The following is a 55,970-nucleotide window of genomic DNA, read 5'->3' on the forward strand; positions in this document are numbered from 1 at the left end:
GACGACGAACTCAAACCCGATGCGGCTGTGACCAAGGTGAAGGGCCTGCTTGAGCGCGATAAGGTCGACTTCGTGGTCGGACCGATCTTCTCTAACATCCTCCAGGCGATCCACCGACCGGTCACGGAATCCAAGACTTATCTGATCAGCCCCAATGCGGGTCCGTCGACCTTCGCAGGCAAGGACTGCAACCCGTTCTTCTATGTGACGTCCTATCAGAATGACCAGGTCCACGAGATCCTCGGCAAGGTCGCGCAGGATCGCGGCTACAAGCGGATGTATCTGATGGTGCCGAACTATCAGGCGGGCAAGGATTCGGTCGCCGGCTTCAAGCTCGACTACAAGGGCGAGATCGTCGAAGAATCCTACATGCCGCTCAACACGCTGGACTTCCAACCGGAGCTGTCCAAAATTGCGTCGCAGAAGCCTGATGCGCTCTTCACGTTCATGCCGGGCGGCCTCGGCGTCAACCTCGTCAAGCAGTACAAGCAGGCCGGACTCGCCGACAGCATCCCCGTGCTCTCGGCCTTCACGGTGGATGAATCCACCCTGCCGGCGCAGCAGGATGCGGCCGTCGGCATGTTCGGCGGCGCGAACTGGGCACCCAATCTCGACAATCCCCAGAACAAAAAGTTCGTGGCCGCCTACGAGGCCGCCTATAACAGCGTGCCTGGCACCTATGCCATGCAGGGGTATGACGCTGCGATGCTGATCGACAGCGCGGTCAAGGGAGCGAAGGGCGACCTCTCCAACAAGGACGCCGTTGGGGCTGCCCTGAAGAAGGCAGACTTCACGTCGCTGCGCGGTTCGTTCAAGTTCAACGCCAATGGCTATCCGATCCAGGATTTTTACCTGACCAAGGTCGCCAAGCGTCCGGACGGCAAGTTCCAGACCGAGATCGTTCAGAAGGTTTTCGAGAATTACGGGGACCGTTACGCCAAGGATTGCAAGGCGGTGAACTAAAGCCGCACGTCGCATCAAGGGAGGAATACGATGAAGAGCGAAATCACCGGCATCACGCGGGCTAACGAGGGTATCCAGGGCATTTCCTGGAACATCCTGGGCCAGACCTATGTGCCAAAGAGCAACAGCGAGACCAGCTTCTCCTGGCACGCGACGTTGCCACCGGGCACATTCGTGCCGCCGCACATCCATCCCGACCAGGACGAATATCTCTACATGCTGGAGGGCAAGCTCGACTTCGTGCTTGGCAATTCAGAGGCGCAAGCGACGCCCGGTGACCTGATCCGTCTCGGCATGGGCGTGCCGCACGGCATCTTCAACAAGTCGGACCAAACCGCAAAAGTACTGTTCTGGGTGTCGCCGACCAAAAAGCTGTTCGACCTATTCTGGGGCCTTCACAACATGAAGGAGCAGAAGCCGGAGGACGTTGTGGCGATGGCCGCCGAGTACAACATCCATTTCCTGCCGCCGCCTCCCGGCGCCGGCTAGCAGCAACTTCAGGCGCGCACCGCCGCGAGTCCCGGGACCGCGGCGAAGCCGGCCTTGGTGGCATAGCCACGCACGATCGCCTCGCGCTGGGAATAGCTCAGGACGTTGTCGATATTGTCGAAGCCGTCGGGCGCGAGCTGCTCGACGGCGTCGATGACGCCCTCGGGGCCGCCACGGCGATTGGAGCGGACGATGTCTGCCGTCATCGGCAGGCGCTTCTTCTCGTATTCCATCAACGCCTGGAGAGGATGCTCGGCGCGGATAAGCGCGTCGGCGAGGCAGCGCGCATCGAGGATCGCCTGCGAGGCGCCGTTGGAGCCGACCGGATACATGGGATGCGCAGCATCGCCGAGCAGCGTGACGCGCCCGGACGACCAATAGGGCAAGGGATCGCGGTCGCAGGTCGGATATTCATAGAACTCCGGCGTCGCCGAAATCAGGCTCTTCACGTCGATGTAGGGCACCGAGAAGCGCGCGACATGCGGCATCAGCTCCTCACGCCGGCCCGGCCTTGACCAGTCTTCCTTGCGTGGCGGCGGCGCATTGCCCTCACCCACTTTCACCAGTACCGCCCAATTGGTGAGACGGCTCGCCGGGCTCGATCCCTCCGCGATCGGATAGACGACCACCTTGGCATTAAGGCCACCGGCTACAATCATCGATTTTCCGGTGAGAAACAACGGCCAATCGCGCGCACCGCGCCAGAGCATCAGGCCGTTCCAGCAGGGCGGCCCTTCCTTTGGGAACAGCGTGTCGCGGACGCGCGAATGAATGCCGTCGGCGCCAATGAGGATATCGCCACGAGCGGTGCGGATGTGCGATCCCGCACGATCGAAGAAGTAAGCCGTCACGCCGCCTTCGTCCTGCGTGAACGCGCCGAGCCGGCAACCGGTGTGAATTGCTTCCGGACCGAGCCGCTCCTCGACGGCGCGATGGATGACGCCCTGGAGGCGGCCGCGATGGATCGAGAATTGCGGCACGTCGTGTCCGGCATCGATGCCTCGGGCTTCGCGCCAGACCTCCTGGCCATGGCGGTTGAGGTAGTAAAGCTGGTCAGTACGGATCGCGACGTCGTCGAGCTTTTGCAGCAGACCAAGGCCGGCAAGCTCACGCATGGCATGCGGCAGCGTGTTGATGCCGACGCCGAGCTCGCGGATCGTATCGGATTGCTCGAAGATCTCACACCCCATACCGCGAGCCCGCAACATCAAAGCCGTGGTGAGACCACCGATACCGCCACCGACGATAATCGCCTTCATCGCCCTCAACTCCACTCGATACACAGGCAACCGGGTTAGCGTCGCACGGCCGGTGACCCCGCTGCAAGCGGCTTTGTCGTCTCCGCCTCGACGCGGCCCGGGGTCTTGGGCTTAGCCTTAATTGCGGCCGAAACCGCCGCTCAGTCGCCCCTGAAGACCGGCTTGACCTTGTTGGCGAAAGCATGAAAAGCGCGCTCGAAATCGGCCGTCGTCATGCACAGGGCCTGGGCAACGGCCTCCGCTTCGATAGCCTCCTCGACCGACATCGCCCATTCCATCGCCAGCATGCGCTTGGTCATGGTGTTGCCGAAGGTCGGCCCTTCCGCGACCTGCTTGGCCAGCAGCTGCGCCTGGGTCAGCACCTGCTCAGGCGTGACAATGCGGCTGAAGAAGCCCCAGCGCTCGCCCTCTTCCGCGGTCATGAACCGGCCGGTGTACAGAAGCTCGGAGGCGCGGGACTGGCCGATGATCCGCGGCAGGATCGCGCAGGCGCCCATGTCACAGCCGGCAAGACCGACCTTGTTGAACAGGAACGCCACCTTGGCTCCGCTCGCAGCGAGCCGCATGTCCGACGCCATGGCAATGATCGCGCCGGCACCGGCGCAAATGCCTTCGACCGCGGCCACGATCGGCTGCGGGCAGGCCCGCATCGCCTTGACCAGATCACCTGTCATCCGCGTGAAGGCGGTCAGCCCCTTTGTATCCATCTTCACCAGCGGTCCGATGATCTCGAACACGTCGCCGCCAGACGAGAAATTACCGCCCGCGCCGGTGACGACGATGGATTTCACCGCGTCGTCAAACGCGCACGCACGAAAAAAATCCGTCAGCTCGCGATAACTCTCGAATGTCAGTGGATTCTTCCGCTCCGGACGGTTGAGCGTCACGGTGGCAACGCCCTCGACAACGGCCAGCAGAAAGTGTTGCGGCGAATAGTCCGCAAGCGGCACGGTGACGGGATTGGCTGGTCTGCTCATGCGATCTCCTTGGCTTCCTTGTTCCGCACCTGCGCCACGACGCTAGATTTCGCCCCCAGCGACCGCGATCGCCTGCCCGGTGATCGCGCCGGCGTTCTCGCTGCACAACCAGAGCACAGCATTCGACACTTCCTGCGGCGTGATCAGACGCCCCTGCGGATTGTGCTTCGCGAGCTCGGCGATCGCCTGCTCGCGGGTTCGCCCGGTCTTCTTCATGATGTTGTCGATGCTGCCGGCGACGAGATCCGTGTCGGTGAAGCCAGGGCAGACAGCATTCACGGTCACGTTGCTGCCGGCGATCTCCAGCGCAAGCGAGCGTACAAGACCGACCACAGCGTGCTTTGCCGCCGTGTACGCACTCACATATGCATAACCCTTGAGGCCGGCCGTCGATGCAATCGCCACGATGCGTCCATAGGGACGGTCCTTCATGTCAGGCAACACAGCGCTGATGGCATGGACAACGCCCATGAAATTGACATCCATCATACGCGCAAAAAGGGCACTGTCGGATTTCGCGAACGGCGCGGATTCGGCGCTGCCAGCATTTGCGATCAGGATATCGATCGGCTTTCGCGCGTTCGCCGTGGCGATGGCGACCCTCATCGCAGCTTCGTCCGAGACGTCTGCAACGGCGGAATGATGCGCGGCACCGGCTTTGATCGCTTCCTCGAGAGACGCAGCATTCCGGCCAAGCACGGTCACGGTGGCGCCGGCGCCGACAAGAGCCGCGGCAATCGCCCGGCCGATGCCGCGACCGCCTCCGGTCACCAGCGCGTGCGGCGAATGCGGCAGTCCGGACATGCGCTTGCTCCCTCAAGATCTGCCAGTCGTTCCCCTCGATATATTTTAACCTTCAAGCTTTTGCAACGAAAGCGCCGATTGATGCTGCGCATGCCAATACGCGGAAGAGCGGCCCGAAAATTGCTTTAAGTATAAAATTATTGCTTCCCATCCGCGACAGGCCTGTTAGCATCGCCGGGGCAAGCCAAAGGATGTCGCGTGTCGCAGCCTTCGCCAATGATAACAAAGGACGGACGCTTCGCCTATGAAGCCGCAGGCGATCCGGGCGCAACACCCCTGATTTTCCTGCATGGCATCGGCGGTGCGGCGCGGGCCTGGCGGCAGCAGCTTGCAACATTCGGTGATCGTTTTCGCGTGATCGCGTGGGACATGCCGGGCTATGGCGGGTCGGCGCCGCTCGCCAGCGTCAGTATCGCTGCCCTGGCCGAAGCGCTCCAGCAATTCATCGAGCAGCTCGGTGTGACAAAGCCCATTCTGGTCGGCCATTCGATCGGCGGTATGATCGTCCAGAAATGGCTGGTCCAAACGCCAAAACTTGCGCGCGCGGTGGTTCTGGCACAGACAAGCCCGGCCTTCGGCAAGGCCGACGGCGATTGGCAAAAGTCGTTCATCGCGGCGCGGCTGGGCCCGCTTGATCGCGGCGAGACAATGAAATCGCTGGCACCTTCGTTGGTGAAAGAGCTCGTCGGTGACGATCCTGATCCCAGGGGAATGGAGCTTGCGCGCGAGTGCATGGGAAGCGTACCGGAGGCGAGCTATCGCGCCATGATGTTGGCGTTAGTCGGCTTCGATCAACGCAGCACGCTCAAAGATATATGCGTTCCGACGCTGTTGCTTTCCGGTTCCAAAGACAACAACGCACCGGCGCCGATGATGGCGAAGATGGCGACCTATATTCCTTCGGCGGAATACATCGAACTTGCTGGCGTCGGACATCTCGCCAATCTTGAGCGGCCTGACGCCTTCGATAGAACCCTTAGGGGCTTCGTCGATTCCGTTGCCGCCAAACACGGATGATTGCACCATGACTATACAGGTCAGCAAGACGATCGGCGCGACCGACAAGGTCGCACTGGATGCACCGATCTTCGATCCCATGGCGTTCCGGCTGAGCGACGAGCAGGCGAGCATAATTACGCGAGCGCGTGAGATCGGCCAGAGCGTGTTCGCCGGTCGTGCCGCGGCCTACGATCGCGAGGCGATCTTTCCGACCGAGAACTATCGCGACCTGCATCGCGTCGGCCTGCTCGGCATCGCCGTGCCCAAAAAGCATGGCGGGCTGGGCGCCAATTATCAAACCTACGCGCTGGCCGCTGCGGAGATCGGCCGTTATTGTGGCGCAACCGCCCTCACCTGGAACATGCATGTCTGCTCCACGCTGTGGTCGGGGCCTTTGGCCGATGATCTCGACATGGATGCAGAGACCCGCGCGGAGCACGAGCGCCGACGGGCGGTTCACTACAAACGCATCGTCGAAGACGGCGCGATCTATTCGCAACCCTTCTCGGAAGGCGGCGCGGCCGCCGCCGGCGGCGTTGCATTCGGCACGGAAGCAAAGCCTGTCGAGGGTGGCTGGATCGTCAACGGCAAGAAGATATTTGCATCGCTGTCAGGCCATGCTGACTATTACGGCGTGCTCTGCACCGAGATTGCGGAAGGGGAGAAGGCCTCGCGCCGCAACACACTCTATCTAGCGATCGCCGCGGCGTCGGACGGCGTCTCCGTCGTCGGCGATTGGGATCCGCTGGGCATGCGCGGCACGGTCTCGCGCACGCTGCTATTCAAGGATGTGTTCGTGCCGGAGGATGCTGCGCTGATGCCGCGCGGCGTCTATTTCCAGGCGGCGATGCGCTGGCCGCACATGTTCCTGACGCTCTCGCCGACCTATATGGGCCTGGCCCAAGCCGCCTATGATTTCACCGTGCGCTATTTGCGCGGCGAGGTGCCGGGCATGCCGGCGGTTAAGCGGCGGATGTATCCGACCAAGCAGATCGCGGTGGCGCAAATGCAGATCAAGCTGGAACAGATCAAGGCGATCTGGTTCCAGGCCGTCACGGAGGCGCGCGCCAATCCCAGTAAGGAGCAGGTGCTGCGCGCCTATGCAGCGCAATATTCGGTGATGGAAGGCGCCAATGAGCTCGCAGCGCTCGCCATCCGCACCTGCGGCGGTCAGGCCATGCTGCGCTCGTTGCCGCTGGAGCGGATCTATCGCGACAGCCGGTGCGGCTCGCTGATGCTGCCCTGGACGGCCGAGCTCTGCCTCGACCGGATCGGCCGCGAGGCGCTGTACGAGACTGGCGAGACGGACGATTAACGGTGGATCTCTGCAGCCTGATCGATCGCAATGCGGCGTTCGCGCCAGACAAGACCGCCATCGCCTTCGAGGGGCAGCGGCTGGACTACGCGACGCTCGCCCGTCGAGTTGAACAAACCGCAACAGCCCTGAAGCAGGAGTTCGGTGTCGGGCGCGGCGACCGCGTCGCGATCCTGAGCCTGAATCGGCCGGACTATCTGGTCCTGCTCTTCGCCTGCGCTCGTCTCGGCGCGATGCTGGTGCCGCTGAACTGGCGGTTGGCGGTCGCCGAGCAGCAGTTCATCCTGACCGATTCCGGCGCCAAAGTGCTGGTGCTTGAGCAGGCATTTGAAGGCGTTCTTCGCGAGGTCGCGCCCGGAACAGCCGTCGTCGGCTTCGATTTCACGCCGCCCCGCGGCGGGAGCTACGAAAGCTTGCTGGCTGCCAGCAAGGGAAGCGCACGTAATCCACACACCGATCTCTCCTGCCCGCTGCTGATCGTCTACACGTCGGGCACCACGGGACGGCCGAAGGGCGCGGTGCTGCGCCAGGAGGCGTTGTTCTGGAACGGCGTCATGAGCCAGCACATGCACAACATGACGTCGGACGATCATGTACTGACGGTGCTGCCGTTCTTTCACGTCGGCGGCCTCAACATCCAGACGACGGCGGCACTTCAGCTTGGCGCGACCGTTACGATCCACGCGCGCTTCACGCCGGACATGGCGCTTGCGGCCATCGAACGGGAGCGACCGACCCTGACGGTCATGGTGCCCACGATCCTCCAAGCCGTTAGTGAGCATCCCGCCTGGGCCACGACCGATCTCTCGTCGCTGAAAGCCGTTGCCACCGGCTCGACCATCGTTCCGCCGCACCTGATCGAGCGCTTCGTCGCACGCGGTGTGCCGGTGCTGCAAGTGTACGGCTCGACGGAAACCTCTCCCATCGCAATCTATACGCGCCTCGGCGGCGACCTGTCCCGGACGGGATCGACCGGACTAGCCGGCCTCTGCTGCGAAGCGAGGGTGATCGATCAGGCCGGCAATGAGACGCCGGCCGGCACGCCCGGAGAGATCGCAGTACGCGGCCCCAACGTGTTCTTCGAATATTGGGGCAATGCCGAGGCCACGCGCGAGGCGCTACGCGACGGCTGGTATCGCACCGGCGATGTCGGCCTGTGCGACGCCGACGGCTATTTCTGGGTCCGCGACCGCAAGAAGAACATGATCATTTCCGGCGGCGAGAACATCTATCCAGCCGAAGTCGAGCGCGTCCTGCTGGAACACCCCGATGTCAGCGAATGCGCCGTGATCGGCCGGCCGGACCCACGCTGGGACGAGGTGCCCATCGCTTATGTCATCCGACGATCCGGCTGCCGTCTCGAAGCAGACGAGCTGAAAGCGCACGTTCAGACACAGCTTGCCCGCTACAAGGTTCCACGCGACATCATTTTCGTTGCCGATTTGCCGCGTACGGCGCTCGGCAAGGTTCAGCATTTTCTGCTGAAACAGCTTGATGCGCAGTCGCGCGCGCAAGGAGAAGCATCTTGAAGATCGCAGTTCTGGGTGGGGGAAACGGCTCTTTCGCGGCCGCGGGCGATTTTGCCCTGTCGGGGCACGAAGTCCGGCTTTGGCGCCGTGACGCAGAGCAGGTCGAGACACATCGTGCCGCCGGATCTCGCATCCTGGTGAAGGATCACAATGGCCGCCACGACGTGAAGTTGGCGCTGGTGACTACCGACATCGCCGAAGCCGTCAACAGCGTCGATCTGATCCTGTGTCCCGCCCCCGCATTCGCTCAGCCGGATATCGCCCGGCTCCTCGCGCCGCATCTGCGTGACGGCCAGGTGGTGTTCCTGCCACCCGGGACATTCGGCTCGATGATCTTCGCGCAAGCCGCACGGGAGGCAGGCAATCGCGCCAAAGCGAGCTTCGCCGAAACCGGCACACTGCCCTGGCTCACCCGCAAGCACGGACCATTCGAAGTCGCGATCACCATCCGCGCCAAGCGGCTGCCGGTCGGCGTATTCCCTCTCGATCGGGCCCCGCATGCGCTTGAGATCATCGGGCGCGCCTTCCCTGACGTGATCGAGCCATGCGGTGACGCGCTATCTGGCGCGCTGATGAATGCGGGCTGCATCATCCATCCGCCATTGATTGTGATGAATGCGGGCCCGATCGAGCACTTCGAGCGCTGGGACATCCACAAGGAGGGCACCCAAGCCGCGATCCGGCGCGTGACTGACGCGCTCGACGCCGAGCGGATTGCCGTGCGCGAGGCGCTGGGATATGGCGCCCCGCATTTTCCCCTCGCTCATCACTACGCGCGAGAAGGCGAGATCTGGATGTATGGCCGCGGCTCGCATGACCGGCTGACTGATTCGGGGGACTGGCGCGAGCGGATCGTGCTGACCGAGCACCGCTACATGCGCGAGGATTTGCGGCTTGGGCTGTCGCTACTGGTGTCCGTCGCAGGCGTGGTGGCGGTCGCCACGCCACTTGCCAGGGCATTCCTGGCTATCGGCGGCGCCATCTGTGGCGAGGACTTTACGCAAGGCGGCCGAACATTGGAGACCTTGGGGCTTGGCAAGCTTCACAGAAGTGAATTGCAGACGCTGCTGCGTGAAGGATTCTAGCCGATGAGCAGCCGCGCCAGGATTGCCTGTCTCGGAGCCGGTCGCATGGGGCGGGGCATCGCCGTCGCGTTTGCCTATGCGGGACACACGGTCACGATGATCGACATCAAGGCCCGCTCGGCAGAGGAGTTTGCCAGACTGGAGACTGATGCACTCGACGAGATCAGAAAGACGTTTGCCAGCCTGTCCAAGCTGGGACTGCTGACCGAGGCGGACGTTGATCCGCTGATCGCGCGGGTCTCTGTCGTACCGGCCAGCCGGAGCGGCCCTGCCCTTTCCGAGGCGGGAATCATTTTCGAAGGGGTTCCAGAGATCGTCGAGCTCAAGCGCGAAGTGCTGGGGGCGGCTTCAAAGCAAGTCGGCCCGGACACAATCATCGCATCGACGACGTCAACCATCCTCGTCGACGATCTGTCGGATGCCATCGTGAATCCACGCCGCTTCCTCAACGTGCACTGGCTAAATCCGGCCTATCTGATCCCGCTGGTAGAGGTATCGCCCGGCAAGACCACCGATCCCGCTATTGTAGACGAGGTCAAAACGTTGCTCGAAGGCATCGGCAAGGTGCCGGTGGTCTGTGCGGCGACGCCCGGCTTCATCGTTCCGCGCATCCAGGCGCTAGCCATGAACGAAGCCGCCCGCATGGTCGAGGAAGGCGTCGCGAGCGCCGAAGAGATCGACAAGGCGATCCGCTATGGTTTCGGCTTTCGCTATGCCGTGCTTGGGCTGCTCGAATTCATCGACTGGGGCGGCGGGGATATTCTGTACTACGCCAGCCGATATCTCGAAGGCGCGCTCGGCAGCGACCGCTATCGCGCGCCAGAGGTCATTTCGCGCAACATGCGTGAAGGCCGGATCGGCCTGCGCACCGGTGCAGGCTTCCTCGATTATTCAGGGATGGACGTAGACGCATATCGCGCAAAACGGCTCCAGGCCATGGTCGACCTGCTCCGGCATTTCGACCTGGCTCGTCCGCCTGTGCTCGACCGCAACTAGTCGAAGACGTCCTGAAGGACACCCTCCAGAACGACCGCGACGCCATCGAGCTCGATGGTCGTTCCCATCATCGGCAAGTCGAAATGGCCCGCAGTGTAACGTCCGGCGAATTCGTTCGCGCCCGTTGAGAACAGGAAGTTGCCGGAGACGGCGCGGATTTCCGTGCCGTTGGTGTCACGCTGGTCGTACATCGAGAGGGCCTCGTAGCGCGCAGCTGGATTCATGCCGAAGCCGATATGCGACACGGCGTAGGCCTCCCGATCCCCCCAGGCGGCGAGATAGGCGCGCATCATCGCGGCATCGGTGCCCTCGCCTTCCAGCTCGACGACGTAATCGTCCTTCAAGGTCATCTTGACCGGCGACGTCAAATAGCGCTTGAAGGTGAGGTTGATATCGCCGGGCGCCATGGCCAGCGTGCCGTTGATCGTCCCGCTCTTCGGAAAGCTCACAACGATGCCGCCTGGCCAATGTGCCAGCGTACCCGGCTTATCCGTCCAACCCCAGACGCCGACCGTGGAAGCGCCCACCATGTCCACATCGAGCGCCGTGCCGGCTTTTGAGGTGACCCGCATTCGCTTAGTTCCGCGCAGCATCTTTGCGGCTGCGCGAACGCGCTTCTCGAGCGCGGGGTCCGGCACCATGCGCTCCAGCGCCTCGGGATGCTCGTTGGAGATCACCAGGATGCGCGCGCCGGCCTTCAGGATTTCCGGTGTTTCCACCGCGTGCATCAGGCCCTCGATGGTGCAGTCCACCACGAAGCCAGCCTGCTGAAGCGCGCTGATGACAGGACCCAGCCGCTGGATCGCCTCGCTAGCCCCCGTCGAGCGAACCGGAACGACATTTCGATTGCGCGGCGTCGGCATCACGACATGAAAAGGCCGTGCGCCCATCCGCAACAGCGCCAGCTCCGCCAGATGCACGTTCAATGCCCGCGACTGAGTTTCCGAGAGGATCGCCGCGGTGTCGCCGGACTTGACGGCGCAACGCTCAAAGATCTCGCAAAATGCGTCGATCCATTTTGCCTCGATGCGATCAGCCAGCATGGTTCACTCCCGGTCTTCTGGTTTCTTTTTCGTCAGGTCACGCTTCGGGGAAGCCTCGCAAGAGATACGACCTTACCGCGCCCAACAACGCATTGAGGATCAACCCAAGCAAGGAGATCGTGATCAGCGGCACGAACATGTCAACGGCCTGAAATGTTCGCGCCGCCGTGACGAGCGCATGGCCAAGCCCGTCCGTCGACGTGATCATCTCGGCCAGAAACACCACGATGCAGGAAATGACAAGGCCTATCCGGCATCCAGTCAGGATCGCCGGCATCGCCGCCGGCAAAACGACTTTGAACAGGATCTCATAGCGCGGCGTTCCTGCCGCCATGGCCGACCAGATAAGCTTTTGCTCCACCCTCGACGCCCCGTAATAGGTGGACAGCAAGATCGGAAAGAGGGCGTCCGCAGCCACCAGCGTCATCTTCGATCCGTGACCGAAGCCAAGCAACAGTAATAGCGCCGGATAGAGCGCGACCTTCGGCAATGGCGCAAGCACCCGCACGATCGGCCGAACCAAGGCGTTCATGGCGGGACTGGCAGCAGCTGCAATCCCAATGCTGACGCCGAGCACGACTGCAATAGCAAATCCGGCGAACAACCGGACCAGGGTCGCCGCGATTTCCTGCTGAAAGGTCCAGGTCCCGAGCTGCTGGACCAGTCGGCTGAAGACCAAACCTGGCGGCGGCAGCAACACTGCTGGCGCAACGCCGAACGACACCAAACCTTGCCACAGCGCGATCACGAGTACGATTGGTGCGCCCCCCAAGAGAATGTTCGTTGAGAGGAAACGCGACATCATGAGAAGCTCAGCGGCATGTCGAACTGAGGCTCGGACCAGCGCACGAGCCTTGCGCGGACGCGCTCGAAGACCGCATCAAGGCAGATGCCCATCGCGCCGACGATGATGATCATCGCATAGACCGTGTCGTATTGGCCCATATCGAGCGCGTTGAACAGGATATTGCCGGCGCCCGATTGGCGCGCGATCATCTCGCTGGTAATCATGGTAATCAGCGCAAGCACAAGGCCAGTGCGGCATCCAGTCAGAATCTCAGGCAGCGCTGCGGGCAGCACAATCCGGACCAAGCGCTGCAACGGCGAAAGTCCCATCGCCGCACCCGACCACAGCATCTTCTCTTCCACGGCCTTCGCCCCCTCAAAGCTGTGATAGATCACCGGCAGGCTGACGCCGAGGAAGATCACCAGGGTCTTGGTGATGTCACCGACACCGAGCCACAGCATGATGATCGGCATCAAGGCCGCCTTCGGCACCGGATAGATTACCATCAGCAGTGGATTAAAAAAGGCTGCGACGGCCCGGCTACGGCCCATCAACAGGCCTAGGGGCATCGAGACCAGTACCGCGACGCTGAACCCAATCGCCATGCGGCGGAGCGAGGCCAAGATATTGATCAGGGCTTCCCTGTCGCCGAGGATATCCGGGATTGCGCGGATCGCCTCGATCGCCGTTGGAAAGCTGTCGCTCTTCAACACAAGCGAGGCAACCTGCCACACTGCCAGCAATCCGATGCAGGCCAGGGCCGGCGCAGCACGTTTGGCCATGGTAGTCGGGGAGATCACGAGGGCGAGCCAGCTTCGTCGCTTTCGTCGAACATGCGCTCGATGTCAACGACGTATTTCTGATAGCGCGGATCGAGCAACAGCTCGTTGCGGCGCCGCGGTCGTGGCAGGTCGATATCGATGACTTGCCGGATGCGGCCGGGAGACTTCGACATCATCACGACCTTATCCGAGAGAAAGACGGCTTCATCGACCGAATGGGTGACAAACAGCACCGTCTTGCGGTCGCGCTCCCAGATATTGAGGAGATCATTCTGCAGGCGCGTACGCGTATGCGCATCGAGTGCACCGAACGGCTCGTCCATCAACAGGACTTCGGGATGATAGGCCAGCGTCCGGGCCAGCGCGACGCGCTGCTTCATGCCGCCCGACAGCTCCTTCGGGTAAAAGTTCTCATAGCCCTTGAGGCCGACCATTTCGATCAGCGCGCGGCTCTGCGCTTCGGCTTCGTTGGTTCGCACGCCCTGCTGGCGCGGCCCATACATCACGTTGCCGAGAACGGTCTTCCACGGAAACAGCGCGAACTCTTGGAAGACCGGTCCTCGATCCGGACCCGGGCCCGTGATCGCCTGTCCTTTCATCTTCGCCGCGCCGCTAGTTGGGTTGACGAAACCACCGACGATGTAAAGCAGCGTCGACTTGCCACAGCCGGAGGGACCAAGGATGGAGACGAATGCACCTTCGTCAATCGTCAAGGAGATGTCCGATAGCGCCAAATGATCCTTGCGCGCCGAGGTCTGGAAAACCTGGGAGACGCGTTCGATCTCGATGATCGCACAAGCCGGTTGCTGTAACGTCACCGGTCTCACCCATTCGCTCGATCTTGAAGGCACTACCTTCATCCCGCCTCTCGCCTCACTCACGCGCGAACGTCACGCAGCCGATCTGCCGAATGGCCTTCACCAGCGGAACAAGCTTAGCAAGAAACTTGCCACTCAGTCGAACCACGGCCACTCCGCCGGGCCCTCATGCGTGACTGCTCCGTCCGGGGCCTGACCGACCAGACGCGCATATTTTGCGAGCGCACCCGCGCGATGACGCGGCGGAGGTTGCTTCCAGTTGCGTCGGCGTGCAGCGAGTTCCTGCTCATCGACTAGCAGGTCCATGCGGCGGCCAGCGGCATCAATCCGGATCTTGTCGCCGTCGCGGACCAGCGCCAGCGGGCCACCAACAAACGCTTCCGGCGAGACATACCCGATGCACATGCCGCGCGTGGCACCGGAAAACCGCCCATCTGTGATCAGGGCGACCTTCTCGCCCATGCCCTGGCCGTAGATCAGCGCAGTGACGCCGAGCATTTCACGCATGCCGGGACCGCCGACCGGCCCCTCGTTGCGAATCACCAGGACCTCGCCGGCCGTGTAACTGCGGTCGCGAACCGCTTCGACACAAGCTTCCTCATCCTCGAAGACACGCGCCGCGCCCTCGAAGAGCTGGCTCTTCAGACCTGCAACCTTAATGACGGCGCCATCGGGACAGAGATTGCCCTTGAGCACCGCAACGCCGCCGTCAGGCATGATCGGCGCGCGGGCCGCGTAAACGACCTCCCCGTCGGGCGCATTGGCCGCGCCATTTTCTTCCGCGAGCGTACGTCCCGTGATCGTCAGGCAGCTGCCATGAATATGCCCGCTCTGGATCAATTCGCGGATTATCACGGCCGCACCACCGACGTCGTATACATCCTTGGCGGTATGTTTGCCCCCTGGCCGCAAGTTTCCGATCAGGGGCGTCCTGGCAAAGACCTCGCCAACATCATCGATCGTGAAACGAATACCTGCCTCGTTTGCAATCGCCGGCAGATGCAGAGCGGCATTGGTCGATCCACCCGTCGCGGCGACGATCGCCGCGCCATTCTCCAACGATTTCCGCGTCACGATGTCGCGCGGCAGCGGTCCACCACGCTTCAGCATTTCCATGATCAGCCGCCCGGCGCGACGCGAGATCTGCGCCCGCTCGGCATAGACGCCGGGCACCATCGAAACGTTGGGGATAGTCAAGCCCATCGCCTCCGACACCATCCCCATGGTGTTCGCAGTAAACTGGCCAGCGCAAGCACCAATGGTCGGCAGGCAGGCGCGCTCGATCCGCTCGAGCGTCGCGGCGTCGATCTCTCCAGTCATAAAGCTGCCGACGGCTTCGTAGGAGTCGAGCACCGTCAGCGTCCGCCCGTCCACGCGGCCCGGCAACGAGCTGCCGCCATAAATGAAGATGGAAGGCACATTGCAACGAACCATGCCCATCATCACGCCCGGAAGCGTCTTGTCGCATCCGCCATAGCCGATCAGTGCATCATAGGCGAGACCGTGGACGACAGCCTCAATCGAGTCGGCGATCAGCTCGCGCGAAAACAAGGAGAACTTCATCCCCTCGTGATTCATGCTGATCCCGTCGGACACCGAGACGGTTGAGAATTCACGCGGCGTGCCGCCAGCCTCCTCGATCCCGGTCTTGGCGGCAGCCACTTGAAAGTCGTGGGTCATGTTGCAGGGCGTCTGCTCGCCCTTCATGCTGACAATGCCCACCATTGGCTTGGCGATGGCGGCATCATCCAGACCCATCGCGCGCATAAAGGCGCGATGCGGAGCGCGGTCGAGCCCGTCGGTGGTGATCCGTGATCGCAACTTCTTCATGCCTGCACTATCTCGATGCAATGTCCCACACGTGGCGGGGCATTGCGACTTCGTTGATCCTGCGAACAGCCCCTGACCTATTGCAGCGGCGCGACGATGGCCGGGTGCTTGAACTGCGCGACATCCAGTTTTGGCAGCATTCCTGTGTCCGCATAGATGTCGAGCATCTTCTGGATCGCGGGGAAATTCGGCGCAGCGCCGGGATCGCGACCGAAATCGTTGTCCTTGAGCAGGTAGGTCTCGAGCACCGGAATGGGCGCTTTCAGGACTTCATTGACGACCTTCAAGGTTTCTTCACGGTTCGCCAGTGCCTTCTTCATGCCCGAGGTGATGTCGCGAACATAGGCCTTCACCAGGTCCGGGTTTTTGTCGACGAAATCGGCGCGGCAGGCTTCCAGGATGTGCACGATGTTCGGCATGGCCTGCGACAGCGAGAACAGCTTTCTTGTGCCGCCCTTTGCCTCCGCACGTGCCGCAAACGGCTGGTTCATGTTGACCGCATCGACGCGGCCCTGCCGCAGCGCATCCTCGGAGACGGCAAAACCGACCTCGACCAGCTTGATGTCCTTGGTAGGATCAACCCCGTTTTGCTTCAAAAGCAGGTTGAACGGGCCTTGCGTGCCGCCGCCGATCACGGAAATGCCGACGGTCTTGCCCTTAAGGTCCGCGATCGTCTTGATCGGCGAGTCATCCATCACCGCCCAGTAGACCGAGAAGCCACCAGGCTTCTCGAAGACGTGCTGGGCCACGATGTAGGCCTTGAGATTGCCGCCGACCACACCGTTGGCAAGCGAGAGCGGCGCCTGGGTCGCACAATCGAGAGCGCCGGCCGCCAAGGCCTGCGTCATCGGCGCGGTGCCTTGAAACTGGGTCCACTCGATGTTGTAGGTCTTGCCGATATCCGGAAATTCGGCCGGCCTTCGCATCATCCAGTATTTGGATTCCTCGGCCGGGATGGTCCAGCCCACGCGGATCGTCTGCTGCGCCCATGAGGGGCTCGCGCCCGCGATTATGGCCACCACAGCTCCTGCCGCCAGCATCCACCTCGAAACTGCCCGCATCGTGCCCACTCCGTTGCTCCGGCGCGACGAGCGCCACCCAACCCGACCGATTCAAATGTTTCATGGTTCAAACAATCAGGCAAGCCATGCAAGCCCACCCGGTTTCGCTGCGGGATGCGTCATGTATGGTTCGGCAAGGGTCGTGCGCCGCTGCGCTGCGGCAAGAGGAGGCAACCTATGGCTGATGCGAGCAAGACAAACCCGCACGGCGTCGAAAGGCTCGGCTATCTCGGTCTGGGACTGATGGGAACGCCAATGACCCGTCGGCTGCTCAAAGCCGGCTATCGCGTCAGCGTCTGGAACCGTTCGGAGGGCAAGGTAGCGCCGCTTGTCGAGGCTGGCGCCAATCGCGCGAGCGCGCCGTGTGAACTGTTGGCGAGTTCCGACATCCTCTTCATGTGCGTGACGGATGCCGCTGCCGTCGAAGAGGTAATCTTCGGGCCGGAGGGTCTTGCCGAGACTCCCGGCGCAGGGAAGCTCCTGGTCGATTTCTCGTCAATCCATCCCGATGCCGCGCGCGCGCTTGCAGCGCGGTTGAAGGCTGCGAACGGCGCAAGCTGGATCGATGCGCCCGTTTCCGGCGGCACCAAGGGCGCCGAAGAGGGCACGCTTGCCATCATGGCGGGAGGAGAGGCTGAAGACATCGAGCGGGCACGGCCCTATGTGCTGACCATGGCGCGCAGATTTACCCACATGGGTCCTACGGGTGCCGGCCAGACCACGAAACTCTGCAACCAGGTGATTGTCGGGTGCGCGATGGCCGTGCTTGCGGAGGCAACGCGCCTTGCCTCGAACGCCGGAATTGACGCGAGCAGGCTTCCCGAGGCGCTCGCGGGCGGCTTTGCGGATTCGATCCCGCTTCAACTCTTCGTGCCGCGCATGGTCCGGGGCATTCACTCGCCACCGCTCGGGCACATCGCGACGATGCTCAAGGACCTCGATACGGTCGCCGATGTCGCGCAGGCGACGTCGACGCCGGTGCCGATGGCGACGCTTGCCGGGCAGATATTCAGGCTGGCCAAAGCGGCACGTGGTGCAGACGCGGACGCACTCGAAATTTACAAGCTTTCGGCCCCGGAACGTTGAACTGATCCGTGCCCCTGAATCGCAATACGGCTACTTCTTGTGCGCGTCATCGGCCAAGAATTTGCCGTAAGTCCCTCGCACGAACAGCAGAGGCTCTCGTGCGGTGTAAGCATAGGCCTCGACGGCACCGAGAAAGATCACGTGATCGCCGCCATAATAGCGGTTGACGGATCGGCACTGAAAACTCGCCACACTCTCGGCCAGCACGGGCGCATTGCCGAGACCCGGTGTCCAGTTCACGCCCGCGAACTTGTCTTCCGACGACTTGGCAAACTTGTTTGCGAGCGCTTGCTGCGAGGTGCCCAGCACATGCACCGTGAAATGGCTGGCGTTCTGAAACACGGTCAGGCTCGATGAATAAACGCCGAGGCTCCAGAGGATCAAGGGGGGATTCAAGGAAACCGACGCGAACGAATTACAGGTGATGCCATACGGCTTTCCATCGGCAGCCGTTGCTGTGATGATGGTGACGCCCGTCCCGTAGGTGCCGAGCGCGTTGCGGAAATCACGCGGGTCGATCGGCGAGTTGTCGCTTGCGAACTCGTTGGCGGGATCGGCGGCGGCCGGATGCTTTGGCTGGTCATTCATCGGCCGGCCTCACAAGGTGAGATTCTCGGACGGCAGGCCGAGCGCCACGCGTCCATAGTTAGTTCCGGCTGCATCGAAATTGAATGCGAGGTGCGAATTGATCGCGTGAGCATCGCGGAATTGCCGCTGTAGCACGCCCGTCGTGAACAGGCCGCGCGCCCCGCTCGCCGCGAACAACATCGAGACTGCATCGGTACATAGATTGACCGAGAACGCACCGTCGCGTCGATATCTGGTCTTGGTGACCATATCGGGCGTGCGGTTGCGCCGTGCGTCCTCCATCGCCTCGGTGCAGGCCGAGCGCATGATGAGGCGCGCGGCATCGATCTTGGCCGAAGCTTCCGCGATCTTGATTTGCGTGCTCTGGAAGTCGCTCAGCTTGGCGCGGTTGTACGTCGATATGCGGTGACGCGCGACCTCCGCATAATCGTCCAGGCACGCCTGTGCATTGCCGAGCGCGACGCCCGAGAGAACATAGGGAAACAGCGAGAAGACCGGAAGCGCGTATAGCGGATTGGGGTTCACCCTGCTGCCGGGCGTCGCGCCGCCCGCGAGATCCCCCACCGCGACGGTCATATGATCGGGCACAAAGGCATCCCTGACCTCGACATCCGACGACCCTGTGCCGCGCAGTCCGGCAACATTCCAGGTATCGAGGATCGTGTAGTCAGCCCTGGGCAATAGAAAGATGCGGTATTCGATCCCGTCAGCCTCGTCGTCGGACGAAACGACGCTCGCAAGCATGTTCCATGCGCAGGAGCCGACACCCGACGAAAACGGCCAGCTTCCGCGCAGCCGGTATCCGCCTTCGACCTTCCTGGCACGGCCGGCAGGGAAGATGAACGATGACGCGATCAGCACGTCCGGATCTCGGCCCCAGACCAGATCCTGCGCACGCTGCTCGAACATGCCGAGCATCCAGTGGTGACTCGCCAGATTAGCCAGATTCCAGGCAACCGATGCGTCGGCCTGCCCCAGCAACTCGGCACAATCGATCAGGGCAACATAATCGAGCTCGGCGCCGCCGATACGCTTCGGCTGAAGCATCCGGAACAGGCCGGCTTCATGCAGGTCGCGCTCGGTCTCCGGCGGCAGGTGCCGCAGCTCCTCGGTTCGAACCGCACGTTCCCGCAATTGCGGCACGAGCGCCCGCGCCTTGGCAATCATCGCCGCATAGGCTCGTTCGCCGGAGTCTGTCGCCCCCGACTGACCCATGTTCGGCTCCTGACCAGGCACCATTCGCGTCCCTCGCTCTCATGCATTTATGAGGCTGGAACCCTGCCAAATCAAGCTGTTGCTGCGCTCAGTCCGATGTGGTCTTACGCAACCCGAATGCGCCTTTTTCTGCCAATGCCGCAATCCGCTTCGCGTCGTAACCAAGCGTCTCGCGCATGACGCCCTCGGTATGCTCGCCCAGCAGCGGCGCCGCCACAGGATCAACTGGCGGCGTCAAGCTCATGCTGATGGGCGGCTCGATATTCGGCACCCACTGCGCGGTACGATGAGGGATCCGGCTCAGGCGCGCGCGTTCGCGCGCTTCGGGCGCATTGAACCCTTCCTCGACCGTTCGGAGATAGCCGACCGGAATATTGGCCAGCTTCATCTTCGCCATCCAGTTCTCGAGCGTGTCGCCTGCGAATACCTCGGCGATGGCCGCACGCAGGAGCTCCTTGTTCTCAGACCTTGCTTTGCGTGTCGCAAACTGCGGCGCGTTGATGAGATCCGGGCGGTTCAGCACCTCGACCACCAGCCGTCGATACAGCCGATCGTTGGCGCACGCCATGTAGAGCGGACCATCGGACGCCTCGTAGACACCGACAGTGGGAGACCCGGCCGGCGAATTGCCGAACCGGCCAGGATTCTCGCCGTTGATCAGATAGGCCATCCCGTAGAAGCCCGTCATCCCCATGGCGACGTCGAACAGCGCGACCTCGACATGCTGCCCGCGGCCGAGCCGGTCCCGCGCCAACAGCGCCAGCAGAATGGCATTGCAGGCCGACATCCCCGTCGCCATGTCGACTATGGGCGGGCCGGTACGTACCGCCGGGCCATCCGCGAACCCGTTGAGCGACATGAAGCCGCTCTCGGCTTGCGTGATCGGGTCGAAACCCGGGCGTGAGGCAAACGGTCCGGTGCGCCCGTAAGCTGAGATCGAGCAATAGACCAGCCGCGGGTTGAGCGGCGCGACAGCCTCGTAGTCGAGACCGAACTTCTTCATGACACCGCTGGAAAAATTCTCCACAACGACATCCGCTTTGCGGATCAGATCCAGCGCGATCTCGCGCGCCTCAGCCACGGCGAGATCGAGCACGATACCGGCTTTGTTGCGGTTCAGGCTGAGATAGGCTGCGCTTTCGCCGCCAACCTCGGCATGCTCATAGGCGCGCGTGTCGTCGCCGCCATCGGGGTTCTCGATCTTGATGACGCGCGCCCCGAAATCGGCCAGCGTCTGTGTGCAGGCGGGGCCGGCAACCACGCGCGTGAAATCGACAACCAGCAGGCCATCAAGCGCGGTTGGTCCTCCCGCCGCCCGCAACGGGCGTTCCGGCAATTGAGGCTTGGTGGACATCCCTGGGCTCCCTTACATCGGCTTATGCTCGCCGATTTTCTGCACGCGAATTTAAAGCCCGGGAGAACCAACTCCGCAAGTGCTTCAGCCGCAAGGCTTCAATTCGTAAGAGGAACCCGGCAGAAGTAAAGCTCGAAATGGCGCGTTCCGCATCACGGCACACTCAGCGAAGCGACCTTCGCCAGTAGAGCGTATGCGACCAGGCCCAGCGAACTTCGGGTTCGAAAAGCCGATAACCCGCCTTGATAAAGTTATTCGCCGAGATCAGATTGTCCGTTGTATCGGAGACGATAGCGTTCCATCCGACACGCCGCCCGTGCGCTTCGGCAGCACGCATCAATCTGAGCTGAAGCCCTCTGCCCCAATGCCGCGGCAAGACTCCGACCCTGGAGAAGTAGCCGAAATTCCGCCCGTAGGTGGACCGCACGATGCCTGCGAAGGCGACCGCATCATCGCCTTGATAAGCGAGCCACCACGCTCCGAGATCGAACTCCGGCATCGCTGCAGTGTCGAAGAACGTCAGCCGGTGCAAATCAGCGAGGGTGTCTGCAACGTCATCATCGGACGCGTCGACCATACGAATTCGGTACATGGCAAGACTCATCGAATGGGATCAGCCGTGCGACGGCGCCGCCGCCACGAGAAGGTCACTTGCCCAGCACGACCTTCACGCCGAGCCAGACAGCCCCCATCAGGCCGGCCGCAATCACGGTAATGACAGCTTTGAAAGTATAGCTCTGGGCCTGCTCGACGCTTTTTCGCCACCGCCGCAGGTGCTGGAAATCCGCCCTGATCTCACTTCCCACCCACTGCACGATCCAGATCGTGAAGGCATCCGCCGTAGCACCCGCGCCGCCGATGTCGATGAAGGCGCGCAGCGGCAGCAGCGGATCCGCGGCAACCTTCCCGATCCGTCCCTCAGCTCGCGCGTCCGACAACAGCGAAGCGAAATAGGCGCCATCGAAGGCGCGCGCATAGTCCCCTTCCCAGATATGGTCGTAGCGCTCCGGATAAAGCTTCTGATCCAGCAGGCGCTCTTCCTCCAGCACATCGGGAAACCAGGGATTGTCACGCCAATTGGCTTTCACCACCACCGCGCCGTCGGGCTGACGGGCGCGCAGGAAATCGTCGATCGCATCGCTCTTGCGGCGCGGATTCCAGCTCGCCCACAGCTCGGAGGCTTTAGTGCGAATGGTCGGCCGCAGCAACGCCAGGCTGCGCGCGCTCAAGCTCTGCGCCTCGTCGATCCAGGCGATACGAAAACCTTCGAGAGACTTGATCGAGTCCGCCGTATGATCCTGCAATCCGCGGAAGATGATCAACCCGTCGCCGGGCGTCTCGATCTTGTCGCTGAAGAGCCTGAAACCGTGACCGAGCTTAAGGCTCGCGATCTTGCCCTCGATCAGCCGCTTGGACGATTGCGCCAGCGTCCGCTGCGCCTCGCGGACGCAGACCGCGAGCGTGCCGCGCTCGGCCTGGCAGGTCTCGACCAGGAGCTCGCCGAAGAAATGCGACTTGCCCGAGCCGCGTCCACCGTAAACGCCCTTGTAGCGCGCAGGTTTCAGCAGCGGCTCGAAGATTTTGGCCGTTGGAATTTTTAAGGTCGACAATGGATACGCTCGTTTGCCTCAGGGCAGGCCGATGCGCCTGCGCCACATCGCGGACCAGTCTTCGTTGTTTGGCGCGTCAGGCTGTTCCTGTCGGTTTTGAGTCAGGTCAGGAGAGGCCCCGCTTTCAGAGAATGGTGGCCAAAGCCCGAAGAGCCCACCGAACTGTTTCTGCGCGGCCGGCGGAAGAGTAGAAGCCGGGCCGGTGTTCGGGACCTTTACCGGCTCTAAATCGAACGCCGATCCGTGCGGCCCTCTCGGGGGGATTCGCGTAAGAATTCGTACGTTTTCGGGAGACGTTGTAGGCATCGAGCGGGCGTCCCGGAAATATTGCTGAAGGTCTGGAATGTAAGCTGGCGACGCGGGATTCTGATCGAACGGCCCCAACGCATCGGCAAACGCGCTTGGATCCATGAGACGTCCTTCAGGATCCTTGATCTGATAGTGAACGTGCGCGTCTCCCGGCTCTCCATCCTTGCGGAAGAGTCCTGTATTCCCCATGGTCCCGATGAGCTGACCTGCGACCACTGGATCGCCGATCTTCACATGTCTGGCATTGGTGTGCAGGATCTGATGAAGGAGACCATTCTTGTCTCTGATCGCGATCGTTCCCCACTTATCCTCGCCAGCGTTCTCAACCACGCCATCCACCGGCGATCGTACCGCCGGATTGCTCTTGTTCAGACGAGCCTCTCGTCCACCGACATAGTTAAAGTCGATACCTCGATGCGGATTTGATGAGCCAACTGGCCTGTTCGACGTCTCTCCATATCGGCTCGTAACATGAGGTGCCACGCGCCCGGCGGGTTGCAAAACGCGCCGCATCATGTCTTCCCAGGACATATCCAACTCTCCATTCCATGAGACGCAAGCCGACACCTACGACCGAACCCAGCGATCGGGCGGACGGCTTGCTCAACTCAGAATTTCTGCTTAACTATCCCACCCGCAGGGGTGTTCAGATGCGAACGTTCGATCCAGCGAGGCACTGGAGATTTTGCCTGACGAAGTCGTCGGTTCTCAGAGGAGTGGACCATGCGATGCTGGCACTAACGCTGGCCGCATTCACGTCTGCCGCCTTCGCACAGGATGGGCCTACACCGGCATTCGACAAATGGCGTCCCAAGGCCGGTGTCTATGCCGAGCCTGGCAAGAATTTCCAGTCGAACTGCGACGAAAGCGGCGGCCTTACGATCGATCTTGGAGAAAAATCAGTCAGCGGGTACGAATGGCGCTGCGACGTCAAGAAGATCACCGAACTTGGCTCGGGCTCGCTGAAGGTTGAGATGGTCTGTGACGATTACAATCTGGCGCAGAACGTCAACCCTCGCGATCCCAACTGGGACAGCAGAAAATTCAACGAGGTCATGTTCATCAAGCGGCTCGATGCGGCGGCGATCTCGGTTCAGAAGAGCCTGAACGGGAAGCTCAAGGATCCTCCCTGGCGTGCGGCCTACTGCCCTCTGAAGACGCAGCGCGCGCTCGCCGAGGCCACGCTGAGGGCCAAGGTGGAGGCAAAGCAGAAGGCCGACCAGGAGCAAGCCCTGAAAGAGGCCCATCCGCGCGATGGCGTCTACGCCGTCCCAGGCGCCGACTTCGAGGATCGCTGCACGAACTTCAACGACACCATCGTTGCGTTCTCCGGGAAGTCGATCATGACAGCCTCGAACATCTGCAAGATCGACAACACGCGGGTTCAGCTTCCCGACACCGTCAGGATCGGCGCGACCTGCACGTTGCAGCGGACTCCAGGTCCGGGCGCCATCAACGTACAAGACAGGGCTTCGACGCCCGATCGCGAGAACCTGATGTTCAAGAAGATCGACGACAAGACCGTCATCCTGTGGATCATCAACAACGGCCACTTCACCGGCGATGGCCGAAAGCTGTCCTATTGCAGCGAGCAGGTACAGCGGGCCTATGCCGGGCAGCGCAAGACCAGCAAGCAGACAGAGAACTAGCCGATCGAAGTATCCGAAAGCTCATCGACATGAAAAACCCGCGACCGACTGTCCGGCGCGGGCTGAGTTACATATTTCGATGATGCCATTCTGCCAGTGTTTTGCCCGACGTGTCAAACGATCAATCGCGCGGATTTCGGATTTCTGACAAGTTAGACATCGGCGCCGCCCTCACCTGCGCCGGCACGTTCCGGATGCACGATGACGCGCTCGATCCGGTGGATCAATTCCAGCACGCCGTCTTCGCTGTTCTCGATCGGCTGTGCCGCCTTGCCCCAGCCGCGATCGAGGATCGCGTTGGCGGCCGAGACGCGGGCCGCCGGCGTCGCCTCGTTGCTGCGCATGATGCCGACCAGCACGTTGATCGCCGTCCTGGTGTGGCTGCGCGCGACCGACCGGATCTCGGTCAGCGTCCGCGCTTTCGACGGCCGCTTCGCGACAGGCCGGTAGACCTCCGCGATCCCGGGCTCGTATTCAAGATCGTCGCTCATGCAAGCGCCTCCCACACGACAATTGCAACCAGGCCCGCAAGCGCGAGCGATATCAGATAGACCGTCATCGTTCCTCCAGGAGAAACAACAGAAGAAACAAACAGTGCGGCAGATCGCGGCACGAGGCGCGATCGTTTCGGCGCGAACCTTATCCCCGTGTCGCGGAGACCGCGGCGGCGCAAGCAAAGGCTCGCGCCGCGGGCCGGCACGTTCGCGCGTGCTCGGCCAATAAAAATGGTTCGGACGGCGGCGCGCTGATCGGCGCTCCATGAACGCGTTTCAACGAGGGCGAGGCCGCGATGCGCCGGACGCCGTCCGAGTCCTGGGATCCAAACGAAAAAGCCCGCAGCGAATGCTCCCGCGCGGGCCTCACAAACTCGTTTCGATGATGTCACTATGCCGGTGTTTTGCCCGACGTGTCAAACGACATCGAACTGAATTCGCGGAAGCTGGACGGGACGTTCAATTCTGAAGACCGGCGGATCCAAGTCGTGAGGCAAAACGGGAATGAGTCAGATGACTAGGGCAGACCGGTTCGTCTGCGCCACATCGCAGACCAGTCTTCGTTGTTTGGTGTACCGGGCTGTCCCAGCGGAGCTTGATTGAAACCACCGAGAACGCCCCCGGAAGGCGTGGGCGAGGATCCATATCGTCTCTCGAAGTGGCTTCGCGGCGAGAGTGGGAACGACGCGTCAGGAGGAATAAAGGGCACCGGCACGCTCTCGCTCGAATTGAAAACGGAGCGATCCGACTCCGCGGCTGGCATCCTTCTCAGAATCCGCACGTCTTCGGGGCGGGTTCGGGGCACGCGATCCGCGTTCTGCAGATACCGCAGGTACTCCGGAATGTACGTGGGCGAACCGGCGTTAGAGTCGGCCGGTCCTTGCGTGTCAGCATAAGCCGCAGGACTGACAATCCTACCCGCGGAACTTCTGGCAGCCTGTGGGTCGGCAGCAGGTCTCTCTTGGTCGTTCGTCGCATTCCACCGATCGGAGAGCTGGCCGGCTCATCAGCCAACGCTTGAACAATTGCGGGTTCGTTTGCGAGATATGTTGCACCGGCGCCATCAACCCCCACGCGGGGAACATAGGGGGCGCCGTTTTGCGTGGCGGTCATCGCGTTTTTCAGCGCGAGCTTCGGTGTCGGGCCCTGCTTGTAGAACTGAACAAGCAGTGCATTACGGGTCGATGGATCTAAACGTTTCCAAGCCTCGATTCCTGTCGCCAGATCGCCCTTGACGCTCATGTTGGATTGATAATTTCGAGCGCCCTCACGCAAATATGCGCCGATGGTTGATGCCATGAGCGCTTTGTCGCTGCCCTTCTGCAAAGCGACCCCGGCCGAATATAGATCCTTCACGTAGGGCGCGAAGGCAGGATCGTCCGGATTGCCGAGAATTGCCCGAATGGCATTCTGGAATTTCATTCCAGCAGGACCATAGTCGACAAGCAGAGGGTTGTTCATTTTCTTTCAAAAATCCTGCCCGTTCGTCATCGCGTTTGGATCGGCATGATAGCGGTTCAGGATATTGTCCGAGGCACCCTGGCTGGGATTGAATGGGTTCCTGACCATCCCTCCAACGAGCATCGCCGTAAGGAAGGCACCTGCGTCGGCCGCAGACAGCGCCATCTTCCCGTGATTGATCCATGAGTTCTTCTGGTCAAATTGCTCTTGAGCTAGAGCGCCAGCGATCGCTTCGGCTGGCACTCCGTACCTCGCCGCCGCAGCAGCGATCTGAGACGCCATATTACTGATCAACATCAGATTGTCTTTGGTATAGGACGGAAGCCTGCCGGCCATGGGTAGCTCCTTGATCAGGTATGATGTTTTAAGTCGACCGAGCCAACTCTACGAGCTAAGAGCCCACCAAATTGCGGTGAGTCCGGCCCAATCGACGATGACACAAGCCAGAACCACCGTGCTCCATAAGCCAACACGGGTTACGCGCCTGATGCCCGCAAGTATCGCTATGAGGACAAAGACGAGCGGTGAAAAGACGACAACCCGGAGAAGTATGGCCTCTCGAAAGTAAAGATTCACAGGCGGCCAAAAGATCGGTGTCATCGCAAGCGCGAATGTCGAGAGACCGAAGACGATACCCAAGGACAGGACGAGTCTATAAGTCGTGGGCTGAAGACGAAAAAAGTATGTTGGAAACACGCATAGGATGGAAGCGACAGTGGAGACGTTGTTGGTCGTCACGACCGCGTCTAGGAATTGATCAGCATCCATGACTCGTCTCCGCGGATCGAGTGTGAGAGGCGCCGACGCCACATGGCTGGATCGTGCCTTTGCCTTCGCTCCAACCAGCGCTTGGCACATCCATCAGGCCTCGATCACCGTGCCATATCGGTCGTGCGCTAGCTGCCGCCGCCGCGGGCCTGGCAGCAATCAGCGGCTGCGCCAACGGACGTTCCGCGTCCGTCAGATCACCGAGGCAGCGCAGTCGGCTGCAGTCGCAAGGACCGATGTATTCCATTGCGCTCATCGAACGCCCCTTCTGAAAGTCAGACGCCTCCCTTGAGTCGGGCATGATTCCGACGATTCAAGGTCGCGATTGTGCAGATTTTCATGAGGGATATCATTCATGTCTGCGACGGTGATCGGCCCCAAACAAACCGCGGCGGATGCTTCCAACGCGGACAAACCAAACTCGCCAATGATGTCGTTCTGCCGGTGTTTTGCCCGACATGTCAAATGATCAGTGTTGCGGATTTAAAGTTTGGATTTCTGACGACTGACTAATGCGTCGGCGCCGCTCTCGCTATGCCGGCACACTCCGGATGCACCGTGATGCGTTCGATCCGGCGGATCAATCTCCCACACGACAATCGCAACCAGGCCCGCAAGCGCGAGCGATATCAGATAGACCGTCCTCGTTCCTCCAACAGAAACAAACAGTGCGGCAGATCGCGGCACTACGCGCGATCGTTTCGGCGCGAACCTTATCCCCGTCTTCCGGAGACCGCGGCGGCGCAAGCAAAAGGCTCGCGCCGCGGGCCGGCACGTTCGCGCGTGCTCGGCCAATAAAATAGTTCGGACGGCGGCGCGCCGATCGGCGCTCCATGAACGCGTTTCAACGAGGGCGAGGCCGCGATGCGCGGGACGCCGTCCGAGTCCTGGGATCGAAACGAAAAAGCCCGCAGCGGATGCTCCCCGCGCGGGCCTGACAAACTCGTTTCGATGATACAATTATGCCGGTGTTTTGCCCGACGTGTCAAACCTTCAGTGCAACCGGATCGGCGTCCGCTGCATTCGCGGCGATCGAATTTCGCGAGCCGAGCCGCGGCATCGAAAAACCGCCACGGATTATTCCGCGCGGGCATCAACCGAGCTCTTTCGATGATGCCATCATGCCAGTGTTTTGCCCGACGTGTCAAACGCCATCGAAACGGAGTTAGAAAAATCCGCAGAAACCTTTCAGTCCTGGCGAAGAAGCGGCTGTATCCAGCGAGAGAACCATTCTTCTGAATCATTCCGCAGGTTGGCCGGAGTATCCAATCCCCAGATCGGCGGTGGAATAGCATAGCTCGGCTCGTCAGCGAACGTGTTGACAGGGCTGCTTACCTGCTGTGGCCGCTTTCCTTCAAGCTGCCAATTCCCAAATCGATCATCGAATTCAGGAGAAGGCAGATAGGGCACCGGCGCACTGCGAGACTCGAACGCACTGCCAGCATTCGAGGCGTTTACGCGGGTGAGGCGCCGGAGCTCGTCGGACGCAGCGGCTCCAGCGACGCCAGCGGCTGGAGCCTGCGGATCGCCCGACGGCTGCGACGATGCAGCGACGGCCGGAATCCCCGGCCAACTACCAAAGCGATCATTGAACGCACCGGGGCGCGCGACTTCTTGATCGGCAGTGTTGTTCGTGAGCGACGGCGCACTCGATTGACTTCCGAGTACCCCTCCACCCTTGCCGTTGACGTGCGATGCGGCGTCTGTGCTGAACGGATTGTACGGAGGCGCACCGGTGGAAGAAACCCCGCCGCTGGAATTATTGCTTGGTTTTGCATTGGCAGATGCGCCCGCTGAAGCACCTGCTGCGCCCAGAGCACCCAATCCCCATACCCACGCCGGCAACGTGGATAGAACGAATGGCGCTGCCACGCCGAGCGCCGCTCCCCCGAACAACCAAGGAAGCGCATCCTGCGCGACAGATGACTTGCTGTCGGGGTCGCGCATCAGCGGATTCTCATCATATGGAAGTGGTGCCCCGGTCATCGGATCGAATTTGAGGACGAGTGGATCTGATGGCGCGGCGGTGCTCGGAGGCAGCTGTCCGAACCGTTGCCAATCCGGACTAGCCGCAGGAAAGCCAGACAATCCGTCCGTCAAACGCGGGTCAATCCGAGTGAAGCCTTCCGGAGCCAACTCTGGAAGCGGAGATGGAATGAAGCCCGGCAACTGCGGAACGTGGTTCGGATTGATGGCCTGTGACCCTGGAACGCCAAAACTATCATCAGCAGCCACGAACTTCTGTTGCCACGGTGTACCGGCCAGATCTTTGTTCTCCGATGTGAGGTTAAGTCGCGGGTTGTCCCGGATCGCTTCGCTCAGCAGCTTTTCTCTCGCAACATTCCCGAGGATTGCGGACCATTTCCCGAGATGGTGGTTTCCCGCCTCCGCACTTCTCTGCTCAAATTTTCCTAGCGCGTCTACTTGATTCAGATTTTCTTCCCGGTACCGAGCATAGCCTGCGATGACCGCCTTAACTCCTCGAGCCACTTCTTCACCCGTCCCTCCAAGCGGCGCGTTGGTGTAAAGATCGCCGTTAACGAGACCGACGCGCATTGCATCCATCAAGTGGCGTATCTTCTCGGCGCGAAGATTTGGATCCTCAATTTCCTTGATCCCATCAAGAATATCACCGACCGCTTCGTAGTAACGGAAATCATGCCCGCCTGGGTGCGGCGACACGCCCATCTTTCTGGCCAACCCATAGTCTGCCGGCAGATAAATCAGGTTGCTCGGAGCCTCCACGCCAAGCACCTGCTCATCCAATCCTCGAAATGCCGGGTGACATTTGAATTTCTTCGGTATGATATGATGTTCCCACAGAATTGCCATGGCGTCCCCAAATGGGCACAGACTTCGCGCGTGTTGAATGTCGTTGGCTGTTTGACTGACTTCGCCAGGCGGCGAGAAAGTGCGGCGCGCAACAGCGCGCTTATGGATCGGGCGCCGCGGGTTCTCGGCGTACGCGCGTCCATCCGGGCAAACTGATGATTTCAGTGGCGGTCGCCGAGAAGCTTGATCACGCAGTCTCGCGTTTCGGTTCAAAGAACCGATGAGGACGGGCAAATGCCATCGTCGGGGCGAGATGCGACGGCAACTGACAGAGGCGAAGAGATATAACTATGATGAGCTAGAGATAGGGTGACGCATCGGAGATGCCGCATCTGCGCATTGCCGCGCCAGCGACTGCTGTGAGGCAGCGCTCGAGATCGCTTTGTCTCACCGGTAATTCAGAACATCAGTAAAGTATATCTTCAAGCCCGCCGACTTGCAGGCGTTCCTCAGCTCCTCGTCGCATATTGCCCAGGAATCGTAATAGGCCATACGAAAGATATGAGCATCGCCGATCAAGTCTTCCCGAAAGACAAGCTCGGTTCGCCCCCCAAAACCATAATACTTTTGACCGAAGTTCCGCATATGTGGATCGTCGCAGACACCAATGTTCAAACGTGACCGGCACTCATCCAGTGCGTCGAGAACACGAACGACTTGACAGAGCCAATATGGCGGCCGATCCCAGGTCCCCTTCGGGACTCGCACCGTGCATGGCGCAAACACAAACCCGTTCGGATCGACAGACTCGAACACCGCTTTTGTCCGATCGGAGATCAGCCATGCATACCAAAGAGGTGCAAGATCCCGCGGACGACGTACGGCGGACCTATCGAAAACGATGCGTGGGGTTTCTGCCAAGTCAGAGATGCGCTCTAAACCGGACGGGAGCTCCTTCGCATTCTCCAGTTCGAAGCTGAATGAGTCGCCGACCGATCGAAAATCGTCGACTCGGTAAAACTTTCTCCGGCGTGCGACTGCCCGGGACCTCCGTGGACGCTGTTCAGCGGGGGATGCAGTCATCATTGCACTCTCTGGGGATGTCTATCCTCAGCTTTTCATGAGCGACTCTGCTGAGCAATGCCTATCTGCTTCGTTACGCTCCACTACGGCGAGCCGTCAGTACAGAGAAACACCGGCATGCCATTGAACTGATCGGAATTCTTGTAACGAACGTCAATGCGCTCTTTCGCATCGCCGCCAAAGGTATCGCCATCTTTAAGCACGCGTCCGTGCTCAATGAGATAGACGACGAGGCCTTCCACCTTTTCGAGCAGCGCATCGAGCGTCAGCCTGGAGGTCTCGAACTGGATCTCGCGGTCGACAAAAGCGGTCAGCCCCATCGTGACCGCGCCGATGCCTTTTTGCGAGCGGAAAGGCAGGACATCGACCCAGAGCGGGAAGGGATAGTCGGGAAACGGCGCGAAGGACTGCCTGGACCGGTGTAGCCAAAGACTGGCTGGACGCGCGACCTTGGTGTCCCACACAACAGCGCGGCATTCCGGCACGGTCGCTATCAACCCGCCGATAACCGCTGTCATCAGACGAGCCTTGGATAATAATGGCTGGTTTCGTCCGATCACCGAGACGATCAAATGACCGCGGTGTTGCGCTGCAACGGTGCCGGCATCGGGCCAGGTCGTAGTCGCGCGCGACCACAAGCCTGGATCCTGCGGAATCGACGCCGGCATCGACATAACCGCAATCAGTTGATCACCACAGCGGAGAACCGCCCCACCGGCAGACCCCTGGCCGACATCCATCTTCGTTGCCAATTTCTGGTGCCGTCTGTGAACCGCCTCGGCAAGCGCGATCATGTCGGGCATTACTGGTGTCTCCAGCAAGACAAGCGCAAGAAACGATTTACTCATCACCGCCTCAGTCAGGATTGAACGCAACTATGGGTCATCGACATTTCGACCTGAGGTTGTTTTGGAACATAACGGGAACAAAGTCAATAAAATTTCTCGCCTGCGGCTAATTCGCGGCGGCATACCCTGAAGGGGCCTGACAAGGCAGGGGCGCCAGACGAGCTCATGCGTGCACTCCGATCAGGACGGCGGCATCGAAAAGCCCGCAGCGGATGTTTTCCGCGCGGGCTGAACCAACTCTTCCGATGATGCCACTATGCCGGTGTTTTGCCCGACGGGTCAAGCCAATTTAGGCTAAACCGAAAACGGCTCCGGCGCATGACGGGGGGCTTGGTGCGCCAGAGCCGCCATTCCAGCCGGCCAATCGGCGGTATGCCGGCACGAACCAAGTCCGGCCGGGAACCGAAGGTTCCTAACTTCCGCCCCGAGCCAACTTGTGCGCCATGTGGCCGGCCGTCGCACTTTCACGGCAGGCTCGGACCAGCGGCGGGTCAGCCGGCGGCGAACGCGCTTCCGATCGCCCCGCGACCACCCGGCATTACGCCTTGTTCAGTCCCGCGCCGCGATCGATCACGGCCGCTTCACCCCTGGGCGTGAGCTCGTAGGTGTCGCCATCCTTCTGCACATAGCCGTCGGCGATCAGCCGGAATAGCTGTTCGTGCCGGTCATCGCTGAAGGCGATGGACTGGCCGATGTCGCAGAGCATGGCGATGTCAGCGTCTGTCAACATGGTCTCCTCCGGACCATACAAATTCCGCCGGCGCAGTCCGTTCCTCCCGAGACTGAAGGGTGCGTCGATCGGCAGCAAAAAACCCGCGGCGAATGGCTTCGCGCGGGCTGAACTTCAGATGTCGATGATGCCATTGTGCCAGTGTTTTGCCCGACGAGTCAAACGCACGATCGCCCCGCGCGCTGGCCGAAGCAAACGAAACGACGTCCCTCCTCCCAGCTCTCTATGTGGTGCGTTTGTTCAAAAGTGAACTTTGGATTCAGCCGTCGCACAAAATGAGTAAGTGGCTCAAAGGCTGCAAACAGCGCTTGAAAATAGCGCGCAGATTTCCTGGCCGACCTATCAAATGATGAGGACTCCTTGCAAGACGGATCGTACAGTTAACCATCACCGCGAGGCCCCCCGGCAGATATCGGTGATGAGAACGCCTGATCGCGCTCCCGCCTTCTCGAACATGGGAGCATCGCCATGTTGAAGCGGCGTCGTTTCAAACAGACCAAGACACTTCACCAGAGGCTTCAAGAGGAAGCCGCGCAATTGCGCGAGCAGGCGCGCGCGCTCGCGCCGGGACGTCGCCGCGAGATGCTGCTGCGCCGCGCGCGGCAGGACGAGACGGCCATTCAGATCGAGGCCTGGCTGCATTCGCCCGGCCTGAGGGCGCCGACATGAGCGGGCATATCCCGCTTATCTGGCCGGCGAAGACGGCGGCTTCTGTCTATGCCGCGCGCGACAGCTGCGCCGTCCGCTCGATCCGCGCTTCCAGCAAGGCGACCGAGGTCCGTAAATTGTCGCGGCGCTCCCGCATATTCAGCGCCAGCATCGAATAAGTGGGGCTGCGCGGATCGGCATTGCCGGCATTGCGCTCCTCCTCGGCAATATCGCCGTCCAGCATCTGGATACGCCAGTGCAGGTCGGAGATCAGAGCATGGAGCTGCAGGGACGCGGTCGCTTCAAAACGGGACGTTGACTGCATGTGATCGCCTCAATCTGGAACGGCCCGATGGGCCGGGCCGGATTAAGACGTCTCATAGCAAGAGGGATGCCAGCGTTTGGAAGAGACCTGAAAGGTCGGGCTTGCCTCATTCCTCGGCCAGCTTCCGCTCGATATAGGCGTCAACCGTCTCGGCGAACGAGCGCTGCACGCCAACCGAGGTGACATGAAGCTTGAGCGCGTCCTGCTGGAGCACGCGCAGGCCGCGGCGGCGTGCGCTGACCGGAGCCATGGCGAGGTAATCGTCGATGGCATCGGTCGCCAGAGGGATGCCTTTCGGATCTCCCCGCGCGATCAGCAAACGCAGAAAGCTCAGGCAATCGGCCAGACCCGGCATGGGTTCGCCTTCAGCCTTGCCGCGATTTCGGCTTGGGCTTGCTGACGGGCTGGGTATGGGTCCCGAACAGGGCCAGCAGCAACGCGACTTCTTCCTTCGAACCGATCTGGATCATCAGATGTCTCCTTATCGCTCCGTTGGTCGGGCCTATCAGCGATGGAGTTCAGGACGATCTGGTTTCAGGATTGTTTCAGGACGGTTTCGTCGTAAGAGCATGATCCGGAAAAGTGTGAAGCGGTTTTCCGAAAAGATCATGCTCAAACTAAAAGAACCTCGCGGCAATGTGCTGTCTTCAGCTGCCCGGCTGCCAGCCGACGATCGCACCGACCAGGCACAGCAGCGCGCCGCCGGCCGTGCCGACCATCTGCATCCAATAGCGGATCGGCATGGTGTCGCGGCAAAACTCCTGCCGCGACCATCTCGACCAATCCCACCAATCGTCGCTGACGAACAGGATCTTGCGCTCGACATAGCCGTACCAGGCCTTGCGGACGCAGTAGATGCCGAGCCCGAACGCAGCAAGACGATAGAGCAGATCAAGAGCGGGGTTCATGCCAACATCCGGCCAAAGCTAACAGCCACCAAGGCAACATCTCTGCCTGTCTTGGTATCGCCGGAAGCGATGCGGGTTCAATTCGGCGACCGTCCCCCATCCGGGGATGAGATCATCCCGCGCGCTCGGTGGAAGGCGGGTAGCTTGTTGGCGCTGCGGCGGACATGGGTCGGCAGGCAAAAAGCACCCGCCTTCGGAGTCTAAGGGAAGAACGGAGGGAACGTTGCCGCACCCAACGCTATTAGAGGCACCCGAAGGCGGGGCCGCAAAGGGCTTAAGTTTACCAACGGAGGACGACTGCAATATTTTCGCCGGCCTCCACCGCAAACGATACCAAGCCTGATGGTAGAGCTCAAGATCGGACCGGCGCCGGACTCATCCGGATACTGGCAATTTAGCTTCGACATCGGAACTGAGTTTGAGATGCCGCGTTTTCCCGGCACTGGATGAGGAACAAACGACGCGAACCCCCGGGAGGGTGGTTGGCCCCGGCTTCTGTAAAAGCCGGGGTCTCATCATTTGGAAAGCCGCTTAGGAACGATATCGCTACTACCAAGTTTTCCCGATACCCTTCCCCAAAGGGTGACCCCAAGTCGGCCCCAGCTCCATCGCCCCCACTACGTGAGCTGGGGCCTTTTTTGGCACCCCACAGAGGCGGGGAGTTTGAAAGCTCGCGAACTTGTGTTCGCCCTCTTCTCCCACGTCTAGCCGATTGCCTGGTGATGTGCTCAGCCGCAAGCAGCTTTAGGGCGAGCGTAGGGGAATGCCTCAGGGCTGCAGCAGTGAGAGGAGCCTTTGGCGGTCTTGATCGCGCAGGCGCTGTGCTTCACGCAGCCGTTCCAGCTCCCTTTCAGCAGCCGAAGTATTCTCGCCTTCCTTTTTCAAGTCGAGCACCAGCCGCTCCTGTTCTGCAAGCTGTCGCTCTCCTGCCACCACGTCGCGCTCAACACGGCTCAACTCATCATAGATCGAGGTTCTGTCCATCGAAGTGCTCCTCAGTGCAAGATCAACCCCGATCCGGATTTCACCGTTCCCTTTCTTATTGCCAAATTTCCCCGACGCTTTGCCGCGACGTCGGAAGACGAAAAACGAGTCTTTGGAACGCCGCGTCATGGTAATGATTGAGCAAAGAGCGAACTCTTCGGAGGAAGACAGCGATGCGTCCGATTTTGGCCTTGAGCGTCCTGCTGAGCCTGTGCGGCGTCGCGAACGCGGCAAGCGTGCATCACGGGCACCACCGGCACGCGGCGGTTCGTCCCCATCATCACATGTACCGGTCAGGCTTTGCCTATGCGCCGCGACAATATTATCGGTCCGCCAACCCTTGCGACAGGCCAGAACCATATTACGGCGCTTGCCAGGGTTACGCGCCCGGCGAAAAGCAGCAATTTCTCGAGAGCGTGCTCAACCCTTATTAGCTGAGAGCCGCAAGTGGGAGTCTCATAGCGCCGCCTCTTCTAACGGCGACCTGGTCTCACTGGAACGAATCAATCTTTAATCGAATGCCCCCCTGCGGATTCGGCGAGACGAAATCTCTTCGCGCCATGTTGGCACATGTCCGTTCTCGCGTGAGGGAGCCATGTACTACATTGCTGGCTTATTGCTTGGGCTGTCGGGACTGTTCTATTCGGCGGGCCATCACGAGCTCGGCTCGTTCGGGGCCGATGTGTGCAGCTATGGCGGCCTGTTCTGCGACAGCCCCGGAGTCCTCTTCACCGGCGCGGCGCTCTCCGCCGCCTGGGGCATGTTCGTCAGCATCAAGTAGGGATCGCCGGTCGCACCGCGAGCTCCTTGCGGACGGCGGCCGCTGAATTCCCCACCTTGTCGACGGCCTGTTGCAGCTCCTCCCTGGAGACGCCGAGCGCATGGCTCCAGTACTTGACCTCCCAAGCCTCGTGCATGTTGATCTTGCTGCGATCCGGCTGCTCGCGCTTCGTCAGGCGGTCCATTGCAACGTCCTCCTCGGAAAAGAAGAACGTCGCCACGCCCGCCCCGTTCCGAAGCAGAGCTGGTGAAAATTCGTACGGCCGATTTGATTCGGAAAATCAGCTCAGACGTCGGGCCGCTGCAGCCCGCCGCCAACGAAACCAGCGGCCGACTTGATAAATGTTAGTCGCGGGTGCGGTCGGGCTCGCCCCACTTAACATTTGTTGGGTTTGCCTCTTTCGCTAACGCATCGTCCACAATGTTGAGAGGCGGGAGCGGCATGATTTAACCTTTGTTGTCAACAGCACGCCGGAGTCTATGCTTTTTGGCCGTCACGCGCTCAGTCGCGTGGGGGAATCGAGTGCCGTGACAAGCGACATGATCTGGGCGCCGCTGTTTCAGCGCCTGAAAACGACGACCGGCGCGGACGACAGGGATTTGGAAGCACTCGCTGCGCTGCCGTTCACGCTCCGCACCTTTCGCGAAAACCAGACCGTTCTGCGCGACGGCGAACAGCCGAGCGAATGCTGCCTGATCGCCGACGGCTTCTGCGTCCGCTCCAAGACGATCATGGACGGCAGGCGCCAGATCCTCTCGATCCACATTCCCGGCGACCTGCCGAACCTGCAGAACCTCCACTTCCCAACCGTCGACCACGACCTGATCGCGCTGTCCGATTGCACGCTGGCCTTCATCGCCCACAAGGCGCTGAACGACCTCATCGGCCAGCGATCCGGTGTCGGCGACATGTTCTGGCGCGACACGCTGGTGGATGCCGCGGTGTCGCGGGAATGGATCGTCAATGTCGGCCAGCGCTCGACTCACAACCGGCTTGCCCATCTGATCGTGGAGTTGCGCGAACGGCTGCGCCTGATCGGCCGCGTGATCGACAATACCTTCGAAATCCCGCTGACGCAGGAGCAGTTCGGCGAAGCCATGGGCGTGACGAGCGTGCATACCAACCGCATCCTGCGCGAACTACGGATCGACGGCGTGCTGGAGCTTCAGCGCGGCACGGTGCGGATCCTCAACGAGCACAAGCTGCAGGAGCTCGCCCAGTTCGACGGCCGCTATCTGCAGATGTCGCCGTCGTCCTAGAAGCATGCTCCGGAGATAGTCGCGGACCGCCGTAAGCGGGCGTCATGCCCTGTTCTTGAAGTGGAGGTAGACCCGCCAAAACCGGGCCATGGAACTTTCCGGCCATGATCGCGCTTAAACCTTGAATTCGCAATTTCCGGAAGGTGAGCCCTGTCAAACCGATCCAAACTTCAAGCGTCCAGCGCCGCCGCCGCTCCGACAAAGGCGGCGCCGACGCTGCTGCAACGGCTCGGGCCGGGCCTGATCACGGGAGCGGCCGACGACGATCCGTCGGGCATCGCCACCTATTCCCAGGCCGGAGCGCAGTTCGGTTACGGTCTGCTCTGGACGGTATTCCTGACCACGCCGTTCATGATCGCCATTCAGCTGGTCAGCGCGCAGATCGGTCGGGTCACCGGGAAGGGGCTCGCGGCGAATGTAAAAGAGCTCGCTCCGCGCTGGATCGTGATGGCGCTTGTGGGCCTGCTCGTTGCCGCAAACACCTTCAACATCGCCGCCGACATCGCCGCGATGGCGGAGGCGCTCTCGCTGGTCATCGGCGGGCTCAATCACGAACATGCGTTGATCTTCGCGGCCGGCTCGACTCTGCTCCAGGTCTTCCTGCCCTATCGCCGCTACTCGCCGGTGCTGAAATTCCTGACATTGACGCTGTTCGCCTATGTCGCGACCGCCTTCACGGTGGAGATTCCGTGGAGCACCGCACTGCTGTCGGCGGTATGGCCGAAGGCGAACGTCAGCGCCGATTATTTCATGATGGTGGTCGCCGTGCTCGGCACCACCATCAGCCCCTATCTGTTTTTCTGGCAGGCCTCCCAGGAGGTCGAGGAAATGAACCTCGGCACGCGCGACCGACCGCTCCGTGAGGAGACGCGACGCGGCGCCGATCCCGAGCTCACGCGCATCAGGGTCGATACGACGCTCGGCATGCTGCTGTCGAACGGCATCGCCTTTTTCATCATCCTGACCACGGCCTCGGTGCTGAACGCCAACGGCGTCACCAACATCAACTCGGCGACGCAAGCGGCCGAAGCGCTGCGGCCGCTCGCCGGCGACTTCACCTTCGCGCTGTTCGCGCTCGGCATCATCGGCACGGGCCTGCTGGCAATTCCGGTGCTGGCTGGCTCGGCGGCTTATGGCGTGGCGGAAATCTTCGGCTGGCGCGCGACGCTGGAGGCAAGGCCGGAGAAGGCGGTCGGCTTCTATACCATCATCGCGGCCGCGACCATCATCGGCTTCGGGCTCGGCTTTACCGGGATCGACTCGATCCACATGCTGGTGTGGAGCGCCGTGCTCAACGGCATCGTCGCGGTCCCCATCATGGCGATGATGATGGTGATCGTCTCGAGCAGGGCGATCATGGGCCGCTTCAAGGCAAGAAGCTGGCTGGTCGCACTGGGCTGGCTCGGCACCGCGCTGATGGCGCTGGCCGTCCTCGCTCTGCTCGGCTCGTCGCTGATAGGCTAGACCGGCGACAGCGCCGCCGATATCTGCGAGGCGATGATGAAGGCCGCAATCACGGCCGGCACACTGATGAACCGCAAGAACTGGTCGACTGAAAGCATTGTTGTCTCCCGAAAGACAAAGCGCCCTCGCTCGTGCGCGCTACTCCACCCCTTGCGCGACGTGCTGATCGGCTGTGAGCAACCGATCGGAGATGGCGGCCCCACTCATCGTGAGGAGCGCCAGAACCGAAATCATGGCTAGGAACTGCATGCGTCCTTGATCGGGTCCGATTGCAGCCAAAAAAGTCAGGGCTTGGCGCATTTCGGGACCATCCCAAGAAACATCATTCCCACCGGATTCTACGGGCCTCGTGCCAGAAGGCCCAAACTTCGATGGCTGGGCAAGCATTTGCGGGCTTCACCGCACTCAGTCGTTAGCCTAACAATTGTGGCTGGGCCCGAGCTTGCGACCGGGACCACAAAACCAATAACGCCCTTGCCGGGCGACAGGGAGCGACATGGCAAAATCATCAAAAGCAACAAGTCTCGAGATCCTTGCCTGTGATGCAGGCTGGAGAAACTATCACTTCGTCAAGGTGACGACGGAAGACGGCGTCGTCGGCTGGAGCGAGTTCGACGAGGGTTTTGGCTCGCCGGGCGTCGGTGCGGCGATCCAGCGCCTGTCGGCGCGCGTGATCGGCCAGAATGTCTTCCAGCATGAGCGTATCCATGCTGAGCTGTTTGCCGCCACCCGCCCTGCCGCCGGCGGCGTTGTGGCGCAGGCGCTAGGCGCGATCGAGAATGCGTTGCTTGATGCCAAGGCCAAGTGCCTGGGCGTGCCCTGCTATGAGCTTCTCGGCGGCAAGATCCGCGACCGCGTCAGGGTCTATTGGTCCCACTGCGCTACTTGGCGGATCAATCATCCCTCCTGGTACAAGCCGCCGATCGAAAATCTCGACGGCGTCAAGGCCATGGGCCGTGAGGTGCGTGAGAAGAAATTCACCGCGCTAAAGACCAACATCTTTTCCTATGATGACGGCAAACCCACGGGCTGGCGGCCCGGCTTCGGCTCGCCCTTTGCGCCCGAGATCAATGTCGACCGCAAGATCCTGCGCGACCTGCGCATGCATCTCGAGGCAATCCGCGACGGCGCGGGCCCTGATGTCGACATCTTGCTCGACTGCAATTTCAACGCCAAGACCGAAGGCTATTTGAAGATCCTGCGCGAGATCGCCGATCTCGACATGTTCTGGATCGAGATCGACAGTTTTAATCCGGAGGCCCTCGGCTACATCCGCCGGCAGAGCCCGCATCCGATCTCATCCTGCGAAACGCTGCTCGGCCTGCGCGAATTCCTGCCCTATTTCCGCGAGCAGGCAATGGACGTCGCCATCATCGACACGCCCTGGAATGGTGTGTGGCAGTCGATGAAGATCGCCTCAGCGGCGGAAGCCTTCGAGGTCAACGTCGCGCCGCATAATTTCTACGGGCACCTCTGCTCGATGATGAACGCGCATTTCTGCGCGGCGGTGCCGAACCTGCGCATCATGGAGATCGACATCGACCGCCTCGCCTGGGATCGCGAACTGTTCACGCATGAACCGGACATCCAGAACGGCCATCTGATCATTCCTGATAGGCCCGGCTGGGGCACCGAGCCCAACGAGGAGGCGCTTCGCGCGCATCCGCCAAAGACGACAGGCGGGCTCCTCAGTTACGGCCGCAAGAGCTGACGGCTAGACCATGATCTGGAAAAGTGTGAAGCGGTTTTCCGAAAAGATCATGCTCAAACAAAGAGCTAAAGCGCGATGACGATTCGTCCTAATCGCATCTCGCTTTAAGGTGTCACCGGATTGACGGTCGGGGATGTCTTCGGCCCCGGCCGTTCCGGTTCGACTGGCGATTTCGGTTCGGTCGGAAGCACCTTGGCGCCCGCCGCGCGGGCGGCTTCGCCTGTGGTCGCATACATCGCGACATAAGCCGGCTGGGTCTTGGCGCGACTCCACGGCCCGTGGTCAACGATCAGCATCGCAGCAATCGTCACAGCGGCCACGATCATCGCGATCACGCCGGGGTGCCGAAGTGCTATTGAGATGGAATTTGCGAAGCGAGCTGTTGCCATCGGAAAAACTGCACCTTTTCTCTCGTGGATCAACGCAAAGCGGGCCCGACGAGTTCCGGTTTCGGATCAGCAAGTTCCGAGCCAATGCGAGGGGAACTCACAGGCAACTCTGCTCAACGCTTGATGTCGGGCCGCGCGTCGCCGACAAATTTGTCGCGGTTTGGCATTTTGATCGCTGCGAGCGACTTGGCATCGAGCGTGGCATCATCTCGCACCAATCCGTTCAAGTTCAGGATGTAGGCCGACACTGCGTACACGTCTTCATTGCTGAGCGATTGCGGCGCGTTCTGCGGCATCGCGCGGCGAATATAGTCGAACAATGTTGGCGCATAAGGCCAGTAACTCCCGACCGTCCGGATCGGCCTTGGTGTCCCGATTGTGCCTTGTCCGCCAACGAGTCGGTCGCCAATAGCGCCCTCGCCCTTCTCGCCATGGCACGAGGCGCATTGTTGAGCGAATACACCACGTCCCTGGCTGACCGAACCGCGGCCTGCCGGCAGATTGCTGCCGTCACGTCCGACATCGATATTCCAGCCGGCAATCTCCGCTGCGGTGGCCTGCCGCCCAATGCCATAGGTGCTTTGCGCCTGCGCGCTGCTCGCCCAGATCAAGAATACGAGAACAACGCCGCAGATCTCACGCCAGCGCATTGGTCACCTCCCCGTCGGCACTGATGCGCCAGGGCCAGATTGCATTGTTGTGGTAGAAATAGTTCTCGCCGCGTACTCCGAGCAGCTCGGCGAGCGTCGGCTGCACATAGCCGGTCTCGTCGACCGCACGGCTCTGGATCACCGCCGGCTTGCCGTCCCATCGCCAGGGCAAGCGGAAGCGCGTGAGCGCGCGCGTCAGCACCGGCTCCTGCAATCGCGCATCCTGCCAACTCTTGCCGTCATCGACCGACACCTCGACTCGCTGGATCTTGCCGTGGCCGCTCCAGGCGATTCCGGTGATCTCGTGGAAACCTGTTGCGTTGAGGCGCTGACCACCCGAGGGACGGGTGATGATCGACTTCGCCTCCATGTAGAAAGAGAACTCACGCGCCGTGCCATCAGGCAGAAGATCGGTATATTTCGAGGTCTCTTCGCGCGAGTAAGCGGGCTCCGCCGTCACGTGCAGGCGCCGCAGCCATTTCACATTCATGTTGCCTTCGAAGCCAGGCAGGAGCAGCCGCAACGGATAACCCTGCTGCGGGCGCAGCCGCTCGCCGTTCTGGCTATAGACGAGCAAGGCATCCTCGAGGCATTTCTCGATGGGGATGCTGCGGGTCAGCGCGGCGGCGTCGGCGCCTTCGGCGATGATCCATTTGGCCTCCGGCTTCAGCCCAGCTTCCTGAAGCACCGGTTTCAGGCTCACGCCCGTCCATTCCGCACAGCTTAGCAGACCCACGAGGTCCGACGCGGTCCTGCCATAGGGCTTGGTGTAACCGGGATTGCCGGAGCATTCGAGAAAATGAATGCGCGATTCCGACGGGAAACGCCTGAGATCGTCCATCGTGAAGATCAGAGGGCGCTCGACGAGACCGTGAAGCATCAAGCGGTGCTGCGCCGGATCGATGGTCGGCACACCGCCGTGGTGGCGCTCGTAGAACAGCCCGTTCGGCGTGATGATGCCATCGAGATCCTGCAACGGCGTGCGGCCGGACGCGGAGATGTACTGTTTGAGGTTCTTCGAGATGTTCTTGACCACGCCCTTCTCGAACGGCGACGGCGCACCATAGGGCTGGCTCCCCATGGGATCGCCGGGCGCCTTCATCCAATCGGGCACGTTGGGCGGAAGGTTGTCCGTCTCCGCCGCCGTCGACGCACCAGCTCCAAGGACAACGCCGCCCGCCGCGGCGCCGCCACTTTGCAGGAAGCGTCGGCGTGTGGTCCCGATGGGTTTGTCGCTTGTGTGGATCTTGTTGCTCATGGCGGGCCCTCGGCTGAAGCTCGGCCCGCATGAAACCTGCCGCGAAGCGCGTTTGCAATTGGCGCGCATTTCAAAAGCAGGCGATTTCGATCAAGACTGGTCTAGTTTCACCGGCCGTGACAGCAGTTCCATTCCGTGCAGCGCACAAACGGTGCGTGCGTCACTCGCCCGGCGCGATTGCGTTGCTGGGCGTCGGCCGATCGGTGATCTGCTGGCCGAACAGGCTGCCAATCAGTTCGACCGCGGTGCGCGCGGTGCGCCCGCGCTCGTCCAGGAACGGGTTGAGCTCGACGATGTCGACCGATCCCACCACCCCGGAATCATGCAGCAACTCCATGATCAGATGCGCCTCGCGATAGGTCGCGCCTCCCGGCACCGTGGTGCCGACGCCGGGCGCGACGCAGGGATCGAGAAAATCGACATCGAAGCTGACATGCAGCACGCCGTTATTTGCCTTGACGCGCTCGATCACGCGCCGGATCAGCACTGCAACGCCGAACTCGTCGATCTGACGCATGTCGACGACCCTGATCCGGCGGGCGCGCATCAGCTCCTTTTCGAGCTTGTCGATTGAACGCGCGCCGAACAGATCGAGCCTGCCAGGATCAATCGAGGCGCGTGCATCATCGCCCAGGAGGCCATCGAGGCCTGCCTCGCCGCACAGGAACGCGGCCGACATGCCGTGCATGTTGGCTGTAATCGTCGTCTCGGGCGTGTTGTAGTCGGCATGCGCGTCGAGCCAAAGCACGAACAGATCGCGTCCGCGCTCCCGCCAATGGCGCGCCATGGCGTTGACCGATCCCATCGACAAGGTGTGATCGCCTCCCAGGAAGATTGGCAATGCGCCGGTTTGCGCGATTTCATAGCCGCGACGGCTGAGCACGCGCGTCCAGCGCTGGATTTCGCGGTAATGATTGGCGTTTGCCGGCGGCCTGTCGGCGAGATCCCTGATCTCGGCCACCGAAAGATCGCCATAATCGACGACTTCGAAATCCAGGCTTTCGAGCAGGGTCGCAAGGCCGGCGGTCCGCAGCGCGGCGGGACCCATCAAGGTGCCGCGCTGCGAGGCGCCCATGTCGATGGGCGCGCCCAGCAACGCGATGCGCCGGGCTCGATCCGTGATGGTTCGATCGGTCACGGCAATCTCCTGAGGTCAGCAAGGCTGCACTAGCCTAACAGAGATTCGCATCCGGCGTTTCACGGGGGAGCCGGAACAAATTCCCGCGCGCGGCATTTTCCCACCAAGGCCGGTACCCGCCGTTCAAGACGGCGCCTGTCGCGGATAGCCAAAGGCCCTCGGGCCCGCTGTTCAAAACGAGCGCACGCGCGGATAGCCAAAGGTACCGGTCTCAGTTCTTCCGTCAGGTTCTGGAGGTCGCGAGCTTGAGCACGGACATACCGCAGCCCAATCCTCAGCCCGGCATGGCCGAGCGCGCCATCGATGCAGCGACCGACGTGTCGCACACCATCGGCGAGGTCGCAGGAGGCTTGCATGCCGCCGTCGATCGCCTCACTTACGCGATCGACGAAGCGCGAAAGCCGGGCCGGCCGCTTTCGACGGTGGCGGCGATCACGCGCGAGGCCCCCCTGGCCAGCCTGTTCGTCGCATTCCTCTTTGGCGTCGCAATCGCGCGCCGGCGCTGACGATCGGTTCAGGCGGCGCTGACGGCTTCGAGCTCGGCCGCCAAGAAGGTCTTTTCGAACGCGTCGGCAGGCATCGGGCGACCGAAGAAATAGCCTTGCCCTTCTTCGCATCCCATACCGACCAGGAAGTCGGCCGTAGCGCGGTTCTCGATTCCTTCGGCAACAACCGTCAAGCCGAGCTGCTTGCTGAGGCCGATGGTCGAGCCGACAATGGCGGCATCGTCGGAATCGGCGAGCAGATCGATCACAAAAGAGCGGTCAATCTTGAGCCCGTCCAGGGGAAATTTCTTCAGGTAGCTCAGGCTTGCATAGCCCGTTCCGAAATCGTCGAACAGAATGCGTACGCCGAGTTGCTGGATGCGCTTGAACATGTCGAGCACCCGGACCTCGTCGTGCAGCAGGATGTCCTCGGTAACTTCGATCTCGAGCAGCGAGGGAGTAAGTCCCGTCGTTCTCAGCAGCTCCGCAACGGAATGCGCGAGATCGCCGGAGTGGAGCTGCGATGGCGAGAGATTGATTGCGACGCGGACCGCATTTCCCGACAATTCCCACGCGCGCGCCTGCCGGGCGGCGGTCTCCATCACCCAGCCCGCGATCCGCTCGGACAGCGCCGAGGTGTTGACCACCGGCATGAACTCGCCCGGCGAGACGTAGCCGCGCATCGGGTGACGCCAGCGGATCAACGCTTCGGCTCCGACCAGGCTGCCGTCGATCAGGCGGACCTGGGGCTGATAGAACAGCTCGAACTCGCTGCGATCCGCCGCAAGCGCCAGTTCGCTCTCCAGCGTCAGCCGGCTTTCCAGCTCCTGCCTGATCGCGCTTTCGAAGATCACATGACCTCCGCGCCGCGTCAGCTTCGCCTTGGTGAGCGCAAGATGGGCGTTGCTAAGGAGATCGTCCGCGTTCTGTCCCCCGTCGGGATAGACCGCAACACCCATGCTGATCCTGACGCGGTGCTGGCGCGTACCCGTTGCGAGCGGCGCATCGAACGCGCGCACAATCCGCTCGGCGAACGCGGCTACAGGCTCGCCAACGGTGGCGCAATCCAGCGCAATCGCGAACTCGTCACCGCTGAGCCTTGCGACGAGCGCCTTGCCGTCGACTTCGGTCCGCAGGCGCTCGGCCACCGCCCGCAGCACGAGGTCGCCGGCTGCGTGTCCGAGCATGTCGTTGATCTGCTGGAAGCCATCGAGTCCGAGCACGAGCAATGCGACCTCGGAGGACCGCCGCTCCGCAGCAGCGATTAGACCGACGAGGCCGGCGTGCAGCGTGTTGCGGTTGGCAAGTCCGGTCAGCGCATCGTATTCGGCGAGATATCTGACACGTTCGGCCTCGCGCTTGCGCACCGAGATGTCGCGCAAGATCGCGCCATACTGGAAGCCGTCCGTTCCCTGCCAGCCCGAAAAGCTCGCCTCGACCGGAAAGGTTTCGCCGTTCTTGCGTCGTCCTTCGAACTCGACGACCACGGCGCCGCCGGGGACCAGCAATGCCTGTCGCGCCGCGTCTCGGATCGCGAAGGCCTTCGCACCGGCTTCCGCCGGAATCACGCAAAGCGTTTCGAACGGGTGACCGATGATTTCGGTCGGCATATAGCCAAAGATCGCGCTTGCACCGGGATTCCAGACCGTGATCCGATGATGTTCATCGGTGCAGACCAGACCATCGCCGAGCGACATCGCGATACGGTGGAACCGACTTTCGGCGATACGTCCCAAGAGGCTGCGGAAGTCGATCTCGTCCAGCGCGATGGCTGCCAGATAGGCGATGATCGCGATGTGGAAGAGCGAGGTGTCGATGATGAGCGGCCAACGCTGCTGCACCAGGACCGCAGTCAGTTCGATACTGGCGCCGGCTGCAACCAGGATGGCGACGCGGGCGCCGGGCGCAACACGGCGCCAGGAATACATCATCAGTAGACAGATCACGGCAAGGCCGACAATCATGCCGACATCGGACGTCCAGCGCAGCATACGGTTCTGAAGGACCGATTCTGTCGCCAATGCCTGGAGCACAGGTCCCGCGATGATGCGGCCGTTGGGAACGCTGAACCGGTCCCCCAGTTCGAGTGCGGTAGCACCGACGATGACCTTCTTGTCCCTGAGCTTATCGAGCGCCGCGGCGTCACCCCGCAGCACGTCGACATAAGAAACAACAGGAATAGATCCTGCCCGAATGCTGAAGTCGATCAGGAAAGGCGGACGCCGGTCGACGTTCTGCCCGGCCAAGACGACCGCCATCGACGGCATCTGCGCATCGCCGAGTTTCTCTCCGACCGGGTAGCGGCGAACCAGTCCATCAGATTCAACCGCGACATTGACGACGGCCGGCCATGACTGTCTGCTGAACGGCTTGAGGGGACGATTGATGTGAACCGCGCCATTTGGCGTGGGCTGCTTGAAGGACGGCAGGATCGTCGAGCCGCCGACCTTCCGAAGCGCGGTGAGGAAAGAATCGTCGGAGGCTGGATCCGAGGGCGTACTGAAATCGATGTCGAAAGCTATGTCCTGCGCGCCGGCAGCCTCGAGCCTGTGCAGGAGGTCGGCGTGCAGCCTGCGCGGCCAGGGCCATACGCCGATCTGATCGATCGAGGGGGCATCGATGGCCACCACGACGACGCTACCGGTGGCGGAACGCGACTGCCAGCCGAAGCGCAAATCGGTAAGCGCGTTGCGCAGCGCGCCGTGCCATCCCGTGGACAGCACGACCGCCAGCGCGATCACGACAAGAATATGCGGCCGATAGCGTTTCACCCGATCCTCCCGCGCCCCCGCTCTCGCGGCGGGCGCGCCCCCATCGCCCCTAGGAAATCGCCTTAGTGATGGTGACCATTCCCGTTGCCGTTGCCATTGCTGCCGTTACCGCCACCGTTTCCGTTGCCGTTACCGTTGTTGCCCTTGCCGTTGCCGGTGGCAGCACTGTTGTTGGCAGCACTGTTGTCATCCCCTTTGTCGGATTTATTCTTGGGCGTTCCACTGTTGCCGGGCACATCGCTGGTCGACCCGGCACTGGTCGCAACATTGGTTGTCGCGCTTGACGACGTAGACGAGCCGCCGGCCGCGGATCCACTGCCGCTGACAGTGACCGCCGTGACGCTCGAGCTGTTGGAGGTCGTGGTCGTCGTGCTCGACTTGCCATCGCTCCACACCGTGTCCGTGCTGGCGTTCGCATTGCGCACCCGTCCCGGTGCGACGGCACTATGGGCGAGCCCGTGCGTGACCTTGTGGAAGTTCAGCTTGACCTCGCCGAGCGAGCTCGAGATCCGCACGACGCCAGGCTTGGGCGCGTGAGTTCCGCTTGCCTGACGCGAATGCATCGGCACGCCCACGACCTTGATCCCTTTCTCGATCTTGCCAAGCGCATGGATGGCATGGCCATTGGCAGCATCGCGGGGCGCTGACAGACCCGACTTCGGCACGGGGACCCGCTCGATCGTCGGAGCACGCGGCTTGCCTTGCTCGATCGGATTGAGTGTGCCGGAGCCATTCAGGCTGAGCCCGGACTTGCCATGCGCGAAGGCGGTGGCCACCTGGCCTTGCATCACCTGGGCGATCTGGCCGGTCTTGAAATCCGACACTTCAACCTGCCCGCGGAGCACGCCGACCTTGGTGCTGCCTGCGCCCACCGTGACGCTGAAATGCGTTCCCTTGACCACGGCGGCGAGGTAAGGCGTCTCGACCTCGAAATGCTTGACGTTGCGCTTCTCGACCTCGAGCAGGATCGAGCCCGCCTGCTGGATGATAGTGGTCGAAAGACCCTCCTTCTTCTCGGCCGGCACGCCGACCACCGAGTTGGGAGAGATCAGGATCGTCTCCTCACCGCGAACGAGCAGGACGCGCCCGTTCCGGCCGGTGCGGATGGTATCCCCCGGCTTCAGTGTCTCTTCCTGGTTCAGCGAGACCTGCTGCGCGCCACTGGTCGCGAGCCAGACCTCGCCCGATGACTTGCTGACCGACCAGACGCCGTCATCCGCGGCGGATGCGACGGATGCGGCTCCCAGGACCAGCGCTACCATCACGGCGCACCGCATTCCAATTCGGACAAGCATAATGACCCTCAGCCGGAGTTACTGCCGAGCCTTCTGCGTATCCGAGATCACTCAAGATTAGCTTAGCGGTAATCCGGGAGTCCGGCGGCCGCATTAACGGATCATTGACCATAAAAAACTAAGAAAAATCATGCAGCTACTGAATCCTTACCGGAACCAGGCGACGTCTCCGTCAAACTACGCAGGACGATCGACGCATAGCGCCGCAGGACGGTACCTGGCTGCCGCCTTGGTCCTCCTATGGTCGACAGCTGCGGGAATCCCCCAATCACTCGCGCAGCAGGCGAACCAGCCGGGATTTAACCCTCTTCAGCCGGAGAAATACTTTGAAAACCAAACCAAGCAGGAATCCCTCGGCCGTCCGCCGGTGAAGCTGCCCTCGGTCGGCGGGCCCAATACCGGCGGGGATACCAAGCCGCAGTTCGTGCTGCGCGACATCGACGTGACCGGCGCCCGGGCCATCCCCCATGATCGCATCGCCGCAGTCTACCAGACCTATCTCGGCAAGCAGATCTCGCAAGCTGACCTCGCCACGATCGCTGGCGCGATCAGCGATCTCTACCGGGTCCAAGGCTTCCATCTGAGCCGGGCGATCGTGCCGGCGCAGGACATTGCCGGCGGCCGTGTCCGGATCCAAGTCATCGAAGGCTCGATCGTCGAGGCCGAGCTGAAAGGCGACGGTGCCGAGCAGTTCGGCGTGAGGCCAATGCTCGGGCCGATTCTAGCCGAACAACCGTCGCGCCTGGCAACGCTCGAACGCCAGCTCTACCTCGTCAACGGCCGGCCGGGCGTGCGCATCGCTGACACCTCGCTGGAGGAGATCGGCGGCACGACCGGCCGCTTCCGCCTCACCGTCTATCTGAAGACCTGGCATGTCTTCACCTCGTTCGGCCTGGACAATTTTGGCTCGTCGTCGGTCGGTCCGTGGCAGACCTACGCGACGGGCGCGTTCAATTCCTACCTCACGCCCGGTGACACGCTCGCCGTCAACCTGTCGACCATTGCCAACGACCCGCGCGAACTCGGCTTCTCTCGGCTGTCCTATGACGCCCCGGTCGGCGTCGACGGCGTTCGGCTCGGTGGATCGGTGCTGTACAGCGCAGTCAGGCCTGGGGATGCGCGGCGCCTCGCCAGCGACATCACCACGACCGAGGCGTTCGAGTTGCATGCCAGCATTATCCCGCTCCAATCCCAATCGTCCACGCTGACCCTGACTGCGGCGACGACCTTCAGCAATGTGTCGGAGCACGATCTGTACGGTCCCTGGTACAACGACCACATCAGAGCCGCGAGCCTCACTGCCGACTACCGGCTGCAAGATGGCTTCGGCGGCACAAACTACGCGACGATGACGTTTCGCCAGGGCCTCGATGTCTTCGGCGCATCGCATGTCGACGACGATCTGTTGTCGCGCGATGGTGCCACCTCGAACTTCTCGGTGCTGAACTTCTGGTTTACGCGCTACCAGACGCTCAACGACGCATGGTCGCTCAAGCTGTCTGCAGCGAGCCAGACCGCGTCACGCCCCCTGTTCACTTCGCAGCAATTCTATCTCGGCGGTGCAGCCTTCGGCCGCGGCTATGGCGCGGCCGAGATCAGCGGCGATAACGGTCTTGCCGGCTCGCTCGAGGTGCGTTTCGACCAGAAGCTCAATTTTCGCTACTGGAGCGGCTACCAGCTCTACGCTTTTGGCGACGCCGGCGCCGTCTGGAACGACGGCTACCGGCTGAGCGACGGCCTGTCGCTGACATCGGCCGGTGCAGGCGTACGGTTCTTCCTGGCGCAGGATCTCCAGGCGGATTTCGGCGTGGCGGTGCCTTTGAGCTACCGCGCGCCGGACAATGAACGCCGCAGCCCGCGCTTCCTGTTCACGCTGTCGAGTGCGTTCCGGCTCTGCCCCGAACGCGGCAGAAATGGCTGCCTTTAGCCGCGTGGCCCTTTCTTGATGCGGCCCTTTTGCGGTCGTCCTCACAGACTTGCCTAAATTTAATCCCGCAATCTGGTCACGATCGCTCGATCCGGCCGTTTTCAATAGCCATGTTCAGTCAAAAGTGATTGAGACGGAACTCATGAAAAGGGTGTTTGCAATTCTGGCTTTTCTCTGTGTCCTCGCGGCGGGCCAGTACGTTATCGTCAGCAAATTCGCGATCCGGCATGAGATGCTGTCCTTGTTTGACGCCGCGCGTCAGCGGCCGATCTCGGTCGAGATCGCGGTGCGGCGCGACTACGAGACCAAGGCCAATCTCGGTCTTTGGAAGCTTCCGCTCGCCATCATCAGCAACGGCAACACGGTCAAGGCCACCGAATATTCCTTCCTTGCCAACGTCCTTGCGGCGCGTGGCTATCTGGTCGCCAGCATCCAGCAGGATCTGCCGAGCGATCCGCCCCTGATGACCCATGTCGGCCAGAAATATGTCGGCCGGCGCGAGGTCTATATCCGCTGCGAGGCCAACATCCTCTTCGTGCTGAACACATTGAAGGGGCGGCAGGAGAATGCCGACTACGACCACATCACGCTCGTCGGTCATTCCAACGGCGGCGACGTCTCCATGTATGTCGCGCAGCAGCATCCCGAACTGGTGTCGAAGGTGATTACGCTCGACAATCTCAGGGTGCCGTTCGTCCTCAACGACCGCATGAAGATTCTGTCGTTCCGCTCCAAGGATCCGCATTTCCTGACCGACCCCGGCGTGCTGCCGACGCCGGAAGAGGCAAAGGCGCGGGGCATCGACATTATCCATACCGGTGCGCAACACACCGAGATGAGCGATCGTGGGCCCGACTCGGTCAAGGAGAAGATCCAGGCGACACTTGACCGCTTCCTGCGGGACAGTGCCAGCAGCGCGCTCGCGCCTGCCGATACCACGGCCCCGATGATCATGAACCCCGGCGACTATTAGTCGGGACGCTTTGCGGCAGATCAACGCAACTCCATGCCGGCCGGGATAAATGGCCATACAGCATCGGAGAGGCACGTGTTACACCATACCGAAAGGCTTGATGCGACCAGGCTCGACATGGAGAGCCTTGGCCTCCCTCCGGCGAGGGCGCCTGCACCCATGCGCCATTTCTATCGCTTGGCCCGCAGGCTGTTCCGCTCGATCATCGCACGTATCGACCTCTCACAATTTCCGGGATCATGCTGCGGCTGAGTAGACGGTCCGCAAGCGAATGTAGGCAGGTGATGAGATGCGCGCAGCAGCAAGACGAATTTGGCTCCTGCTAGCGACAGCCGCGAGTTTGGGTATATCGCCTGTTCTGGCGGCCGACCCCAATCACGGCGCCGATCTTGCCCGGCGCTGGTGCGCAAGCTGCCACCTCGTGACGAACAGCCAGGCTCAGGCCAGCGTCGACGTCCCCTCCTTCGCATCGGTTGCGCGCAAGCCTGATTTCAGCCCGGAGAGGCTCGCGTTCTTCCTGCTTGACCCCCATCCGAAGATGCCGAACTTTCCCTTGAGCCGGACCGAAGCCGCCGACATCGCGGCCTACATCGGATCGCTGCGCCAGTAGCTGGCTCGTTCCAAACCCTCAAAATGCAAATCCCTGCCGGAGGAGCCGACAGGGATCAGCAGAAAGGACGATGGACGGCGGATGAGCTTCATCCGGTGGCCCATCATGGACCTGCATGGGAATTGAAATGCGCATCAACCCGCCGCGCAAGATCAATTTGTGAGCAGACAATCCAGATCAGGATTTACCCTTGCCCGGCTGCATGAAGTTGCCGGTCATCTGGCGCATGTGATCGCCGGCGTTGGTGAACTGGCTGCGCAGGAACTCGGACTGGATCCGCATCGCCTCCTGAAGGTCGGTCGCGTGAACCAGCTTGCGAGCATGCTCGAATGCCGCCTTCATGTTCTGCTCGGTGAAGGCGAGCGCCTGCTTGGACACGTCCGCGCTCGCGCCAGGAACCGACGACATCGATTTGGTGGCGGCATCGAAAAACATGCCGAATGCCTTCTCCGCCTGGTCGATCGTCTTCTCCGCCAGGTCGCGCAGTTCAGCCGGAACTTCGAGCTTCGGTTCGATCATGGTCGTACTCCTCCCTCTTTTTCCTGTTTGATTATCACATTTGCCGCACCGCCTTCCAGCGGCCATGCTTCAGCAGGGCCGTCACCTGGGGGTCCATCGCCGGCCGGGAGGACGGACAGAGCGTATTGCCGGCGCCCGGCCAAAGCTTAGGACAAGGGATGGTCGGGGAGCGTTTCGTCGGTGACAAGATCCTCGACGAGCTTGATGACCTCAAAGCGCTGGCGGGGGGCAAGCTTGAGAAAGGCGCGCAGCAGGCGGAGGCTCTCGACCGTGCCGGTCGCGGGTGCACCGAGCTTGAGATGCAGTTCAGCCGCGAAGTTGAGGTTCTTCATCTCGCACCTATCATAGGATCGGTCCTTCGGTTCGGGCGTCGTAAGCCCGATCGAGGACCTGATGTCGTCACCGAACGCCACGGCGACGACGAACTCTAGGTCGGAGCACCCGGCAGGCTGGCGCGCTGAGCAGATCTCAACAAGGTTGCAATTATGTCAAGGAACAACCCGTCGGGCAAGCCAAACCGTGAGACTTAGCGATGCTTCGTCGACAGCGTGCCACGGCAATTCCGGATAACAGGAATACTCACCGCAGTCACCCACCTGCGTCAAGAAGCAGCATCATCACCACAAGGCTCCGACCGCTGTCAATTCGACCAACGTTTCGCATCGTTTCTGACATGCTCGGAAACTGGCAAAACCCGGACTAGCGCTTCTTCAGCGTATACACGTAATCGTTGAGCCCGATTTCGGCGGTTGTATCGTCGACGAAATGAAGGTCGATCTCGCAGCCCGTCTCCAGTGTCCTGATATGGGCCCCCATGAAGCCGAGCGAAACGGCAAGCGCCTTGGGATCGACCGTCTTGTCCGCGCTGTACATCTCTTCGAATGCGCCCTGGAAGAGCATGTCTGGACCATAATCCGTCACCTTGTAGTGCGGCTTGGCGCAGGAAAATGGACGCGGACCGGAGATTTCCCCGGTCTTGAGAGCCACTGTCTTGCCCATCAGCCGCGCGCGCTCGGCATCGTCAGGCTTGCGATGCGGATCGGCCCAAGGCGCAAGCACGGCCGTCGTGACGGCCCAGTTTCCGACAAAAAACGGATCGGCGGCCACGGCGGAGCCAGCCATGCCAAGCGATGCGAACAAACAGGCAATATGGGTGGGTTTCATGCGGCAAGTCCCCTTCACGTCTTGGACTCCTCGCCCCGCATCAGGGTTCATCACGATCCGATATTTCTCGCTCCGTGAACCGTCGTTCAAGAACGTGCGACCAAGCGGTTGCGAAACGGCCACGCGGATCACGGGCGCCATGGCTGATGAACGATTTTGATTCGGGCGCACTCAGCACCAAAGGACGACGGCATGCTTTCTCGCTGCGATCTCATCAAGGGCGCCGCGGTTGCGCTTCTTACTCTCTCGACTCAGGGCGCGTGGACGCAGGAGACCAAAATGAACCTGTTCAAGATCGTCACCGTCAAGGACGAGATCATCATCGGGCTGTCGCCTGACGAGCTCCAGGCGCTTGGCGGCAGTGACGCAAGCGCAGTTGCGCACGCTCTGGCGCAGAAGGGCGACCTCACCGTCTGGCAGTACAACGTGCATCGCGGGCAGAACGGTGAAATGCAGCAGGCCCCCACGGCCAAAATCGGGCTTTTGGCCAACGCTTCGCTCCGCGTCGAGCCCTACACCACGCCCTACCAGATCATGCCGCATCCGTGACGCGAGATCGGGACGGCCGGCGGCAAAGCCGCCGACCCATCCTTCAGCGGCGCCGCGCTGAGGCATCCGTCGCAAAACCGTAGACCAGGGCCAGCCGGTCGAGGCATTCGCGAAAACGCCGGGCGAAATAGTCGTTCCAGCGCTGGGTGCGGACAGCGCGCCGCTGCCCGATCTGATCCATGGTCAGGCCGAGCACGAGCACATCATGCACCAGCGCGGCGCCGTCGGTACCAAGCTCGCGTTCGACCCGGTTCAGCCGTAGCACGGCCTGGCGCTGACGCTCGGTCAGGGGCTCGCGAGAGCGCGTGCCGTCGACATATTCGCGGGTCGGATCCATGGCCTGCGGGCCCCGCTCTGCCCTCTCCCAGTCGTTCTGGTAAGCGCGACCACCTCGATATTGCGCCTCGTCGATCTGGTGATGCGAGTGCAGTCGGCCGAGCGGATCATTGCGAATCGACCGCATCGCCACGATCTTCTCGTCGGAATCAAGCGCGAGCGGGTTGTCGACCTCTGCCTCCATGACCTCGGCATTGAACGGCAGGTCACGCGAGCGCCGGTCGTGAAGTTCGGTCAATCTGTAAGACTTGTTGCGTTTGGCACGAGCCACTGGGAAATTCCTTGCCAATTGACGTGAAAATGGGACGGTCGCGCGCGGGTCAGGCGGCGGAGACGAGCCTCAGCACGACGGCAGCAGCCGTACGGGCCGCGCCGGGACCGCGCGTCAGACGCGCATGCGGCGCGCAATAGCTCGAGCCGGGTTGACGTGGGTGACCGCAGAAGCTGATCTCCTCCCCGTCCTTGTCGCCGCCATAGGGGTAGCGGCAATCGCCTCGTTCGAGCTCGTGCAGCGTGATCAGGCGCGGCTGGATGCCGACGCAACGCAGTTTGACGGGTTGGGCAGGTTTCAGGGCCGATGGCGGCGGCAGGTTCAGGCCGGGTGGCACGGCACGAGGCGGTGTGCGCGGAGCGGGCTCGCCCGGCAGGGACGGCACGATCGACGGACTTATCATTCGTTCAGGCGTGGCGAGCCCAAGCCCGAGCCGCTTGGCGCGACCGATCACGGCGTTGCGGGTGTAAGCCGTTCCAAACCTTGCGTTAATCCGTCTTCCGATCTCCCCATATGACAGTCCCTTGAAGAAATAGTCGCAAAGCGCGTCGGAATGCTCCGACGACCAACGGCCCGGTTCCATGCTGCTGTCCTGTGATGCGCCCCGATCCCACGATCCTGAGGCGAAACACACCTTCCGTTATTCCGAAGGTGGAGTCAAGCCGTATTTTCTGATATTCATAATTGCATTAATTCCGAATTTCGGATTACAAGGGGCTGAGCCATGGCAATCGAGGGAATCACCATGTTGGACGTTGCGATGATCGAGCGGGGCCTGGAAAAGACGGGCAAGAGCAAGGGCGGGCTGGCCGCGGCGATGGGCGTACGCCCGGGTGCCGTGTCGGAAATCC

The 55,970-nt window shown here is 61.6% G+C and carries 58 protein-coding genes and 1 pseudogene (2 of these 59 only partly in view); 21 read left to right on the forward strand and 38 right to left on the reverse strand.

All coding sequences use genetic code 11. From position 1 onward, the window contains the following. Positions 1-963, forward strand: partial view of an ABC transporter substrate-binding protein gene (locus XH98_RS00400; protein WP_271617428.1) — the 3' portion only. Its footprint begins 213 nt before the window's first position; the window shows 963 of its 1,176 coding nt (coding positions 214-1,176); its start codon lies off the left edge, out of view; its stop codon occupies positions 961-963. A 30-nt stretch (positions 964-993) separates the two neighbouring features. Beyond that, positions 994-1,452, forward strand: a complete 459-nt coding sequence (locus tag XH98_RS00405; protein WP_220000969.1) for a cupin domain-containing protein — start codon at positions 994-996, stop codon at positions 1,450-1,452. 8 nt (positions 1,453-1,460) lie between these two features. On the opposite strand, the gene XH98_RS00410 is transcribed toward XH98_RS00405, so the two are convergent. The 3 genes from XH98_RS00410 to XH98_RS00420 all read right to left on the reverse strand — a co-directional run bounded on the left by XH98_RS00410 (position 1,461) and on the right by XH98_RS00420 (position 4,492). After that, positions 1,461-2,711, reverse strand: a complete 1,251-nt coding sequence (locus tag XH98_RS00410) for a flavin-dependent oxidoreductase (protein ID WP_271617429.1) — start codon at positions 2,709-2,711, stop codon at positions 1,461-1,463. Positions 2,712-2,851: 140 nt separating this feature from the next. Beyond that, positions 2,852-3,688 carry an enoyl-CoA hydratase family protein gene (locus XH98_RS00415; RefSeq protein WP_271617430.1) on the reverse strand — a complete coding sequence of 279 codons (837 nt, stop codon included), beginning with the start codon at positions 3,686-3,688 and terminating at the stop codon, positions 2,852-2,854. A 42-nt stretch (positions 3,689-3,730) separates the two neighbouring features. Next, positions 3,731-4,492 (reverse strand): SDR family NAD(P)-dependent oxidoreductase, encoded by a 762-nt coding sequence (locus tag XH98_RS00420; protein ID WP_271617431.1) that lies wholly within the window; start codon positions 4,490-4,492, stop codon positions 3,731-3,733. A gap of 198 nt (positions 4,493-4,690) precedes the next feature. On the opposite strand from XH98_RS00420, the gene XH98_RS00425 reads away from it, so the two are divergent. Genes XH98_RS00425 through XH98_RS00445 form a run of 5 tightly spaced genes read left to right on the forward strand, consistent with a single transcriptional unit; the run spans position 4,691 to position 10,416 of the window. Beyond that, complete coding sequence (locus tag XH98_RS00425) at positions 4,691-5,509, forward strand: alpha/beta fold hydrolase (protein WP_271617432.1); 819 nt, start codon at positions 4,691-4,693, stop codon at positions 5,507-5,509. Between the two features lie 7 nt (positions 5,510-5,516). Further along, the gene (locus tag XH98_RS00430) at positions 5,517-6,806 is read left to right on the forward strand and encodes an acyl-CoA dehydrogenase family protein (RefSeq protein ID WP_271617433.1); all 1,290 of its coding nucleotides are present in this window, start codon (positions 5,517-5,519) and stop codon (positions 6,804-6,806) included. A gap of 2 nt (positions 6,807-6,808) precedes the next feature. Continuing rightward, entirely contained in the window at positions 6,809-8,335 is a 1,527-nt protein-coding gene (locus XH98_RS00435; protein ID WP_271617434.1) for a class I adenylate-forming enzyme family protein, read from the forward strand. Further along, positions 8,332-9,420, forward strand: a complete 1,089-nt coding sequence (locus XH98_RS00440; protein ID WP_271617435.1) for an NAD/NADP-dependent octopine/nopaline dehydrogenase family protein — start codon at positions 8,332-8,334, stop codon at positions 9,418-9,420. The genes XH98_RS00435 and XH98_RS00440 overlap by 4 nt, the downstream gene beginning before the upstream one ends. Positions 9,421-9,423: 3 nt before the next feature. Next, complete coding sequence (locus XH98_RS00445; RefSeq protein ID WP_271617436.1) at positions 9,424-10,416, forward strand: 3-hydroxybutyryl-CoA dehydrogenase; 993 nt, start codon at positions 9,424-9,426, stop codon at positions 10,414-10,416. Here the strand turns inward: XH98_RS00445 and XH98_RS00450 are convergent. From XH98_RS00450 to XH98_RS00475, 6 genes are all read right to left on the reverse strand, one after another. Beyond that, the gene (locus XH98_RS00450) at positions 10,413-11,459 is read right to left on the reverse strand and encodes a peptidase M29 (RefSeq protein WP_271617437.1); all 1,047 of its coding nucleotides are present in this window, start codon (positions 11,457-11,459) and stop codon (positions 10,413-10,415) included. The two genes, XH98_RS00445 and XH98_RS00450, sit on opposite strands and share 4 nt — an antisense overlap. Positions 11,460-11,496: 37 nt before the next feature. Continuing rightward, positions 11,497-12,264: an ABC transporter permease gene (locus tag XH98_RS00455; RefSeq protein WP_271617438.1), complete on the reverse strand. Its 768-nt coding sequence runs from the start codon at positions 12,262-12,264 to the stop codon at positions 11,497-11,499. Continuing rightward, entirely contained in the window at positions 12,261-13,028 is a 768-nt protein-coding gene (locus tag XH98_RS00460; protein WP_271617439.1) for an ABC transporter permease, read from the reverse strand. Before XH98_RS00460 ends, XH98_RS00455 begins: the two co-directional genes overlap by 4 nt. A gap of 14 nt (positions 13,029-13,042) precedes the next feature. Next, positions 13,043-13,888: an ABC transporter ATP-binding protein gene (locus XH98_RS00465; protein ID WP_271617440.1), complete on the reverse strand. Its 846-nt coding sequence runs from the start codon at positions 13,886-13,888 to the stop codon at positions 13,043-13,045. Between the two features lie 93 nt (positions 13,889-13,981). After that, a complete protein-coding gene (gene ilvD, locus XH98_RS00470; protein ID WP_271617441.1) occupies positions 13,982-15,676 on the reverse strand; it encodes a dihydroxy-acid dehydratase in 1,695 nt (564 codons plus the stop codon). A 77-nt stretch (positions 15,677-15,753) separates the two neighbouring features. After that, positions 15,754-16,737 (reverse strand): ABC transporter substrate-binding protein, encoded by a 984-nt coding sequence (locus tag XH98_RS00475; protein ID WP_271617442.1) that lies wholly within the window; start codon positions 16,735-16,737, stop codon positions 15,754-15,756. Between the two features lie 177 nt (positions 16,738-16,914). Between XH98_RS00475 and XH98_RS00480 the strand changes: the two genes are divergently transcribed. Then, on the forward strand, positions 16,915-17,823 hold the full coding sequence (locus XH98_RS00480) for an NAD(P)-dependent oxidoreductase (RefSeq protein ID WP_271617443.1): 909 nt from the start codon (positions 16,915-16,917) through the stop codon (positions 17,821-17,823). 30 nt (positions 17,824-17,853) lie between these two features. On the opposite strand, the gene XH98_RS00485 is transcribed toward XH98_RS00480, so the two are convergent. The 6 genes and pseudogenes from XH98_RS00485 to XH98_RS00510 all read right to left on the reverse strand — a co-directional run bounded on the left by XH98_RS00485 (position 17,854) and on the right by XH98_RS00510 (position 23,430). After that, positions 17,854-18,411, reverse strand: a complete 558-nt coding sequence (locus XH98_RS00485; RefSeq protein ID WP_271617444.1) for a flavin reductase family protein — start codon at positions 18,409-18,411, stop codon at positions 17,854-17,856. A gap of 9 nt (positions 18,412-18,420) precedes the next feature. Further along, complete coding sequence (locus XH98_RS00490) at positions 18,421-19,650, reverse strand: acyl-CoA dehydrogenase family protein (protein WP_271617445.1); 1,230 nt, start codon at positions 19,648-19,650, stop codon at positions 18,421-18,423. A 64-nt stretch (positions 19,651-19,714) separates the two neighbouring features. Further along, a complete protein-coding gene (locus XH98_RS00495; RefSeq protein WP_271617446.1) occupies positions 19,715-20,980 on the reverse strand; it encodes a CaiB/BaiF CoA transferase family protein in 1,266 nt (421 codons plus the stop codon). Positions 20,981-21,143: 163 nt separating this feature from the next. Then, a complete protein-coding gene (locus XH98_RS00500) occupies positions 21,144-21,572 on the reverse strand; it encodes a GNAT family N-acetyltransferase (RefSeq protein ID WP_271617727.1) in 429 nt (142 codons plus the stop codon). A 403-nt stretch (positions 21,573-21,975) separates the two neighbouring features. After that, positions 21,976-22,590: pseudogene (locus XH98_RS40830) on the reverse strand (PBSX family phage terminase large subunit); the annotation flags it as partial. Between the two features lie 18 nt (positions 22,591-22,608). After that, complete coding sequence (locus XH98_RS00510; RefSeq protein ID WP_271617448.1) at positions 22,609-23,430, reverse strand: M23 family metallopeptidase; 822 nt, start codon at positions 23,428-23,430, stop codon at positions 22,609-22,611. Positions 23,431-23,627: 197 nt separating this feature from the next. Between XH98_RS00510 and XH98_RS00515 the strand changes: the two genes are divergently transcribed. Next, positions 23,628-24,548, forward strand: a complete 921-nt coding sequence (locus XH98_RS00515) for a hypothetical protein (protein WP_271617449.1) — start codon at positions 23,628-23,630, stop codon at positions 24,546-24,548. A gap of 152 nt (positions 24,549-24,700) precedes the next feature. Here the strand turns inward: XH98_RS00515 and XH98_RS00520 are convergent, their stop codons facing one another. The 7 genes from XH98_RS00520 to XH98_RS00550 form a co-directional block, all read right to left on the reverse strand. Beyond that, entirely contained in the window at positions 24,701-25,039 is a 339-nt protein-coding gene (locus XH98_RS00520) for a hypothetical protein (RefSeq protein WP_271617450.1), read from the reverse strand. Positions 25,040-25,810: 771 nt separating this feature from the next. Next, on the reverse strand, positions 25,811-26,503 hold the full coding sequence (locus tag XH98_RS00525; RefSeq protein ID WP_271617451.1) for a hypothetical protein: 693 nt from the start codon (positions 26,501-26,503) through the stop codon (positions 25,811-25,813). A 6-nt stretch (positions 26,504-26,509) separates the two neighbouring features. After that, positions 26,510-26,839, reverse strand: a complete 330-nt coding sequence (locus XH98_RS00530) for a hypothetical protein (RefSeq protein ID WP_271617452.1) — start codon at positions 26,837-26,839, stop codon at positions 26,510-26,512. Between the two features lie 1,620 nt (positions 26,840-28,459). Further along, positions 28,460-30,103, reverse strand: a complete 1,644-nt coding sequence (locus XH98_RS00535; RefSeq protein ID WP_271617453.1) for an AHH domain-containing protein — start codon at positions 30,101-30,103, stop codon at positions 28,460-28,462. 387 nt (positions 30,104-30,490) lie between these two features. Then, positions 30,491-31,129 (reverse strand): imm11 family protein, encoded by a 639-nt coding sequence (locus XH98_RS00540; RefSeq protein WP_271617454.1) that lies wholly within the window; start codon positions 31,127-31,129, stop codon positions 30,491-30,493. Positions 31,130-31,209: 80 nt separating this feature from the next. Then, positions 31,210-31,929 carry a DUF4261 domain-containing protein gene (locus XH98_RS00545; protein ID WP_271617455.1) on the reverse strand — a complete coding sequence of 240 codons (720 nt, stop codon included), beginning with the start codon at positions 31,927-31,929 and terminating at the stop codon, positions 31,210-31,212. Positions 31,930-32,512: 583 nt separating this feature from the next. Next, positions 32,513-32,704, reverse strand: a complete 192-nt coding sequence (locus XH98_RS00550; RefSeq protein ID WP_057749627.1) for a hypothetical protein — start codon at positions 32,702-32,704, stop codon at positions 32,513-32,515. Positions 32,705-33,172: 468 nt separating this feature from the next. On the opposite strand from XH98_RS00550, the gene XH98_RS00555 reads away from it, so the two are divergent. Further along, positions 33,173-33,373: a hypothetical protein gene (locus tag XH98_RS00555; protein WP_271617456.1), complete on the forward strand. Its 201-nt coding sequence runs from the start codon at positions 33,173-33,175 to the stop codon at positions 33,371-33,373. A 46-nt stretch (positions 33,374-33,419) separates the two neighbouring features. Here XH98_RS00555 and XH98_RS00560 read toward each other — a convergent pair whose 3' ends face one another. The 4 genes from XH98_RS00560 to XH98_RS00575 all read right to left on the reverse strand — a co-directional run bounded on the left by XH98_RS00560 (position 33,420) and on the right by XH98_RS00575 (position 35,569). Continuing rightward, complete coding sequence (locus tag XH98_RS00560; protein WP_271617457.1) at positions 33,420-33,677, reverse strand: hypothetical protein; 258 nt, start codon at positions 33,675-33,677, stop codon at positions 33,420-33,422. 106 nt (positions 33,678-33,783) lie between these two features. Next, positions 33,784-34,032, reverse strand: coding sequence for a hypothetical protein (locus tag XH98_RS00565; protein ID WP_271617458.1), 249 nt, complete (start codon positions 34,030-34,032; stop codon positions 33,784-33,786). A gap of 292 nt (positions 34,033-34,324) precedes the next feature. Further along, positions 34,325-34,585 carry a hypothetical protein gene (locus XH98_RS00570; protein ID WP_271617459.1) on the reverse strand — a complete coding sequence of 87 codons (261 nt, stop codon included), beginning with the start codon at positions 34,583-34,585 and terminating at the stop codon, positions 34,325-34,327. A 768-nt stretch (positions 34,586-35,353) separates the two neighbouring features. Further along, positions 35,354-35,569 carry a hypothetical protein gene (locus XH98_RS00575; protein ID WP_057749644.1) on the reverse strand — a complete coding sequence of 72 codons (216 nt, stop codon included), beginning with the start codon at positions 35,567-35,569 and terminating at the stop codon, positions 35,354-35,356. Between the two features lie 173 nt (positions 35,570-35,742). Between XH98_RS00575 and XH98_RS00580 the strand changes: the two genes are divergently transcribed. After that, positions 35,743-36,003, forward strand: coding sequence for a hypothetical protein (locus XH98_RS00580; protein WP_271617460.1), 261 nt, complete (start codon positions 35,743-35,745; stop codon positions 36,001-36,003). Between the two features lie 161 nt (positions 36,004-36,164). After that, entirely contained in the window at positions 36,165-36,350 is a 186-nt protein-coding gene (locus XH98_RS00585) for a hypothetical protein (protein ID WP_271617461.1), read from the forward strand. On the opposite strand, the gene XH98_RS00590 is transcribed toward XH98_RS00585, so the two are convergent. Continuing rightward, on the reverse strand, positions 36,343-36,534 hold the full coding sequence (locus XH98_RS00590; protein WP_271617462.1) for a DUF3606 domain-containing protein: 192 nt from the start codon (positions 36,532-36,534) through the stop codon (positions 36,343-36,345). The genes XH98_RS00585 and XH98_RS00590 overlap by 8 nt on opposite strands. Before the next feature lie 343 nt (positions 36,535-36,877). On the opposite strand from XH98_RS00590, the gene XH98_RS00595 reads away from it, so the two are divergent. From XH98_RS00595 to XH98_RS00605, 3 genes are all read left to right on the forward strand, one after another. Then, positions 36,878-37,609 (forward strand): Crp/Fnr family transcriptional regulator, encoded by a 732-nt coding sequence (locus tag XH98_RS00595; RefSeq protein ID WP_271617463.1) that lies wholly within the window; start codon positions 36,878-36,880, stop codon positions 37,607-37,609. A 216-nt stretch (positions 37,610-37,825) separates the two neighbouring features. Further along, positions 37,826-39,073 (forward strand): NRAMP family divalent metal transporter, encoded by a 1,248-nt coding sequence (locus XH98_RS00600; RefSeq protein ID WP_271617728.1) that lies wholly within the window; start codon positions 37,826-37,828, stop codon positions 39,071-39,073. Between the two features lie 496 nt (positions 39,074-39,569). Beyond that, positions 39,570-40,784 carry a mandelate racemase/muconate lactonizing enzyme family protein gene (locus XH98_RS00605; RefSeq protein WP_271617464.1) on the forward strand — a complete coding sequence of 405 codons (1,215 nt, stop codon included), beginning with the start codon at positions 39,570-39,572 and terminating at the stop codon, positions 40,782-40,784. Between the two features lie 104 nt (positions 40,785-40,888). Here XH98_RS00605 and XH98_RS00610 read toward each other — a convergent pair whose 3' ends face one another. The 4 genes from XH98_RS00610 to rocF form a co-directional block, all read right to left on the reverse strand. Next, entirely contained in the window at positions 40,889-41,173 is a 285-nt protein-coding gene (locus tag XH98_RS00610) for a hypothetical protein (RefSeq protein WP_057749656.1), read from the reverse strand. 113 nt (positions 41,174-41,286) lie between these two features. After that, positions 41,287-41,823 (reverse strand): c-type cytochrome, encoded by a 537-nt coding sequence (locus tag XH98_RS00615; protein ID WP_271617465.1) that lies wholly within the window; start codon positions 41,821-41,823, stop codon positions 41,287-41,289. Beyond that, complete coding sequence (gene soxC / locus XH98_RS00620; RefSeq protein WP_271617466.1) at positions 41,810-43,081, reverse strand: sulfite dehydrogenase; 1,272 nt, start codon at positions 43,079-43,081, stop codon at positions 41,810-41,812. The genes XH98_RS00615 and soxC overlap by 14 nt, the downstream gene beginning before the upstream one ends. Before the next feature lie 160 nt (positions 43,082-43,241). After that, a complete protein-coding gene (rocF, locus tag XH98_RS00625; protein ID WP_271617467.1) occupies positions 43,242-44,219 on the reverse strand; it encodes an arginase in 978 nt (325 codons plus the stop codon). 245 nt (positions 44,220-44,464) lie between these two features. On the opposite strand from rocF, the gene XH98_RS00630 reads away from it, so the two are divergent. Then, the gene (locus tag XH98_RS00630; RefSeq protein ID WP_057749668.1) at positions 44,465-44,725 is read left to right on the forward strand and encodes a hypothetical protein; all 261 of its coding nucleotides are present in this window, start codon (positions 44,465-44,467) and stop codon (positions 44,723-44,725) included. 8 nt (positions 44,726-44,733) lie between these two features. Here XH98_RS00630 and XH98_RS00635 read toward each other — a convergent pair whose 3' ends face one another. Continuing rightward, on the reverse strand, positions 44,734-47,475 hold the full coding sequence (locus XH98_RS00635) for an EAL domain-containing protein (protein WP_271617468.1): 2,742 nt from the start codon (positions 47,473-47,475) through the stop codon (positions 44,734-44,736). A 62-nt stretch (positions 47,476-47,537) separates the two neighbouring features. Then, positions 47,538-48,770, reverse strand: coding sequence for a FecR family protein (locus tag XH98_RS00640; RefSeq protein WP_271617469.1), 1,233 nt, complete (start codon positions 48,768-48,770; stop codon positions 47,538-47,540). Positions 48,771-48,900: 130 nt separating this feature from the next. Between XH98_RS00640 and XH98_RS00645 the strand changes: the two genes are divergently transcribed. The 3 genes from XH98_RS00645 (at position 48,901) to XH98_RS00655 (ending at position 52,280) form a co-directional block, all read left to right on the forward strand. Next, positions 48,901-50,697 carry a ShlB/FhaC/HecB family hemolysin secretion/activation protein gene (locus XH98_RS00645; protein WP_271617470.1) on the forward strand — a complete coding sequence of 599 codons (1,797 nt, stop codon included), beginning with the start codon at positions 48,901-48,903 and terminating at the stop codon, positions 50,695-50,697. 142 nt (positions 50,698-50,839) lie between these two features. After that, positions 50,840-51,670 (forward strand): alpha/beta hydrolase, encoded by an 831-nt coding sequence (locus XH98_RS00650; RefSeq protein ID WP_271617471.1) that lies wholly within the window; start codon positions 50,840-50,842, stop codon positions 51,668-51,670. Positions 51,671-51,959: 289 nt separating this feature from the next. Continuing rightward, positions 51,960-52,280 carry a c-type cytochrome gene (locus XH98_RS00655; protein ID WP_271617472.1) on the forward strand — a complete coding sequence of 107 codons (321 nt, stop codon included), beginning with the start codon at positions 51,960-51,962 and terminating at the stop codon, positions 52,278-52,280. A 177-nt stretch (positions 52,281-52,457) separates the two neighbouring features. On the opposite strand, the gene XH98_RS00660 is transcribed toward XH98_RS00655, so the two are convergent. The 3 genes from XH98_RS00660 to XH98_RS00670 all read right to left on the reverse strand — a co-directional run bounded on the left by XH98_RS00660 (position 52,458) and on the right by XH98_RS00670 (position 54,104). Beyond that, on the reverse strand, positions 52,458-52,799 hold the full coding sequence (locus XH98_RS00660; protein ID WP_194481422.1) for a phasin: 342 nt from the start codon (positions 52,797-52,799) through the stop codon (positions 52,458-52,460). Positions 52,800-52,945: 146 nt separating this feature from the next. Next, positions 52,946-53,131 (reverse strand): hypothetical protein, encoded by a 186-nt coding sequence (locus XH98_RS00665; RefSeq protein WP_128950591.1) that lies wholly within the window; start codon positions 53,129-53,131, stop codon positions 52,946-52,948. A 367-nt stretch (positions 53,132-53,498) separates the two neighbouring features. Continuing rightward, positions 53,499-54,104, reverse strand: a complete 606-nt coding sequence (locus tag XH98_RS00670) for a hypothetical protein (protein WP_271617473.1) — start codon at positions 54,102-54,104, stop codon at positions 53,499-53,501. A gap of 51 nt (positions 54,105-54,155) precedes the next feature. Here XH98_RS00670 and XH98_RS00675 point away from each other — a divergent pair, with 51 nt between their 5' ends. Continuing rightward, complete coding sequence (locus XH98_RS00675) at positions 54,156-54,512, forward strand: hypothetical protein (RefSeq protein ID WP_271617474.1); 357 nt, start codon at positions 54,156-54,158, stop codon at positions 54,510-54,512. Between the two features lie 43 nt (positions 54,513-54,555). On the opposite strand, the gene XH98_RS00680 is transcribed toward XH98_RS00675, so the two are convergent. Both XH98_RS00680 and XH98_RS00685 read right to left on the reverse strand, forming a co-directional pair. Beyond that, positions 54,556-55,119: a hypothetical protein gene (locus XH98_RS00680; protein WP_271617475.1), complete on the reverse strand. Its 564-nt coding sequence runs from the start codon at positions 55,117-55,119 to the stop codon at positions 54,556-54,558. Positions 55,120-55,168: 49 nt separating this feature from the next. Next, entirely contained in the window at positions 55,169-55,702 is a 534-nt protein-coding gene (locus XH98_RS00685; RefSeq protein ID WP_271617476.1) for a GcrA family cell cycle regulator, read from the reverse strand. A 162-nt stretch (positions 55,703-55,864) separates the two neighbouring features. Between XH98_RS00685 and XH98_RS00690 the strand changes: the two genes are divergently transcribed. Continuing rightward, positions 55,865-55,970, forward strand: partial view of a S24 family peptidase gene (locus XH98_RS00690; protein ID WP_271601405.1) — the 5' portion only. It continues 503 nt past the right edge of the window; only the first 106 of its 609 coding nucleotides appear in the window; the start codon lies at positions 55,865-55,867; its stop codon lies off the right edge, out of view.

Source organism: Bradyrhizobium sp. CCBAU 51745 (genome assembly GCF_028128715.1).
In the GTDB taxonomy this organism is placed as follows: Bacteria; Pseudomonadota; Alphaproteobacteria; order Rhizobiales; family Xanthobacteraceae; genus Bradyrhizobium; species Bradyrhizobium manausense.

Coding starts and splice junctions, on each gene's coding strand:
- XH98_RS00405 (WP_220000969.1), top strand. CDS start 994: ATGAAGAGCGAAATCACCGGCATCACGCGGGCTAACGAGGGTATCCAG.
- XH98_RS00410 (WP_271617429.1), bottom strand. CDS start 2,711: ATGAAGGCGATTATCGTCGGTGGCGGTATCGGTGGTCTCACCACGGCT.
- XH98_RS00415 (WP_271617430.1), bottom strand. CDS start 3,688: ATGAGCAGACCAGCCAATCCCGTCACCGTGCCGCTTGCGGACTATTCG.
- XH98_RS00420 (WP_271617431.1), bottom strand. CDS start 4,492: ATGTCCGGACTGCCGCATTCGCCGCACGCGCTGGTGACCGGAGGCGGT.
- XH98_RS00430 (WP_271617433.1), top strand. CDS start 5,517: ATGACTATACAGGTCAGCAAGACGATCGGCGCGACCGACAAGGTCGCA.
- XH98_RS00445 (WP_271617436.1), top strand. CDS start 9,424: ATGAGCAGCCGCGCCAGGATTGCCTGTCTCGGAGCCGGTCGCATGGGG.
- XH98_RS00450 (WP_271617437.1), bottom strand. CDS start 11,459: ATGCTGGCTGATCGCATCGAGGCAAAATGGATCGACGCATTTTGCGAG.
- XH98_RS00455 (WP_271617438.1), bottom strand. CDS start 12,264: ATGATGTCGCGTTTCCTCTCAACGAACATTCTCTTGGGGGGCGCACCA.
- XH98_RS00460 (WP_271617439.1), bottom strand. CDS start 13,028: ATGGCCAAACGTGCTGCGCCGGCCCTGGCCTGCATCGGATTGCTGGCA.
- XH98_RS00465 (WP_271617440.1), bottom strand. CDS start 13,888: ATGAAGGTAGTGCCTTCAAGATCGAGCGAATGGGTGAGACCGGTGACG.
- ilvD (WP_271617441.1), bottom strand. CDS start 15,676: ATGAAGAAGTTGCGATCACGGATCACCACCGACGGGCTCGACCGCGCT.
- XH98_RS00475 (WP_271617442.1), bottom strand. CDS start 16,737: ATGCGGGCAGTTTCGAGGTGGATGCTGGCGGCAGGAGCTGTGGTGGCC.
- XH98_RS00480 (WP_271617443.1), top strand. CDS start 16,915: ATGGCTGATGCGAGCAAGACAAACCCGCACGGCGTCGAAAGGCTCGGC.
- XH98_RS00485 (WP_271617444.1), bottom strand. CDS start 18,411: ATGAATGACCAGCCAAAGCATCCGGCCGCCGCCGATCCCGCCAACGAG.
- XH98_RS00490 (WP_271617445.1), bottom strand. CDS start 19,650: ATGGTGCCTGGTCAGGAGCCGAACATGGGTCAGTCGGGGGCGACAGAC.
- XH98_RS00495 (WP_271617446.1), bottom strand. CDS start 20,980: ATGTCCACCAAGCCTCAATTGCCGGAACGCCCGTTGCGGGCGGCGGGA.
- XH98_RS00500 (WP_271617727.1), bottom strand. CDS start 21,572: ATGTACCGAATTCGTATGGTCGACGCGTCCGATGATGACGTTGCAGAC.
- XH98_RS00510 (WP_271617448.1), bottom strand. CDS start 23,430: ATGTCCTGGGAAGACATGATGCGGCGCGTTTTGCAACCCGCCGGGCGC.
- XH98_RS00515 (WP_271617449.1), top strand. CDS start 23,628: ATGCTGGCACTAACGCTGGCCGCATTCACGTCTGCCGCCTTCGCACAG.
- XH98_RS00520 (WP_271617450.1), bottom strand. CDS start 25,039: ATGAGCGACGATCTTGAATACGAGCCCGGGATCGCGGAGGTCTACCGG.
- XH98_RS00525 (WP_271617451.1), bottom strand. CDS start 26,503: ATGAACAACCCTCTGCTTGTCGACTATGGTCCTGCTGGAATGAAATTC.
- XH98_RS00530 (WP_271617452.1), bottom strand. CDS start 26,839: ATGGCCGGCAGGCTTCCGTCCTATACCAAAGACAATCTGATGTTGATC.
- XH98_RS00535 (WP_271617453.1), bottom strand. CDS start 30,103: ATGGCAATTCTGTGGGAACATCATATCATACCGAAGAAATTCAAATGT.
- XH98_RS00540 (WP_271617454.1), bottom strand. CDS start 31,129: ATGATGACTGCATCCCCCGCTGAACAGCGTCCACGGAGGTCCCGGGCA.
- XH98_RS00545 (WP_271617455.1), bottom strand. CDS start 31,929: ATGCCCGACATGATCGCGCTTGCCGAGGCGGTTCACAGACGGCACCAG.
- XH98_RS00550 (WP_057749627.1), bottom strand. CDS start 32,704: ATGTTGACAGACGCTGACATCGCCATGCTCTGCGACATCGGCCAGTCC.
- XH98_RS00555 (WP_271617456.1), top strand. CDS start 33,173: ATGTTGAAGCGGCGTCGTTTCAAACAGACCAAGACACTTCACCAGAGG.
- XH98_RS00560 (WP_271617457.1), bottom strand. CDS start 33,677: ATGCAGTCAACGTCCCGTTTTGAAGCGACCGCGTCCCTGCAGCTCCAT.
- XH98_RS00565 (WP_271617458.1), bottom strand. CDS start 34,032: ATGCCGGGTCTGGCCGATTGCCTGAGCTTTCTGCGTTTGCTGATCGCG.
- XH98_RS00570 (WP_271617459.1), bottom strand. CDS start 34,585: ATGAACCCCGCTCTTGATCTGCTCTATCGTCTTGCTGCGTTCGGGCTC.
- XH98_RS00575 (WP_057749644.1), bottom strand. CDS start 35,569: ATGGACAGAACCTCGATCTATGATGAGTTGAGCCGTGTTGAGCGCGAC.
- XH98_RS00580 (WP_271617460.1), top strand. CDS start 35,743: ATGCGTCCGATTTTGGCCTTGAGCGTCCTGCTGAGCCTGTGCGGCGTC.
- XH98_RS00585 (WP_271617461.1), top strand. CDS start 36,165: ATGTACTACATTGCTGGCTTATTGCTTGGGCTGTCGGGACTGTTCTAT.
- XH98_RS00590 (WP_271617462.1), bottom strand. CDS start 36,534: ATGGACCGCCTGACGAAGCGCGAGCAGCCGGATCGCAGCAAGATCAAC.
- XH98_RS00605 (WP_271617464.1), top strand. CDS start 39,570: ATGGCAAAATCATCAAAAGCAACAAGTCTCGAGATCCTTGCCTGTGAT.
- XH98_RS00610 (WP_057749656.1), bottom strand. CDS start 41,173: ATGGCAACAGCTCGCTTCGCAAATTCCATCTCAATAGCACTTCGGCAC.
- XH98_RS00615 (WP_271617465.1), bottom strand. CDS start 41,823: ATGCGCTGGCGTGAGATCTGCGGCGTTGTTCTCGTATTCTTGATCTGG.
- soxC (WP_271617466.1), bottom strand. CDS start 43,081: ATGAGCAACAAGATCCACACAAGCGACAAACCCATCGGGACCACACGC.
- XH98_RS00640 (WP_271617469.1), bottom strand. CDS start 48,770: ATGCTTGTCCGAATTGGAATGCGGTGCGCCGTGATGGTAGCGCTGGTC.
- XH98_RS00645 (WP_271617470.1), top strand. CDS start 48,901: ATGCAGCTACTGAATCCTTACCGGAACCAGGCGACGTCTCCGTCAAAC.
- XH98_RS00650 (WP_271617471.1), top strand. CDS start 50,840: ATGAAAAGGGTGTTTGCAATTCTGGCTTTTCTCTGTGTCCTCGCGGCG.
- XH98_RS00655 (WP_271617472.1), top strand. CDS start 51,960: ATGCGCGCAGCAGCAAGACGAATTTGGCTCCTGCTAGCGACAGCCGCG.
- XH98_RS00660 (WP_194481422.1), bottom strand. CDS start 52,799: ATGATCGAACCGAAGCTCGAAGTTCCGGCTGAACTGCGCGACCTGGCG.
- XH98_RS00665 (WP_128950591.1), bottom strand. CDS start 53,131: ATGAAGAACCTCAACTTCGCGGCTGAACTGCATCTCAAGCTCGGTGCA.
- XH98_RS00670 (WP_271617473.1), bottom strand. CDS start 54,104: ATGGCGCCCGTGATCCGCGTGGCCGTTTCGCAACCGCTTGGTCGCACG.
- XH98_RS00675 (WP_271617474.1), top strand. CDS start 54,156: ATGCTTTCTCGCTGCGATCTCATCAAGGGCGCCGCGGTTGCGCTTCTT.
- XH98_RS00685 (WP_271617476.1), bottom strand. CDS start 55,702: ATGGAACCGGGCCGTTGGTCGTCGGAGCATTCCGACGCGCTTTGCGAC.